Origin of the sequence: Corynebacterium sp. zg-331, from assembly GCF_014267345.1 — a bacterium.
Taxonomy (GTDB): domain Bacteria; phylum Actinomycetota; class Actinomycetes; order Mycobacteriales; family Mycobacteriaceae; genus Corynebacterium.
This window is the reverse complement of sequence record NZ_JACMYD010000003.1, coordinates 113,307-170,015: the sequence shown is the minus strand read 5'-3', so window position 1 is coordinate 170,015 and position 56,709 is coordinate 113,307. Positions and strand designations below refer to the sequence as shown.

The 56,709-nt window shown below is 64.9% G+C and carries 55 protein-coding genes and 1 pseudogene (2 of these 56 running past the window's edge); 37 read left to right on the top strand and 19 right to left on the bottom strand.

Going from position 1 to position 56,709, the window contains the following annotated elements:
- A protein-coding gene (gene eccB, locus H7347_RS05375) for a type VII secretion protein EccB (protein WP_152822005.1) crosses the window boundary here: on the top strand, positions 1-593 show its 3' end. It extends 703 nt beyond the left edge of the window; only the last 593 of its 1,296 coding nucleotides appear in the window; its start codon lies off the left edge, out of view; it ends in the stop codon at positions 591-593.
- 7 nt (positions 594-600) lie between these two features.
- Here the strand turns inward: eccB and H7347_RS05370 are convergent, their stop codons facing one another.
- A complete protein-coding gene (locus H7347_RS05370) occupies positions 601-1,773 on the bottom strand; it encodes a S8 family serine peptidase (RefSeq protein ID WP_152822003.1) in 1,173 nt (390 codons plus the stop codon).
- Between the two features lie 4 nt (positions 1,774-1,777).
- Positions 1,778-3,067 carry a type VII secretion integral membrane protein EccD gene (eccD, locus tag H7347_RS05365; protein WP_186337285.1) on the bottom strand — a complete coding sequence of 430 codons (1,290 nt, stop codon included), beginning with the start codon at positions 3,065-3,067 and terminating at the stop codon, positions 1,778-1,780.
- A gap of 175 nt (positions 3,068-3,242) precedes the next feature.
- Here eccD and eccCa point away from each other — a divergent pair, with 175 nt between their 5' ends.
- The 9 genes from eccCa to H7347_RS05320 all read left to right on the top strand — a co-directional run bounded on the left by eccCa (position 3,243) and on the right by H7347_RS05320 (position 13,837).
- Positions 3,243-6,932, top strand: coding sequence for a type VII secretion protein EccCa (gene eccCa, locus H7347_RS05360; protein ID WP_227659019.1), 3,690 nt, complete (start codon positions 3,243-3,245; stop codon positions 6,930-6,932).
- Entirely contained in the window at positions 6,923-7,984 is a 1,062-nt protein-coding gene (locus H7347_RS05355; RefSeq protein WP_152822000.1) for a type VII secretion-associated protein, read from the top strand. Before eccCa ends, H7347_RS05355 begins: the two co-directional genes overlap by 10 nt.
- A 138-nt stretch (positions 7,985-8,122) precedes the next feature.
- Positions 8,123-8,437, top strand: coding sequence for a WXG100 family type VII secretion target (locus H7347_RS05350; protein WP_152821998.1), 315 nt, complete (start codon positions 8,123-8,125; stop codon positions 8,435-8,437).
- 50 nt (positions 8,438-8,487) lie between these two features.
- Positions 8,488-8,775: a WXG100 family type VII secretion target gene (locus H7347_RS05345; protein WP_152822187.1), complete on the top strand. Its 288-nt coding sequence runs from the start codon at positions 8,488-8,490 to the stop codon at positions 8,773-8,775.
- Positions 8,776-9,044: 269 nt separating this feature from the next.
- The gene (rplM, locus tag H7347_RS05340) at positions 9,045-9,488 is read left to right on the top strand and encodes a 50S ribosomal protein L13 (protein ID WP_186337284.1); all 444 of its coding nucleotides are present in this window, start codon (positions 9,045-9,047) and stop codon (positions 9,486-9,488) included.
- The gene (gene rpsI, locus H7347_RS05335) at positions 9,485-10,021 is read left to right on the top strand and encodes a 30S ribosomal protein S9 (RefSeq protein ID WP_186337283.1); all 537 of its coding nucleotides are present in this window, start codon (positions 9,485-9,487) and stop codon (positions 10,019-10,021) included. Before rplM ends, rpsI begins: the two co-directional genes overlap by 4 nt.
- A 100-nt stretch (positions 10,022-10,121) precedes the next feature.
- Positions 10,122-11,465: a phosphoglucosamine mutase gene (glmM, locus tag H7347_RS05330; protein WP_152821996.1), complete on the top strand. Its 1,344-nt coding sequence runs from the start codon at positions 10,122-10,124 to the stop codon at positions 11,463-11,465.
- Between the two features lie 413 nt (positions 11,466-11,878).
- The gene (locus H7347_RS05325) at positions 11,879-13,579 is read left to right on the top strand and encodes a hypothetical protein (RefSeq protein WP_152821994.1); all 1,701 of its coding nucleotides are present in this window, start codon (positions 11,879-11,881) and stop codon (positions 13,577-13,579) included.
- Positions 13,580-13,837: a hypothetical protein gene (locus H7347_RS05320; protein ID WP_152821992.1), complete on the top strand. Its 258-nt coding sequence runs from the start codon at positions 13,580-13,582 to the stop codon at positions 13,835-13,837.
- Positions 13,838-13,866: 29 nt separating this feature from the next.
- Here H7347_RS05320 and H7347_RS05315 read toward each other — a convergent pair whose 3' ends face one another.
- Complete coding sequence (locus tag H7347_RS05315) at positions 13,867-14,712, bottom strand: dienelactone hydrolase family protein (protein WP_186337282.1); 846 nt, start codon at positions 14,710-14,712, stop codon at positions 13,867-13,869.
- Between the two features lie 183 nt (positions 14,713-14,895).
- Between H7347_RS05315 and glmS the strand changes: the two genes are divergently transcribed.
- From glmS to tsaD, 10 genes are all read left to right on the top strand, one after another.
- Positions 14,896-16,758 (top strand): glutamine--fructose-6-phosphate transaminase (isomerizing), encoded by a 1,863-nt coding sequence (glmS, locus tag H7347_RS05310; RefSeq protein ID WP_152821990.1) that lies wholly within the window; start codon positions 14,896-14,898, stop codon positions 16,756-16,758.
- A 32-nt stretch (positions 16,759-16,790) separates the two neighbouring features.
- The gene (gene alr, locus H7347_RS05305; RefSeq protein ID WP_152821988.1) at positions 16,791-17,912 is read left to right on the top strand and encodes an alanine racemase; all 1,122 of its coding nucleotides are present in this window, start codon (positions 16,791-16,793) and stop codon (positions 17,910-17,912) included.
- On the top strand, positions 17,909-18,406 hold the full coding sequence (gene tsaE / locus H7347_RS05300) for a tRNA (adenosine(37)-N6)-threonylcarbamoyltransferase complex ATPase subunit type 1 TsaE (protein WP_152821986.1): 498 nt from the start codon (positions 17,909-17,911) through the stop codon (positions 18,404-18,406). Before alr ends, tsaE begins: the two co-directional genes overlap by 4 nt.
- A 61-nt stretch (positions 18,407-18,467) precedes the next feature.
- Positions 18,468-19,109 (top strand): vitamin K epoxide reductase family protein, encoded by a 642-nt coding sequence (locus H7347_RS05295; protein WP_227659018.1) that lies wholly within the window; start codon positions 18,468-18,470, stop codon positions 19,107-19,109.
- Positions 19,110-19,282: 173 nt separating this feature from the next.
- A complete protein-coding gene (efeU, locus tag H7347_RS05290) occupies positions 19,283-20,149 on the top strand; it encodes an iron uptake transporter permease EfeU (RefSeq protein ID WP_186337281.1) in 867 nt (288 codons plus the stop codon).
- Between the two features lie 5 nt (positions 20,150-20,154).
- On the top strand, positions 20,155-21,333 hold the full coding sequence (gene efeO / locus H7347_RS05285; protein ID WP_152821984.1) for an iron uptake system protein EfeO: 1,179 nt from the start codon (positions 20,155-20,157) through the stop codon (positions 21,331-21,333).
- The gene (efeB, locus tag H7347_RS05280) at positions 21,333-22,550 is read left to right on the top strand and encodes an iron uptake transporter deferrochelatase/peroxidase subunit (protein WP_152821982.1); all 1,218 of its coding nucleotides are present in this window, start codon (positions 21,333-21,335) and stop codon (positions 22,548-22,550) included. The genes efeO and efeB overlap by 1 nt, the downstream gene beginning before the upstream one ends.
- Positions 22,551-22,587: 37 nt before the next feature.
- Complete coding sequence (gene tsaB, locus H7347_RS05275; protein WP_186337280.1) at positions 22,588-23,274, top strand: tRNA (adenosine(37)-N6)-threonylcarbamoyltransferase complex dimerization subunit type 1 TsaB; 687 nt, start codon at positions 22,588-22,590, stop codon at positions 23,272-23,274.
- A complete protein-coding gene (rimI, locus tag H7347_RS05270) occupies positions 23,253-23,720 on the top strand; it encodes a ribosomal protein S18-alanine N-acetyltransferase (RefSeq protein ID WP_152821978.1) in 468 nt (155 codons plus the stop codon). The genes tsaB and rimI overlap by 22 nt, the downstream gene beginning before the upstream one ends.
- A complete protein-coding gene (tsaD, locus tag H7347_RS05265) occupies positions 23,717-24,769 on the top strand; it encodes a tRNA (adenosine(37)-N6)-threonylcarbamoyltransferase complex transferase subunit TsaD (RefSeq protein ID WP_152821976.1) in 1,053 nt (350 codons plus the stop codon). Before rimI ends, tsaD begins: the two co-directional genes overlap by 4 nt.
- Positions 24,770-24,773: 4 nt before the next feature.
- On the opposite strand, the gene H7347_RS05260 is transcribed toward tsaD, so the two are convergent.
- Positions 24,774-26,150: an amino acid permease gene (locus H7347_RS05260; protein WP_152821975.1), complete on the bottom strand. Its 1,377-nt coding sequence runs from the start codon at positions 26,148-26,150 to the stop codon at positions 24,774-24,776.
- A 221-nt stretch (positions 26,151-26,371) separates the two neighbouring features.
- Here H7347_RS05260 and groES point away from each other — a divergent pair, with 221 nt between their 5' ends.
- The 3 genes from groES (at position 26,372) to H7347_RS05245 (ending at position 29,511) form a co-directional block, all read left to right on the top strand.
- Positions 26,372-26,671 (top strand): co-chaperone GroES, encoded by a 300-nt coding sequence (gene groES / locus H7347_RS05255; protein ID WP_055122206.1) that lies wholly within the window; start codon positions 26,372-26,374, stop codon positions 26,669-26,671.
- Between the two features lie 11 nt (positions 26,672-26,682).
- Positions 26,683-28,299: a chaperonin GroEL gene (groL, locus tag H7347_RS05250; RefSeq protein WP_152821973.1), complete on the top strand. Its 1,617-nt coding sequence runs from the start codon at positions 26,683-26,685 to the stop codon at positions 28,297-28,299.
- A gap of 948 nt (positions 28,300-29,247) precedes the next feature.
- A complete protein-coding gene (locus H7347_RS05245; RefSeq protein WP_152821971.1) occupies positions 29,248-29,511 on the top strand; it encodes a pentapeptide repeat-containing protein in 264 nt (87 codons plus the stop codon).
- A gap of 109 nt (positions 29,512-29,620) precedes the next feature.
- Here H7347_RS05245 and H7347_RS10940 read toward each other — a convergent pair whose 3' ends face one another.
- On the bottom strand, positions 29,621-30,874 hold the full coding sequence (locus H7347_RS10940) for a glucose PTS transporter subunit EIIB (RefSeq protein WP_370513926.1): 1,254 nt from the start codon (positions 30,872-30,874) through the stop codon (positions 29,621-29,623).
- A gap of 177 nt (positions 30,875-31,051) precedes the next feature.
- Positions 31,052-31,992: pseudogene (locus H7347_RS05235) on the bottom strand (PTS transporter subunit EIIC); the annotation flags it as partial.
- A 354-nt stretch (positions 31,993-32,346) separates the two neighbouring features.
- On the opposite strand from H7347_RS05235, the gene H7347_RS05230 reads away from it, so the two are divergent.
- Positions 32,347-33,192, top strand: a complete 846-nt coding sequence (locus H7347_RS05230; RefSeq protein ID WP_186337277.1) for an endonuclease/exonuclease/phosphatase family protein — start codon at positions 32,347-32,349, stop codon at positions 33,190-33,192.
- Positions 33,193-33,207: 15 nt separating this feature from the next.
- The gene (locus H7347_RS05225) at positions 33,208-34,956 is read left to right on the top strand and encodes an alpha-glucosidase (RefSeq protein WP_152821965.1); all 1,749 of its coding nucleotides are present in this window, start codon (positions 33,208-33,210) and stop codon (positions 34,954-34,956) included.
- Here H7347_RS05225 and H7347_RS05220 read toward each other — a convergent pair.
- Complete coding sequence (locus H7347_RS05220; protein ID WP_152821964.1) at positions 34,887-35,228, bottom strand: WhiB family transcriptional regulator; 342 nt, start codon at positions 35,226-35,228, stop codon at positions 34,887-34,889. The two genes, H7347_RS05225 and H7347_RS05220, sit on opposite strands and share 70 nt — an antisense overlap.
- A gap of 198 nt (positions 35,229-35,426) precedes the next feature.
- On the opposite strand from H7347_RS05220, the gene H7347_RS05215 reads away from it, so the two are divergent.
- Complete coding sequence (locus H7347_RS05215; RefSeq protein WP_186337276.1) at positions 35,427-35,990, top strand: sigma-70 family RNA polymerase sigma factor; 564 nt, start codon at positions 35,427-35,429, stop codon at positions 35,988-35,990.
- A complete protein-coding gene (locus H7347_RS05210) occupies positions 35,987-36,862 on the top strand; it encodes a hypothetical protein (RefSeq protein WP_152821962.1) in 876 nt (291 codons plus the stop codon). Before H7347_RS05215 ends, H7347_RS05210 begins: the two co-directional genes overlap by 4 nt.
- Before the next feature lie 6 nt (positions 36,863-36,868).
- On the opposite strand, the gene H7347_RS05205 is transcribed toward H7347_RS05210, so the two are convergent.
- Positions 36,869-37,240: a DUF5319 domain-containing protein gene (locus H7347_RS05205; protein ID WP_186337275.1), complete on the bottom strand. Its 372-nt coding sequence runs from the start codon at positions 37,238-37,240 to the stop codon at positions 36,869-36,871.
- A gap of 148 nt (positions 37,241-37,388) precedes the next feature.
- Between H7347_RS05205 and guaB the strand changes: the two genes are divergently transcribed.
- The 7 genes from guaB to H7347_RS05170 all read left to right on the top strand — a co-directional run bounded on the left by guaB (position 37,389) and on the right by H7347_RS05170 (position 43,929).
- A complete protein-coding gene (gene guaB, locus H7347_RS05200) occupies positions 37,389-38,906 on the top strand; it encodes an IMP dehydrogenase (protein ID WP_152821960.1) in 1,518 nt (505 codons plus the stop codon).
- Positions 38,907-38,924: 18 nt separating this feature from the next.
- Positions 38,925-40,067, top strand: a complete 1,143-nt coding sequence (locus H7347_RS05195) for a GuaB3 family IMP dehydrogenase-related protein (protein ID WP_152821958.1) — start codon at positions 38,925-38,927, stop codon at positions 40,065-40,067.
- A 147-nt stretch (positions 40,068-40,214) separates the two neighbouring features.
- On the top strand, positions 40,215-40,625 hold the full coding sequence (locus H7347_RS05190; protein ID WP_152821956.1) for a hypothetical protein: 411 nt from the start codon (positions 40,215-40,217) through the stop codon (positions 40,623-40,625).
- A gap of 392 nt (positions 40,626-41,017) precedes the next feature.
- The gene (gene guaA / locus H7347_RS05185; RefSeq protein WP_186337274.1) at positions 41,018-42,586 is read left to right on the top strand and encodes a glutamine-hydrolyzing GMP synthase; all 1,569 of its coding nucleotides are present in this window, start codon (positions 41,018-41,020) and stop codon (positions 42,584-42,586) included.
- 3 nt (positions 42,587-42,589) lie between these two features.
- The gene (locus H7347_RS05180) at positions 42,590-43,051 is read left to right on the top strand and encodes a DIP1984 family protein (protein ID WP_152821952.1); all 462 of its coding nucleotides are present in this window, start codon (positions 42,590-42,592) and stop codon (positions 43,049-43,051) included.
- Between the two features lie 260 nt (positions 43,052-43,311).
- Positions 43,312-43,728 (top strand): imm68 putative immunity domain-containing protein, encoded by a 417-nt coding sequence (locus tag H7347_RS05175; protein WP_186337273.1) that lies wholly within the window; start codon positions 43,312-43,314, stop codon positions 43,726-43,728.
- Positions 43,729-43,731: 3 nt separating this feature from the next.
- The gene (locus H7347_RS05170; RefSeq protein WP_152821948.1) at positions 43,732-43,929 is read left to right on the top strand and encodes a hypothetical protein; all 198 of its coding nucleotides are present in this window, start codon (positions 43,732-43,734) and stop codon (positions 43,927-43,929) included.
- 192 nt (positions 43,930-44,121) lie between these two features.
- Here H7347_RS05170 and H7347_RS05165 read toward each other — a convergent pair whose 3' ends face one another.
- Positions 44,122-44,550: a hypothetical protein gene (locus H7347_RS05165; protein ID WP_152821946.1), complete on the bottom strand. Its 429-nt coding sequence runs from the start codon at positions 44,548-44,550 to the stop codon at positions 44,122-44,124.
- A gap of 9 nt (positions 44,551-44,559) precedes the next feature.
- Positions 44,560-45,204 (bottom strand): hypothetical protein, encoded by a 645-nt coding sequence (locus H7347_RS05160; protein WP_152821944.1) that lies wholly within the window; start codon positions 45,202-45,204, stop codon positions 44,560-44,562.
- 105 nt (positions 45,205-45,309) lie between these two features.
- Between H7347_RS05160 and H7347_RS05155 the strand changes: the two genes are divergently transcribed.
- Positions 45,310-46,185 (top strand): sucrase ferredoxin, encoded by an 876-nt coding sequence (locus H7347_RS05155; protein WP_152821942.1) that lies wholly within the window; start codon positions 45,310-45,312, stop codon positions 46,183-46,185.
- On the opposite strand, the gene H7347_RS10730 is transcribed toward H7347_RS05155, so the two are convergent.
- The 6 genes from H7347_RS10730 to H7347_RS05125 all read right to left on the bottom strand — a co-directional run bounded on the left by H7347_RS10730 (position 46,182) and on the right by H7347_RS05125 (position 52,606).
- The gene (locus H7347_RS10730) at positions 46,182-48,824 is read right to left on the bottom strand and encodes an ATP-binding cassette domain-containing protein (RefSeq protein WP_227659017.1); all 2,643 of its coding nucleotides are present in this window, start codon (positions 48,822-48,824) and stop codon (positions 46,182-46,184) included. The genes H7347_RS05155 and H7347_RS10730 overlap by 4 nt on opposite strands.
- A gap of 69 nt (positions 48,825-48,893) precedes the next feature.
- Positions 48,894-49,196: a lactococcin 972 family bacteriocin gene (locus H7347_RS05145; RefSeq protein WP_152821941.1), complete on the bottom strand. Its 303-nt coding sequence runs from the start codon at positions 49,194-49,196 to the stop codon at positions 48,894-48,896.
- A gap of 184 nt (positions 49,197-49,380) precedes the next feature.
- Positions 49,381-50,058: a methionine ABC transporter permease gene (locus H7347_RS05140; protein WP_152821939.1), complete on the bottom strand. Its 678-nt coding sequence runs from the start codon at positions 50,056-50,058 to the stop codon at positions 49,381-49,383.
- On the bottom strand, positions 50,055-51,113 hold the full coding sequence (locus H7347_RS05135) for a methionine ABC transporter ATP-binding protein (RefSeq protein ID WP_152821937.1): 1,059 nt from the start codon (positions 51,111-51,113) through the stop codon (positions 50,055-50,057). Before H7347_RS05135 ends, H7347_RS05140 begins: the two co-directional genes overlap by 4 nt.
- A gap of 46 nt (positions 51,114-51,159) precedes the next feature.
- Positions 51,160-52,020 (bottom strand): MetQ/NlpA family ABC transporter substrate-binding protein, encoded by an 861-nt coding sequence (locus tag H7347_RS05130; protein ID WP_152821935.1) that lies wholly within the window; start codon positions 52,018-52,020, stop codon positions 51,160-51,162.
- A gap of 112 nt (positions 52,021-52,132) precedes the next feature.
- Positions 52,133-52,606 (bottom strand): tRNA (cytidine(34)-2'-O)-methyltransferase, encoded by a 474-nt coding sequence (locus H7347_RS05125; protein WP_186337272.1) that lies wholly within the window; start codon positions 52,604-52,606, stop codon positions 52,133-52,135.
- A gap of 34 nt (positions 52,607-52,640) precedes the next feature.
- Here H7347_RS05125 and H7347_RS05120 point away from each other — a divergent pair, with 34 nt between their 5' ends.
- Together H7347_RS05120 and H7347_RS05115 are read left to right on the top strand one after the other, a co-directional pair.
- Positions 52,641-53,498, top strand: a complete 858-nt coding sequence (locus H7347_RS05120) for a bifunctional methylenetetrahydrofolate dehydrogenase/methenyltetrahydrofolate cyclohydrolase (protein WP_186337271.1) — start codon at positions 52,641-52,643, stop codon at positions 53,496-53,498.
- Positions 53,488-53,814 (top strand): DUF3017 domain-containing protein, encoded by a 327-nt coding sequence (locus H7347_RS05115; RefSeq protein ID WP_152821930.1) that lies wholly within the window; start codon positions 53,488-53,490, stop codon positions 53,812-53,814. Before H7347_RS05120 ends, H7347_RS05115 begins: the two co-directional genes overlap by 11 nt.
- On the opposite strand, the gene H7347_RS05110 is transcribed toward H7347_RS05115, so the two are convergent.
- The 3 genes from H7347_RS05110 to H7347_RS05100 all read right to left on the bottom strand — a co-directional run.
- On the bottom strand, positions 53,811-54,899 hold the full coding sequence (locus H7347_RS05110) for a homoserine O-acetyltransferase (RefSeq protein WP_152821929.1): 1,089 nt from the start codon (positions 54,897-54,899) through the stop codon (positions 53,811-53,813). The two genes, H7347_RS05115 and H7347_RS05110, sit on opposite strands and share 4 nt — an antisense overlap.
- 69 nt (positions 54,900-54,968) lie before the next feature.
- Positions 54,969-55,418, bottom strand: coding sequence for a DUF4442 domain-containing protein (locus H7347_RS05105; RefSeq protein ID WP_152821927.1), 450 nt, complete (start codon positions 55,416-55,418; stop codon positions 54,969-54,971).
- A 113-nt stretch (positions 55,419-55,531) separates the two neighbouring features.
- A protein-coding gene (locus H7347_RS05100) for an O-acetylhomoserine/O-acetylserine sulfhydrylase (protein WP_152821925.1) crosses the window boundary here: on the bottom strand, positions 55,532-56,709 show its 3' portion. It continues 139 nt past the right edge of the window; 1,178 of the gene's 1,317 nt are visible here — the last part of the coding sequence; the start codon falls outside the window, past its right edge; its stop codon occupies positions 55,532-55,534.

Genomic DNA, 56,709 nt, shown 5'->3' with positions numbered 1-56,709 from the left:
CGGCGATTGAGGAGAGCAAGGCAATTTCCTTTCCCCACCCCCTGCCCGAGGTGTGGCGCGTGGGTGCGGAGGCGTGGGCTTCCTCCCCCGAGGGGATCCACGAGGTGACTGAGGAACAGGCGGCTATGCTCACGGACATGGGGGCGACTCAGCGCAATGTTTCCCGCGCGCAGGCGGCGGCTCGCCCCCAGGCACCCAACCTCTTGAACCTGCCGGATCACGCCGTACGTCTGATCGATCCCGCGAATACCGATCTCTGCGCGGTGGGCGCCGAGGGGAGCGTGGGTCGTGCCCTGCCGGACAGCCCGCGGGCGATCTTGCCCGAGCGGGGATGGGATAGCGGAGGAGACCGCGGGGAGGCGGAGAGTCGCCTGGCGGTGGCGGAGTTTTTCTCCGCCGACTTGCGTGGGGCCATCGCGGTGGATACCGGGGCGGGGTATCACGTGGTGACCGCGCACGGGGTGCGCCATCGCTTACCGGGGCGAGAGACTGTGGCGGTATTGGGGCTGCCCGAGCCGATTCCGGGATGGTGGCCCGCTCTTCGTTTGCTGCCCGAGGGTGCACCGCTGAGCGAGGAGGAGGCAATGCGATGAGCTGCGATCACCCCCAGGTGTGAGCGGAGGGGCGCTGGGACCGATAGCGTAAGAGGAACCCTCGGATCACCATCCCGCCGAGGACCGCGCAGCCCAGGGCTGACGCGAGGTGCAGGCTCTGCGATTGCGCGCGGGTGTCGGGGGGAACGGGGCGAGAGACCGCGGGAATCTCGCGCGGCGGCGCCGACCGGGGCAGGATCGTGGCGATAGCATCGTGCGTGGTGATGGCCCCGTGCGGCGGTTGAGCGGCAGCAAAGAGGTGCGCCCGTACCTGGGCCGGGGAATAATCGGGCTGCTGTTCCAGGAGCAGCGCGGCGATCCCCGAGACCACGGGTGCGGCAAAACTCGTACCGATCAGCTCCTGCGGGGCGGAAATGAAACCGGAGGAATCGGGGGAACCCACCGCCCCGATCCAACCGGGGCCTTGGGGATCGAGACCTGCCGCGAGCCGCCCCGGGGCGGCGAGGAGATGACGACCGCTGGATAAGGAGTAGTCCGCCAGGTCGTGGGGGTCATCGAGGGCGCCGACGGCGACGACGGTGGGCGCATGCGCCGGGTAGACCACGGAGGAATCCTGGCACTGCGTGGAGCGATTTCCCGCCGCCGCCACGACCACGGAACCCTGCTGCTCGGCGTGATCGAGGGCCTCGTCGAGAACGCGGGTATCGAGGCGTTGGGCACGCTCGGGCGGTACGCAAGCGACCACCGAGACATTGATGACGCGTGCGCCGCGATCCACCGCCTCGCGGATCGCTTGGGCGAGCGAGGAGAGGGTGCCCCTGGCCCGAGAGGTCTCATCGGGGTGCGATGTGGTGGAGCTGGTCTGGCGAATGCTGAGAATGCGCGCGCCGGGGGCAATCCCCCGATCCGCCGAAGCGATGATGCCGGCCACGATCGTTCCATGGGCGTCGCAGTCGTGAAAGGGGTCGGGGGATTCGGGCGAGACAAGATCGGAGCCTGCGTCAAGATTGCGCAGCTGCGGATGCGAGGCCACGCCGGTATCGATTACCGCCACGGTCACCCCGGCACCCGAGGCGTGTTCGGAACCGGGCATGGATGCTGGTGGCACCGGCCCGGTGAGGGCGATCCCCGCCGCGCAGCGCTCCTCGGCGTATCCTGGCGCGGCGAGGACCACCGGCCAGGTGCCGAGGCAGAGGAGAAAAAGGATCAGGCGGATCACAGGCTCAACCCCCGGATGGCGGCAAAACCCCGGCGAGGTGCAGGCACAGCGGCACGATGGCGGCGATGGCCAGGGACTCGAGGCGTTCCCACCACAGCAGCTGGGTGGGTTCCGGGGCGGGAAGACGGGGCAACCACCACGGCATGCTCATACCGGCGAGGCAGAGTATTCCCGCGATGGCCAGCACGGCGAGGCTGGAACCCGCCGCCACAGCCAGGGCCGCGATCGCCGCGAGCGAGACGGCGGCGTGCGAGCACAGCACGAGGGGGTGGGGATGGCGCAGGGCGTGCAGGGCGAAGATGAGGCCGATGCCGCATACCAGGGCGATACCAAAACCTAGTCCGGCTGGAGACCGGCTCGCCGTGAATCCTATGCCGAGCAACGCGGGGACGACGATGAGCGCGAGGCCAAGGTGAATCCCTTCGTAGAGGAGCCGCGCGCGCCGCGCCCGCCCCTCGATGTGGGGCAGGGGGGCGTCGGATAACCCGAGGTCTTGGCCTGCCGAGGGCAGCCGCGGCGGGGCGAGCCCGGCGCAAGCAGTGGCCAGCCTAGGGGAGAGCGCGACGAGGAAGAACCCCAGTAGCGTGGTCAGTGCGGCCGTGCCGGAAAGATCGCGAAGAACGAACCAGGCGGCCACGGCGGAGGAAACGAGGACGCAGACAGTGCTGGCGACCGCGATGAAACGTATGGGTAGGCCGTGGGCGGCGAGGCCGAAAAGGACCAGCGCGGCCGCGGTGGAAAGCAGTCCCGTGAGGAGGGCATAAGCTGGCCAATCCTGCGGCTGTCCCCGGTAGATCCAGAAAAATCCCGATGCTCCGGCGCACGCTGTGCCGGTGGCGATCACCCCGGGAAGCGGGTGAGTCCACAGGGTTAGGATGAGCGCGGCGATCGTGGTGGGAAGAAAGGCGACCCACAGCGGTAGCCAGTGAGAGAGCGCTACGACCAGGATAAAAAGCGCGGTGGTGGCGGTGACATGGGCGAGGAATGACGGTGGGACGGGACGCGCGCTGCGGGTGGTTTCCTCGGTGAGTGCCTCGGTGGCATCGAGAAGTACGGGGTGGACGCGTTCCCGTTGCGGGCCAAGCAAGAGCGTATCGCCGTCGCGTAGCCCCGTGTGCGCCAGCGCGGTCGTGGGCTCGATGACCTGCCCACCCGCAGTGAGGGCCTGCCACGGGCGGGTGAGCAGGGGTGCGCCGCACAGGGCTAGGAGTTCGTCGAGGACCTCCGAGAGCGAGGAGTGTGCGGGCACGGCGAGATCCGCCTCACGGCGGTAGGAACCTGCGTGCAGTCGCACGCGCAATCTGAGCATATGACTGGTGGATGCGGTCACCATGAACTCCCCCGAGTATGGATGCGCCTACCCCCGGGTGAGACGCATCGGTTATTTTTTATCCATCATGGTCTATTCTGTGCATGATGTCCACAGCAGGGGGTTGTGGCTAGAGGGGAAGACACACAAGGGGGAAGTTATGGCAACACCTGTCTCTCGCGTCGCGCGTACCGAGACCTCGCTGTGCGTGGAATATCGTTCGATGTCTCAGCGCGCACCGGCACCACCCCGGCCCGAGGGAGTACTCAAAGCCCTGCCCGTGCCGCCCGCACACAAGCCATCGACGACCCCGCTGGTGCGGCTACTCATGCCGGTAGTGATGGTCTCCGCAATGGCGGCGATGGTCATCGTGATGTTCCTTTCTGCGGGTGCGATCAACCCGATGATGCTGGTCATGCCGTTGATGGCGGCGATGGGCTTCCTCATGATGTTCTCCCCGCAGGCAGCCAACGACGTCGATGAGACGCGCCGCACGTATCTGCGCCACCTTGGTCAATTGCGTGCTACGGCCCTGAGCAATGCCCGAGCGCAACGGGATCACCAGGCGCATTGTTATCCCGATCCCGGCGATCTCTGGGCGTTGGTCGGCGGTGAGCGCATGTGGGAAAAGACGGCCCAGGACGAGGACTACTTGGAGGCGCGCGTGGGGGTGGGGTCATCGGCACTGTGTACCCCCATCGACGTTGGGGATCCGGGAGCGTCGGAAGATCTGGATCCGGTGTGTGCGATGGCGCTTCGGCATACCGTGCGGGCGGTGAGCACGGTTCCCGATAGCCCGGTGGTGGTGCAGCTTCGGGCTTTCCCCTACGTGTCCGTGGCGGGAGTTCGGGCGGCCGAGTGCGTCCGGGCCCTCCTGAGCGGACTCGCGTTTCACCATGGACCGGAGGCGTTGGGCATCATCGCGGATCCGCAGGGCCGGGAATGGGAATGGTTGAAGTGGCTGCCCCACACGCGCGCTCCGCAAAAGGCCGCGTATGTGATCGCCGTGGTGGATGGCGACGAGGAGGCTCCACAGGCTGATACCGTCGTGGAGATCGCCCGCGGCGGCCCGCCCAGCGTCCTCCGACACCGAGCGCAGGAGGAGGGATTGGCCCTCGACGTCGGTGAGGACGAAGGAATGTGGGTGCACACGGTCGGTGGCAAGGAACTCCTGGGTGCCCCGGATCTGATGACTGTGCCGCAGGCGGCGGCTTTTGCTCGGCGCATAGCCCCGTATTATCGGGCCGATGCGGCCTTGGCGGGGATGGATCCCGCCCGCAGCAACGATCTGCTTGATCTGTTGCGGATGCGTGGGCGCGAGGATCTTGCCATCGATCGATTATGGCCTGGTCGGCAAGCCGATCCCGGTTCTCGGCTGAAGGTTCCCATTGGGGTGAGCACGGAGACGGGAAGCCCCGTGTGGCTGGACTTGAAGGAATCCGCCCACGGCGGGATGGGACCGCATGGTTTGTGCATCGGTGCTACCGGGTCGGGCAAATCTGAATTATTGCGCACCTTGGTGGCGGCGCTTGCTGCCACGCACAGTCCGGAGGAACTCAGCCTGATCTTGGTGGATTTTAAGGGCGGGGCGACCTTTCTAGGCCTAGATCATCTCCCGCATACCTCGGCTGTGATTACCAACCTGGAGCAAGAAGCCATCCTAGTGGAGCGTATGCAGGATGCCATCGCGGGGGAAATGAACCGCAGACAGGAGGCGTTGCGCGAGGCCGGTAACTTCGCCAATGTACTCGATTACGAGGCCGCGCGCGCCGCGGGACGCACAGACCTCGAACCCATGCCTGCGCTTTTGATCGTGGTGGATGAGTTCTCCGAACTTTTAGGTCAACACCCGGACTTTGCCGATCTCTTTGTGGCCGTGGGTAGGTTGGGGCGATCGCTCCACGTGCATCTACTTTTGGCAAGTCAGCGCCTGGAGGAAGGGCGGTTGCGAGGGTTGGACTCCCACCTTTCGTACCGCATCGGGCTGCGCACCTTTTCCGCCGCAGAATCCCGCCAGGTCCTCGGGGTTCCCGACGCCCACGAGCTTCCCGCCGTCCCGGGGATGGGTTTCCTCAAGGCGGGGGCAGAGGATGTGCGAGGCTTTCGGGCAGCCTATGTTTCTGGTCCCCTGATCAGCAGACGGGATGCTGAGGCTTCCCGCGCCGGAGTACGCCGCTACCAAAGCTGGGATGACGTGGAAAAAGAGGTGGTGGAGGTGGTGGAAGAGGGCTCTGGTACGGTCTTGGAAGCCGTGGTGGATAGCGCTCGTGCCGCCGCACGGCAGCGCGGACACCAGGCCCGCACCGTGTGGTTGCCCCCGCTGCCGGACATGGTGGAGCTCGCGGGGGTGGTCGAACCGATGGGGAATCTCAAGGCGGCGGTGGGCATTATCGACCGCCCGTATCGGCAGCGGCAGGATCCCCTGGTTGTGGACTTTCGGGTGGGCGGCGGACATGTGGCCTTGTGCGGCGGCCCGCGTTCGGGCAAGTCCACGGCTTTGCAAAGCATCGTGGCTTCCCTGGCCGCCACGCATACCACCGATCAGGTCAGATTTTACGTGGTGGATATGGGCGGAGAGAACCACGAGGTCCTCTCGCGGCTGCCGCACGTAGCGGGGGTGGCGCACAAGAAAGATCTGGGGCGGGTTCACCGCGTGTTCGACGAGGTGACCGCCCTGGTGGAAGAGGCGATCCCCGAGGAGGGGCGCCATACCTTTGTGGTGATCGACGGCTGGCATGCCCTGGTGACAGACTGCGAGGACGAGGTGGAGCGGGTAGAGCGCATCGTGGCCGATGGGGCAGCGGCGGGCGTCCACGTGATGATTTCCACGCAGCGATGGACCGTGTTGCGCCCGGCCATTCGCGATCTTATCGATGTGCGCCTTGAGCTGCAGCTAGGTGAGGCCATGGACTCCCTGATCGATAGGAAGGCTCAACAAAAGATCCCGGCTCGTCCGGGCCGCGGCATCACCCAGGACGGGGAACAGATGCTGTGGTGCCGGTGCTCCACGCAGGATATTGCCCATATCGCCATGGTTTCCGCCGAACAGAACCCGGTGCCCAGGCTCAAGGTGTTTCCCACAGACCTTTCTCTTGCCGATCTCCCCCACGTGGAGGAGTCGGTGACGGTGGGAATCGGTGGGATTCACCTGGATCCGGTGTCGTGGCGCACCGATCATCTGCTCTGCGTTGGTGCCCGTGGATCGGGCAAGTCAACCCTGGTGCGTACGGTGCTCGCAGGGCTCGTTCGGCGCGATCCGCGCCAGGCCAGAATCGTCATGGTGGATCACCGCCGCGCCCATCTGGGAGCGGTGCCCGAGGAGATGCTGGCGGCCTATAGCGCTTCCTCCACTATCACCGAGGAGGCGTTGCGCAGCACGGCCGTGACGCTTCGAGAACGCATACCCGGCCCGGAGGTGAGCCCGGAGCAACTGCGAAGCCGCAGCTGGTGGGAGGGGCCGGAGATCTACGTGGTGATCGATGATGCGGATCTGGTGGAGGCCAGCGCCCTGTCTCATATCATCGCATTGCTGCCGCACGCCCGCGACGTGGGGTTACGCCTGGTGGTCGCGCATAAATCCGGAGGGATTAATCGGGCGATGTATCAGCCTTTTCTCGCGGCACTACGCGATCAGATTCCCGCAGTACTCCTTTTGGACGCGGATAGGGAAGAAGGTGCTGTTTGCGGCATGAAACCCGTGGCTCAGCCTCCCGGGCGGGGGCGATGGTTGGACCAGGGGGCGGACCCGATCACAATCCAGGTGGCCCGCACTGAATCCTCGGGTGCGCTGTCTTGCCATGCGGGCACCATGCGGGTAACCGGAGAGGGAGAGGAAAAACCATGGGGCTGATCGTCACCATCCTGGAGGAAGCCACCGTCTTTGAGGGAACGGATACCGTGTACCGTTACGATCTCGTCCCACCCGTGCTGGCGGAACCCTGGGCCGTCACGGCCGTGGTTGAGCAGGCTCAGGCCCTGCTGGAGGAAGATGATCAGCGGGTGGAAGTGCGGATGGAACCGCACAATGCCGAGGAGGATGCGGAATGCGCCGCAGCGGTTGCGGTCGTGGTTGAGGCGCTTCGTGCGGTGGGCCTGGGTGCACCCGAGTCTGGAGAAGCCGGTGAGGACACTCCCACGGAGGTCGTGGAGTCCACGCCACCTGTGGAAACCATCGAGCCGCCCCCGCAGGTTTTTCCGGCGGGAGTGGGGGCACGGGAGGATACCCGAGGGGTGTATCGGAGGCCTGTATCGCGGCATGGTGGCGGGGGATACCGGGCGTGGTGGGGGCGTGTGACCTGGATGCATGGGGCGATCGCGGGCATTATTATCGCCGTTTTGGGTCTTTCCTGGTGGGCGGTGGGTGAGACGGTTCCCGAGGGACTGGCGACGCAGGACGACCAGCCCGTCCACGCCGCTCCCCTCATCGGTGAGACGAGTACACCGGCGTCCATGCCTAGCGACGCCCTTCCCGCTCCACCTGCCGCTGCGGAGCCTCCCACCGTGGTACACGAAGTCGGCGGGGTGCGGGTGACCACTCCGCACGGTTTCCGCGCGGACCTGGAGGGCGGGGATGTGGTGTTTCGCGGGGAAGATACGGGATTGCGGATCAGGGTCGCCGCCGAACCTGTATCGGGAGTGCCGGTGGCGGCGGTGCTACGCGAGGTGATCGAGACCGCCGAGCGCGATCCCACGCTGGGGGAAGTGGAGCCGAAGACCGCGCCGCAAGCGGAAAAAGAAAAGGTGCGCTATCGGGAGGAACCCGGTGATGGATCGGTAGTGCAATGGAGTGCCTGGGTGGAAGCAGGCCGTCACGTGAGCGTGGGGTGTCATACTCGTGAGGCCTCCACCGTGGTGCAGCGCGCCGCTTGCCGCATGGTGGAAGAGTCTCTGGAGATCGTGTGAGGGGGTGGTGCGGGGAAATATCCCGTGGGCGGGAACCAGCGAGGGAGTGGGGAAGTCAAAGATAAGTGGGAGGTTCCACTGCGGTGGGGCTTCCCGACCATTCACCATCTGTTTTGTTTATGTAAAGGAGGGGTAGCGATGTCAGGGATGCTCAGGACAGAAGCCGACGTCATGATCGCCACCGCAGGTCGCGTGGATGACACGAACGGCCAGGTGCAGTCCGAACTGACTAGATTGCAGGGGGTGGTCGATGGGGTTCGCGGCTCCTGGGCGGGTAGCGCTCAGGTCAGCTTCGATAACCTCATGGAGCGATGGAACACCTCGGCTCGGGAACTACGAGAGGCCCTCGCCTCCATCAGTGAGAATATCCGCTCGAATGCGCATCACTTTGAGGATATGGAGGCCAACAATGCTCAGGCTCTGAGCTCCGTGGGTGGCGGTCTTGCCTTGTAGGCATTCCGCGAAGAAGCGATGCGAAAAAAGATTAAAGAAGGGGGTACATGATGGATCATATTAAGTATTCTTTTGGGGCTATTGAGGCTGCCGCTGGTGATATTCACGCCACCTCGGGCAGGATCAACGCCCTGCTGGGGGAACTGAAGGCGCTACTGCAACCGATGGTGGCCGCGTGGGAAGGCGAGTCGGCGGTGGCCTATCAGGCGGCCCAGGAAAAGTGGGATCGCTCGGCCGAGGATCTCAACCAGATACTCGGTACCATCGCGCGCACGGTCTCCCAAGGCAATGATCGCATGGCGGACGTGAATCGCGCGGCGGCGGCCTCCTGGGGCTAAATCCCGGGGGACGTAAGCAACGGTGCAACAGGGCGCCGTCAAGTATCACGATGATGGGAGTGCATGTCATCGCAGGACAGGCACGGGCGCGGTGGGGTAGCGCTCCTATCATCGTGGTTTTGCCGTTTGCTAGAGACAACATATAATCGCTTGATTGTGTGCCCTGCATTCTGTGCTTGATCTCGGGTCCCCACCGGCCGCCGTGATCGTGATGAGGCACACTCACTGGCCGGCAGTTCTTAAAGATAGACCGTCAAGGAGTCACCTAAGTGTCTACTTATCACCCGAAGAGCGGTGACATTACCCGCAAGTGGTATGTTATCGACGCCACTGATGTGGTTCTGGGTCGCCTTGCCACGCACGCCGCGAACTTGCTGCGTGGTAAGGGCAAGCCCCAGTTTGCCCCCAATGTTGATTGCGGCGATCACGTCATCATCATCAACGCGGACAAGGTTGCCGTGAGCTCCAACAAGTGTGAGCGTGAGATGCGTTACCGTCACTCGGGCTACCCGGGTGGTTTGAAGACCATGACCTTGGGTCGCGCCCTTGCCGATCACCCGGCGCGCACCGTGGAAGAGTCCATCCGGGGCATGATGCCGCACAACAAGCTGTCTCACGCTTCGATCAAGAAGCTGCACGTTTACGCCGGTGCTGAGCACCCGCACGCTGGCCAGAAGCCGGAGAACTACGAGATCAAGGTGGTGGCACAGTGACCGAGCTGAACAATAACATCGAGAATAACGTCGCAGACGCCGAGGATTTGGTTGCCGCGGCTGCCGCCGAAGAGTTCACCAACACCATCGGCGATCACGTGATCGCCGAGACCGAGGTGGAGGTCGAGACTGAGCAGGCCGGTGTCGAGGGCCCGATCCAAACCGTGGGCCGTCGTAAGCGCGCCATCGTGCGTGTGCGCCTGGTACCGGGGTCCGGCCAGTTTGTGTGCAATGGCCGCACCCTGGAGGATTACTTCCCGAACAAGATTCACCAGCAGACGGTCAAGTCCCCGTTGGTGCTGCTGGATCGTGAGGGGCAGTTCGACATTCAGGCGAATCTGAAGGGCGGCGGCCCCACGGGCCAGGCCGGTGCCTTCCGCCTGGCGATCGCCCGTGCTCTCAACGCCTATGCGCCGGCGGATCGTGCAGCCCTGAAGAAGGCTGGCTTCCTTACCCGTGACGCTCGTGCCGTTGAGCGCAAGAAGGCTGGTCTGCACAAGGCCCGCCGTGCTCCGCAGTACTCCAAGCGTTGATTTTCCGCGCTGGTGCGCCGCTCCCGTGCATGCGGGGGCGGCGTTTGCCGTTGTGGGGCAGTGAACGGTTGCGGGGGAACCGCCGGGCATAATGGAACGTATGACTCGACTTTTTGGTACTGATGGCGTGCGCGGATTAGCGAATAAGACCCTCACAGCCTCGCTGGCGTTACGGTTGGGAGCGGCGGCAGCTCAGGTGCTCACGGCCGAAAATCAGTCCTCCAAGCGTCGCCCTACCGCTATTGTCGGTCGCGATCCGCGGGTGTCCGGAGAGATGCTGGCGGCGGCCTTGGCGGCGGGTATGGCCTCGCGGGGGGTCGATGTGTTGCGGGTGGGGGTGCTGCCCACGCCCGCCGTAGCCTTTTTGACCGATGATTATGGCGCGGATATGGGCGTGATGATTTCCGCCTCGCACAACCCCATGCCGGATAATGGGATCAAGTTTTTCTCCGCCGGCGGCCGCAAGCTCCCCGACACGGTGGAGGATGAGATCGAGGCCGTGATGGCGCAATTGGAGGAGGAAGGCCCCACCGGACACGGGGTGGGCCGGGTCATCGAGGAGGCGACGGATGCCCACGAGCGCTACCTGGCGCACCTTAAGGAGGCAGTCAAGGCGGATCTGACGGGGCTGCGGGTGGTTGTCGATGCCGCCAATGGTGCGGCCTCGGAGATTGCCCTGGAGGCATATCGTCGCGCGGGGGCCGAGGTGATCGCCATCCATCACGAACCGAATGCTTACAACATCAATGATCAGTGCGGTTCCACCCACATTGAGCAGACGCAACGCGCGGTGCTCGAGCACGGTGCCGATCTGGGGCTGGCGCATGATGGTGACGCGGATCGATGCCTCGCGGTGGACGCGCAGGGGCGAGTGGTTGATGGCGATCAGATTATGGCGATCCTGGCGGTGGCCATGAAGGATAATAACGAGCTGAAGAAAAACACGCTCGTGGCTACCGTGATGAGCAACCTCGGATTGCGTCTCGCGATGGAGGAACAGGGGATTACTGTGGTACCCACGAAGGTGGGGGATCGCTACGTGCTGGAGGAGATCAATGCCTCGGGCTTGAGTCTGGGCGGGGAGCAGTCCGGTCACATCATCATCCCCGAGTACGGCACGACGGGTGATGGTGTCTTGACCGGTCTGAGCCTGATGGCGCGGATGGCGGAAACCAGTAAGACGCTGTCCGCACTTGCCGACGTCATGACGGTTCTACCTCAGGTTCTCATCAACGTTCCAGTGTCGGATAAAAATAGTATTGCCCATAGCTCCCAGGTGGCGAAGGCCATTGAGGAAGCAGAGGCGGAGTTGGGCGAGACCGGGCGGGTGCTGTTGCGCCCCTCGGGCACGGAGGAGCTCTTCCGCGTGATGGTGGAGGCCGCGGAGGAGGAACAAGCGCGCCGGGTGGCGGGCAAGCTCGCTGCGGTGGTGGCAGCAGTGTAGTTTCTCGGTATTTTCGCCTGCGGGGGAACCTCGGTGGCACCGGATGGAGTCAAAGAATAGGGAGAGGATTTATTTTGACTCGCATCGCAGAGGCGATGCCGGCACAAGGGGGTTGGCGTGGAGAACATCTCTATCGCCCCGGAAGTCATCCGCAGCATGGTGCGACGGGGCCTTGAGGAATTAGAGGAGCGCATGGGCGCACACGGGGCGTCTCCGCCCTCCTTGTCACCGTACGCTACGGGGCAGGGTTTTCCTGAGCATGGGAAGCGGCTTTCCACCCTGTATCTACGTATGCACGCGGCGGAGATGGAGAGAATGAGGCGTCTTTCTCAGGTGTTGCGGGGGATCCTGCGTGATATTGACCGCGTGGATGGCGCGGATCGTGATCATGCGCGCGACCTGGAGCGGCGCGGATGACTAGCGTTCAGAAGTACGGCGATGCCGTGGCCGAGCTTCGGGCCGCGGCGCGGGGCCGCTATGCGGGGCCTGCGATGGCGGTGGGGGAATTGCACCGCACCGTGGACGGTATCGCGGGGCTTAACCCGCAGGAGATTTCCCACCACATGACCCTGGCGGTGGGTGCCACTGATACGGCAGGCCTGAGTAAGGGGTGGCTTGGTGGGTTGTTGCAGTTGCTCAAGCACCTTGCCCTGGGGGTAATTGGCGACGTCGTGGCGGAGGGAATCCAGGGCTGGTGGAAAAACCGTGGCGAGGCGAAAGACCTTGATGAGTGTACGGTTCCGGCGGCAGATGCGCTCAACGATATCGCGCGTACTTCCGATACCGCCGTGACGGAGATCCTTGCCGCGCTCACCCAGTCCGTCTCGGTGCTCAGCGAGCATCTGCGCTGCGTGGATCCTCAGGCGAGCCCCGAGCATCACGAGTCTTTTCACTGCGCCCTTGGCGCGGCTGCCACGCTGGTGGATCAAGCGGCGCAGAATATTACGCAGGTGTGCCAGGAGCGAGATCAGGCCGTGCGCGGGTGTATGGAGGAACTGGAGCGACGGGCCGTGGTGGTGTGCGAGGGGGAGCAACCGAGACAGCCTTGGGAAGCAGTTGCGTCGTGTGGGTCTTCTGGTACCCAGGCCACCTCGCAGGGGCATGTGTGCGGTGGTCCGAAAGATCCTGTGCCGGAGGGAGCGACTTCCGCGGCGACCGCTCCTGCGGCGGCCGATACGCCCGATCCCGTGGTAGCCCAGTCTCCGGCGCCTGCCGTGGAGCGCACGGAGGTGGCGCCGATGCCTTCGCAGCCCGTCGAAGCAGTGGGCACTGAAGCAGCCTCGCTGGACCATAAGCCTGCTTCGGTGCCTCGGCAGGAATCTCCTGTTTCCGTAGATAAGGAGGCGCGGGCATGGGGTGGGGCGGTGGTATCGGCGGTGCAAACGCAGGTGATACAGCAGTGCCTAGGTCCGCAGGAAACACCGGTACAGCCGCCATCGGGATCGGGGATGTCTTCCGCCAGCGTTGGGACTCAGGGCGGGGAAGGTACTTGTACTGGTGCGCCCGAGGCCAGCGAGTCGATGAACTGTGCGGTGACCCAGGTTGCGGCTGTAGGAATAGAAGCCGGTATCGACGTGGTGAAGTATGGCCTAGAGGTGGCGCACCAGGTGTCCGAGGAGGTCAGTCAAGCGGCTCATGCCTTCCTTGATTCTATGGTGGAGGTGGATATTGCGGGCGCCGGGGATGCCTCCTCTTGCGAGCATGCCTGCGATCAGTCTCAGCTGCCAGCGGAGCCGTGTGCAGAAACCACACCGCCTATGACGGATGAGAGCACGGGCGAGGAAAAGGAATGCCCGTCGCCACCGGAAAAGATGGAAAATCCATCGGAGGAGTGCCCATCGGCCCCTCCGGAACCGACGGCGGTAACGATCGAGGATCTAGCTTCGGTGCCGGAGCCGGAACCACCGGCGGAGAAGTTAGCCCACATGGAGGGAGCCGAGTGGTCTCCTAGGGACGACGCAGTATCGGAGAATCAGGATAACGACAACGGATCAGAAGCACAGGAAGGGGAAACCGAATGCGAGGAGGATGGTGTCGCTGCACCGGGGGAAGAGCGCAGCGATCCTTCGGCCGAAAAATCCCCTGGGGGAGCACGGAAGGCAGGTGTGTGGTAAATGGATTTTGAGGAGTTTGCGCGGCGTTTCCGGGAACGAGCCGCCACAAGAATGCTGGAGTTTGAGGTAGCCCTGGAACAAAGCCGACGGGACATGGAACGCAGCCAAGGCAGCCAGGCGAAGGGACAGGCTGGGAGCGAGACGCAGCGCTGGGGTGAGCGAGTCCCGGTGACCGGTGAGCGACCCCGGGCCACGCTGGCCCCCGCAGGGCAGCGCACGTCACGCGGGCCGGTGCAGGGGGTGTTAAAGAGAAACTGATGGGTTCGAGGCGCGAAGGATTAAAATGCTTAGGAAGTAAGAGACACCTTGCGGTGCTTGAAGGCTTTTTCCTCAATATCCGCGGCGCCTAAGGATAAAACTCCCTTGGCGGTGGCCTCCGGGGCGGAGAAACCAGAATATTTCTTTTCCCCCGCGAGGCGATGCAAAAGGAAACCTGTGATGAGCCCGCGTGCGGTCTCTTTCGCGGAGGTCTGGGGGCCGCTAGCTCCCACCAGAACCTTGCGCACGGTATCCTCGCTAAAACCGTGCTGCGTACCCTTTTCTAGCTCACGATATGCCACCTCGCCCCGCCAATGATGCGCCAGGAGTGCCGGATTGCCAGCTTCCAGCAGGTTATCGCGGCCCGAGCCAAGGACCAGGCCGGGGGCGGTGACCGCCCGGGCAGCCTCGGTCGAAGACGGGGAGGTGGTAGCGGGATAGGCGCAGGCTACGGCCCGCACCTTCTCCTCGCCGGTGGATGCCAGGACGGCGGCACCGGCGCCCATGCCGTGGCCCACCAGGCCGATCTTGCCGGGGGAAACGGTGACGTTGCCGTGCCCGAGCTTGACCCCGGCCAGGATCTGCATGCAGGTGTTGAGATCGGCGGCGAAACTGCGATGATCGGGGCGAAAACCGGCCTGGGTATCCGGAGCGGCCACGGCGATCCCCCAGCTCGCCAGGTGACGCAGGGTAGCGCGATACGCCTTGATGCCGGTAAACCAGTCGTGGCCAAAGGCCACCGCCGGAATGCCATTACCCTCGGCGGGGGTGTACACCTTGCCGGGAAGCCCGGCGTACGCGAGGTCGCCCACGAGCACGCGGTATGGCCCGCGCTTGGAGAGCTTGGAGAGGTGTTTGTTCAGATTCTCAGACACGCCTACAGGATAGTAAATGGGGCTTTGCTTTGTGGGAGATCGCTCCCACGATAGAGACACATGCCGGGCTACTTCTGAGCCAAGAGGCCGTGGTGTGCGACACTTGGTGTTGATGGGCGGGCGCTGAACTGTGCAAACATCATGTGATGGTGCCTGGTTGATCCGTACACTATCCTGGCGGCTATGTGTGGAATCGTAGGATACGTCGGCAACCGCCAGGGCCTGGGCGTGGCCCTCGATGCGCTGCGGCGCATGGAATATCGTGGTTATGACTCGGCGGGGATCGCCGTGGCGGACTCCGGTGAGCTGCATTGCGCCAAGCGCGCCGGGAAGCTGGCCAACCTCGAAGATAAAATCGCGAAGATCGGTGCGTCCGGCATGGCGGGTACCACCGCCATCGGACACACGCGCTGGGCCACCCATGGGCGGCCCACGGATGAAAATGCGCATCCGCATCTCTCCTATGACGGGAAGGTGGCGATTGTTCACAACGGGATTATTGAGAACTTCGCCCCGCTGCGTCAGGAGATTGAGGGGCGGGGAATCGAGATGGCCTCGGAGACGGACTCGGAGACCGCCGCGCATCTCATCGCCCTGGCTTATAACGAGGGGGATACCGCTGGGGATATTCGGGCCAGCGCGTTAAAGGTGCTGCGCCGCCTGGAGGGTGCCTTTACCCTGTTGGTGCTGCACGCGGATCACCCGGATCAGATTATCGCGGCCCGCCGCTCCACCCCGCTCATCGTGGGCGTGGGTGAGGGGGAGATGTTCCTTGGCTCGGATGTCGCTGCTTTTATCGAATACACCAAAAACGCGGTGGAGCTCAATCAGGATAACGTGGTCATTATCGCCAAGGATGATTACGAGATTCTTAATTTTGACGGCTCGGCGGCTCAGGGGCGTTCCTTTACTATCGACTGGGATTTGGAGGCGGCGGAAAAGGGCGGATACAGCTCCTTTATGATGAAGGAGATCCACGAGCAGCCCGCCGCCGTGCGCGATACCCTGGCCGGTCACTTCCAGGACGGGCGCATCGTGCTCGACGAGCAGAATCTCTCCGATGAGGAGTTGCGCGCTGTGGATCAGATCTTCGTGGTGGCCTGCGGCTCGGCCTATCACTCCGGCCTATTGGCCAAGTATGCCATTGAGCACTGGGTTCGCATCCCGGTGCAGATCGAGGTGGCCAGCGAGTTCCGCTATCGCGACCCGGTCCTGGGCGCGCGCACCCTGGTGGTGGCGGTTTCCCAGTCCGGTGAGACCGCAGACACCCTAGAGGCGGTGCGCTACGCCAAGGCCCAGGGAGCGAAGGTACTGGCCGTGTGCAATACGAATGGTTCTCAGATCCCCCGCGAGTCCGATGCCGTCTTATACACCCACGCCGGTCCGGAGATCGGCGTGGCCTCCACGAAGGCATTTTTGGCCCAGGTGGCCGCCAATCACATCGTGGGCCTGGCCCTGGCGCAGGCCAAGGGCACCAAGTATCCGGACGAGATCAAGGAGATCTGGGAGGCGCTGGAGGCCATTCCCGCCAAGGTTGAGGCGCTGCTTCCCGCCTCGGAGCAGTGCCGCGGCATCGCTAGCACCCTGGGGGCGATACGCACCATGCTCTTCCTGGGGCGCGGCGTGGGGTACCCGGTGGCTCTGGAGGGGGCGCTCAAGCTCAAGGAGCTGGCCTACATTCACGCCGAGGGCTTTCCCGCCGGAGAGCTCAAGCACGGCCCCATCGCGCTCATCGAGGACGACTTGCCGGTGGTGGTCGTGGTGCCCAGCCCCCGGGGGGTGAAGCTGCTGCACTCCAAGGTGGTGTCCAATATTCAGGAGATCCGCGCTCGCGGGGCAAAGACCATCGTGATCGCGGAGGATGGGGACACCGCCGTGGAGCCCTTCGCCAACTGGCTTATTCGCCTGCCGGAGGCCTCCACTCTCATGCAGCCGCTGCTGGCCACGGTGCCCCTGCAATTCCTGGCGGCCTACATCGCCCAAGAATGCGGTAACGAGGACATCGACAAACCGCGCAATCTGGCTAAGTCCGTCACCGTGGAATAACCCGGGGCAGCGGGGTGGCACAATAGGGCCTCATGGATTTGCTTACCGCCCGCATCGATCTGGGGGCCATCGCGTATAACACCCGTCTCCTCGCGCAGCGGGTGGCCCCGGCGCGGCTGATGGCCGTGGTGAAGGCCGATGGGTATAACCACGGTGCCGAGGCGGTGGCGCGCACCACCCTGCGCCATGGGGCGCGAGAACTTGGGGTGGCCACGTGTCAGGAGGCTCTTGGGCTGCGGGATCGGGGTATCGAGGCGCCGATCACGGCGTGGCTGTGGTCTCCCGATCAGGACATAGCAGAGCCGGTGCGCCGGGGGATTCGCCTGGCGGTGACCTCGCCGGAGCACGCGCGGGCGCTGATCGACGCCGCGCGCGACGTCGAGAGGCACGCTGCGCCTTACGAGACCACCGTGAAGGTGGAAACCGGCATGCACCGCAGCGGCGTGGAGCCCAAGGACTGGCCTGAGGTCTTTGCGGCCCTGGCGGCCTGCCCCTCGCTGCGGGTCACGGGCTTGATGAGCCACCTTTCCTGCGCCGATGAGCCGAAGAACCCCGCCACCGATGCGCAGGCCGAGCAGTTCCGCCGTGCGCTCGCCTGCGCGCGGGCGCACGGTCTGCGGGTACCGGTCAATCACCTCTGTAATTCCCCAGGAACGCTGACTCGCCCGGATCTACACCACGAGATGGTGCGCGTGGGCCTAGCGCTCTACGGGCTCGAACCCGTGGTGGGGCGAGACCACGGGCTGATAGCGGCGATGACCTGGGCGGCGCGAGTGCTGCTGGTGAAACCCGTGCGGGCGGGGGAGGGCGCCTCCTACGGCCTGACGTGGCGGGCCCCGCGCGATGGCTTCCTGGCCCTGATTCCCGCCGGCTATGCCGATGGGCTCCCGCGCGCGGCGCAGGGGCACCTGGAGGTCACCGTGGGAGGCCACCGCTATCCCCAGGTGGGCAGGGTGTGCATGGATCAGTTCCTGGTGTGGCTGGGGGAGAACCCGCGGGGGGTGCGCCCCGGCGATGAGGCGATTATCTTTGGCCGCGACGCCATGAGCGCCACGGAATTGGCGCGGCGCAGCGGCACGATCAGCTACGAGGTGGTGTGCGCGCCCCGGCGTCGTACCCGCAGGGTGTATGTGGAGGAGGGAACACAAGAATGAAGGAGACCCTTCCGGCCGAGGGCATGCGCCGGTGCGAGGACGCGGAGGACACGCGCGCGCTCGGCGCGTACCTGGGCGCGGCGCTGGAGGCAGGGGACGTGGTTCTGCTCGATGGCCCCCTGGGGGCGGGCAAGACCACCCTGACCCAGGGGATTGCGACGGGCATGGGGGTGCGCGGCAGGGTCACCTCCCCGACGTTTATCATCGCCCGGGAGCACCGTCATCGCGCGGGCGGACCCACGCTGATTCACGTGGACGCCTACCGCCTGCTGGGGGAGGGCGAGGCCGCGGCCGACCCGACGGGTGCCTTGGATTCCCTCGACCTGGACTCGGAGCTGACGCAGGCGGTGGTGGTGGCGGAATGGGGCGGCGGCCTGGTGGAGCAGATCGCGGGGGAGTATCTGTTCGTGTGCCTGGATCGCATCACCGCCGTGGAGCACGATCCCTCCTCTGAGGCTAGGATCATATCGTGGCAGCGCCGCGGCGGGGCCTAAAATAGGAGGGGCATGATGGCGCGCCCGGCGCCCATGAACGAAAGCAAGAAAAAGGGGCACGATGATGGCGGACGCGGTGGCCGGAACCAAGCAGGGGGATGCGCAGGCGCGCGAGGGCGATAGTTCTCCCGTCCCGAGGGTCGCTCCCTCGGCGGCGTGGGGGTGGCTGTTCGTTGTGGGAGGCATCGTGGGCATCGTGCTCTCCGGGATCATCATGGTGGAAAAGATGAAGCTGGCGGAGGATCCCTCCTACATCACCACCTGCGATCTCAATGCCGTGGTGTCCTGCGGCAACGTCATGCGCTCCGTGCAAGCGGCGGCCTTTGGCATTCCGAATCCTTTCATCGGCCTGGTGGGCTTTGGCATGGTCGCCCTCATCGGCGCGGCGGTGGCGGCCGGGGGGCGGTTTGCCGGGTGGTTTTGGTTCGGGGCCCAGGCGGGCATGACGTTTGCGCTACTGTTCGTGCACTGGCTGTTTTTCCAGGCGGTGTACGTGATCGGGGCGCTGTGCCCCTATTGCATGGGGGTGTGGGCGGTCACCATCGTGCTCTTTGTGTACGTCACGGCCTTTAACCTGCGTGCCTACGGGGATTCGGGATCCGCGTTGATCCGGGGATGGGATCGCGGGAAGCTGCTCATCGCCGTGGTGTGGATCGCGGCGATCGGGGTGGCGATCGTGGCGCGGTTCTGGTCGTACTTCTAGGCATCGGAACCCGGGGATCGGTAATCGGGGGTATTTCGCTGTGAAAAAATGCTCATTCGGGGGTAAATAAGGGGGTCATCTTATTGACTGATGAGGCGAGCCGAGGCTAATTTTTCTCGTGGAGAAAGAATACTTTTCTCCTTATAACACGTGCCTGGAAGGCGGCTGGGTCAGTGTTTCTGGCTAATTTTCTGATTGCCTTGCGCGAAGGGGTCGAGGCATCCCTGATCGTGGGGATCCTGGTGGCGAGCCTGGTGAAGACGAATCGCCGGGACATGCTGCCCGCCCTGTGGTTGGGGGTGGGACTGGCGGCAATGGTGCCGTTGGCGGTGGGGGCGGTGATGACCTGGGGGCCGTACACGCTCACGTTCCAGGCCCAGGAGATCCTGGGAGGAATCCTCTCGCTGGTGGCCGCGGCCATGATCACCTGGATGATCCTGTGGATGTCGCAGCACGCGGGTCGGCTCAGCGCCGATCTACGCGCCCAGACCGCCACGGCCCTAGAGGGTTCCTCGGCGTGGGCGGTCGTGTGGCTCGCGGCCCTGAGCGTGGGCCGCGAGGGCCTGGAGACGGCGGTATTCGTGTGGGCCACGGTGCGGGCTACCGCCCGCGGTGGTCTGTGGCAGCCCACCGCGGGGGTGATCGCGGGGCTAGCCACGGCGATGGTGATCGGCTGGCTGGTCTATCGAGGCACCGCGCGGATCAACCTGGGCGCGTTTTTTACCTTCACCGGCTATCTGCTCATCGTGGTGGCGGCGGGCATCGTTTCCTATGGCCTGGGGGATCTCCAGGAGGCCGGGGTGCTGCCGGGGTGGGGCACGAGCGCCTACGATCTTTCCGGTTATTTCGACGGACACCTTCCTGGCGTGCACCCGGGCGCGTGGTGGTTTGTGCTGGCAGAGGCCATGTTTAACGTCAATCTCGCACCCACCGTGGTGCAGGTGGTGGGCTGGGCGTTGTATCTCGCGGTGGCGCTGCCGCTGGTGTGGCGGCAGCAGCGGCGCGCCCGGAGCGGTATCAAAAATAAAGAGAGGGCTTAAAGGCCATGAAGTGTGTTCGTATCATTCCCGTTCTGCTGTCGGCCGTGGCGCTGAGCGCCTGCGTGGCAAACAATCCGGAGAATACCGGGGACAACGGGGCCGCGGGCGGGCCCATCGAGGTGCGCATCGCCGACGATGCCTGCGAGGTCTCCGCCTCGGAGGTCCCGTCCGGTCGGGTGACCTTCCATGTGAAAAACGAGGGCACGGTGCGCAATGAGTTCGAGATCCTCGCCGAGGATCGCCTGCGCATCGTGGGCGAGCGCGAGAATATCGGGCCGGGCACCACCGTCGATTACACGGTGCTGCTCGAACCGGGCACCTACGTGACGGCCTGCAAGAAGAACATGGTGGGCGCCCTGGTGGGCGCGCGCGATTTCACCGTGACGCAGGGCGAGGAGGTGGAGGTCTCCGCCGACGAAAAGGAGCTCATTAACGCCGCGGTGGTGAACTACACCGCCTACGTCCGGGATCAAGTGGGCCAGCTGCTCGCCGCCACCGAGGACTTTGCCGACGCGTATCGACAGGGCAACGAGGCCGCGGCGAAGAAGGCCTATGCGCCCGCCCGCATGTTCTACGAGCGGATCGAACCGACCGCCGAGGCTTTTGGCGATCTTGACCCCGCCCTCGACGAGCGGGAGGCCGATTACCAGGCCTCCGAAGAGAACGATAGACGCCCGTGGACGGGTTGGCACCGCATCGAAAAGGACCTGTGGCGGCCCGAGGGCGCCCCGGCGGCCGCCCCGGAAGAGCGCGAGAACCTTTCCCGGAGTCTGATAGGCGATACCCAGAAGCTCTACGATCTGGTGTATTCTCCCGACTTCTCCGTGAGTATCGCGGATATCTCCAACGGGGCGATCGGGCTGCTAGAGGAGGTGGCCACCACCAAGATCACCGGCGAGGAGGAAGCCTTTAGCCACACCGATCTCTATGATTTCCAGGGCAACCTTGAGGGCGCCCGGGTAGCCTACGGCACGGTGGAGGCCCTAGCCAAACGCAACGATGAGGACCTGGCCGCGACCATCGCCTCGCGTTTTGAGGCCCTCCAGGCCGCCCTGGACAAGCACCGCACGGGAGAGGGATTTGCCTCCTACGACTCCCTGGACGATAAGGCCCGCCGCGAATTGTCCGATCGCGTAGACGCGCTGCGCGTGCCCCTGGCCACGCTGACCGAGGCGATCGTCTAATGCCTACTCGAATCAGCCGCCGGGCCATGCTCCTGGGCACCGGCGTGAGCGCGGGCACCGCCCTGGGCGGCTTCGCCCTGGGACGAGGCACGGCACCGGAGCAGGCCGCCGCGGACGAGGCCGTGGAGTTCCGCGGGGAACACCAGTCGGGGATCATCACCCCGGCCCAGCAGCAGATGCTGATGGTGGCCTTCGACGTGGTGGCCACCCGCCGGGAGGATCTGGTGGCCCTTTTGCGCACGTGGACGTTGGCGGCCGAGCGCATGCAGGCGGGCGAGCCGGTCAATCCGCCCAAGACGCGCGACGATGTACCCCCGGACGATACCGGCGAGGCGATGGGGCTACGCCCCTCTCGGTTGAGCATCACCTTTGGCTTTGGCGCCGGACTGTTCCGGGAGGAATTCGGCCTGGATCGGTACTGCCCGCAGGCCCTGCGCCAGGGGATTCCGCGCATGGCGGCGGAGAAAATCGACGAGGACCGCTCGCACGGTGATCTGGTGATACAGATCTGCGCGGAGGATCCGATGGTGGTGCTCCACGCCATGCACCAGTTCAAGCGCCTGGCCTTTGGCACGGCGTCGGTGCGCTGGATGCAACTGGGCTACGGTCGCACCGCCTCGACCTCCACGCAGCAGGAAACGCCGCGCAATCTCTTTGGCTTTAAGGACGGCACCGCCAACATCAAGGCAGAGGATTCCGCGAAGGAGCTCGATGCGCACCTGTGGATTCAACCGGACGACGACGTCGGCGCCTGGGCCGCGGGCGGCACGTACCTGTGCGTGCGCAAGATCCACATGATGATGGAGGTGTGGGACGAGCTGGTTCTGGCCGAGCAGCAGCGGATCATTGGCCGGGACAAGGTGCAGGGTGCGCCGATGTCCGGTGGTGAGGAGTTCAGCGCGCCGGACTTTCACGAGGGCAGCATCGATGCGCACTCGCACCTGGCCACCGTGCACCCCGTGCATAATGAGGGGGTGCGGATGCTGCGCCGGGGATATAACTACACCGAGGGCCTCACGGAGTTGGGCAGGTTGCAGGCGGGACTGTTCTTCATCGCCTACGTGCGCGACCCGCGCACCCACTTCATCCCGGTGCTCTCCCGCATGGCCGACGACCTGCTCACGGAATATCTGCAGCACATCGCCACGGGCCTGTACCTGATTCCTCCGGGTATTCGGGAGGGTGAGGAGTACGTGGGGCAGCGGCTGCTGGGCTAGGGGCGCGCCGGGGTGACGACGGGTTATTCTGGTGATCGTGTTAGCTCTCGCCATTGATACCGCCACGGCGGACCTTGTGACGGGTATCGTGGATACCGCCACGGGGGACGCGGTGGCGCAGCGCATCGTGCGCGGCACCCGCGCCCACAACGAGTTCTTAGTTCCCACCATCCAGGAGATGCTGCGTGAGCAGGCCCTTTCCCTGGTGGACATGGGGGCGATGGTGGTCGGCTGCGGCCCCGGCCCGTTTACCGGGTTGCGGGTGGGCATGGTCACCGCGGAGTCCCTGGGTCACTCCCTGGGCCTGCCGGTGCACGGGGTGTGCTCGCTGGACGCCATCGGGTATCAGCTCCGAGAGCACCCTGTGGCCCTGGTGGCCACCGACGCGCGGCGTCGGGAGGTGTACTGGGCCGCCTATCGCCACGGGGAGCGCGTCGAGGGCCCGGACGTCGTGGCCCCGGCCTCGCTGCGTTCCCGGGAGACCCCCGGGCACCTGAGCATCCCGGAACACCTGGTGGAAAAGCTGCCCGAGCACCTGGCGGATGTCCCGCGCAGCCACCTCGGGCCCACCCCCGCCGCGTTGGTGGCGGTGGCGGACATGAGCGCGACCCCGGCGCCGTTGCGGCCGCTGTATCTGCGCCGCCCCGATGCCGTCGAACCCAAGCCTGTGCCGCGTTCCCCGGCGATCCCGGAGGTGAATAAATGGTGGGGCTGCGGCGGCTAACGGCGGCGGACGCCGCCCGGTGCGCGGAATTAGAGCAGGTGTTGTTCACGGAAGATAGTCCCTGGCCGCGCCAGGCCTTCGAGAGGGAGATCGCGCACCCCTCCTCCTTCTACGTGGGGGCCTGTGACGGCGATCTCTTGGTGGGCTACGCGGGGATGGCGGTGCTGGGGCCCGAAGAGGCTCCCGAGTGCGAGGTGTACACCATCGCGGTGGATCCCGCCTACCAGGGGCGGGGCCTTGGCCGAGCCCTGCTAGATCAGCTCCTCCATACCGCGGACCTGCTGGCGGCCCCAGTTTTTTTGGAGGTGCGCACCGATAACGCCCCGGCCCGGGCCCTCTACGAAAGCTGTGGCTTTAGGATCACGGGCACGCGCCGCAACTACTATCAGCCCTCCGGGGCGGATGCGTACACCATGATGCGTGAGGCTACTGTGAAACCATCATGATTATCCTCGGTATTGAAAGCTCCTGCGACGAAACGGGCGTGGGCATCGTGCGCCTCCACGACGATGGTCGCGTGGAGGAACTGGCCAACGTGGTGGCCTCCTCGATGGAGCAGCACGCCCGCTTCGGCGGCGTCGTCCCCGAGATCGCCTCCCGCGCGCACCTGGAGGCGATGGTGCCGGTGGTGCGCGAGGCCCTGGCGCAGGCCGGTATCGAGCGCCCCGACGCCGTGGCGGCTACCGTGGGGCCGGGCCTGGCCGGGGCGCTGCTGGTGGGGGCCTCGGCCGCCAAGGGTTATGCCGCGGGCTGGGACGTCCCGTTCTACGGGGTCAATCACCTGGGCGGCCACGTGGCCGTGGCCAACCTGGAGGGAACCCTGCTGCCGCACTCGGTGGCGCTGCTGGTCTCCGGCGGGCACACCCAGCTGCTTGAGGTGGAGGCCGTGGGCAGGCCCATGCGTGAGCTGGGTTCCACGCTCGACGACGCCGCCGGCGAGGCCTACGACAAGGTCTCGCGCCTGCTGGGGCTGGGGTACCCGGGCGGCCCGGTCATCGACCGCCTGGCCGCCCGCGGGAACCCCGCGGCCATCGCCTTCCCGCGCGGCCTGACCAAAAAGGTGGACGAGGAGCGCGGGCACCGGCACGATTTCTCCTTCTCGGGCCTCAAGACCTCCGTGGCCCGCTACGTGGAGGCCGCCGAGCGCGAGGACAGGGTGATCAGCGTGGAGGACGTGTGTGCCTCGTTCCAGGAGGCGGTGTGCGATGTGCTCACCATGAAGGCGGTGCGCGCCTGCCGGGATACCGGGGCCGAGGTGTTGCTCCTGGGCGGCGGGGTGGCGGCCAACTCGCGGCTGCGGGAACTGGCCGCTCAGCGCTGCGTGGCGGAGGGCATCGAGCTGCGCGTGCCCAGCTTCCCGCTGTGCACGGATAACGGCCTGATGATCGCCGCGGTGGCCGCGCAGCTTATTGCCGAGGGGGCGCGGCCCTCCGGGCTGGGGGTGGGCACCGATCCCTCCCTGGACGTGGAGGTTCCGCTGGTGCACGAGGGATGACGCATTACGCGGTGCTCTTGTGCCGCCGCAGGCCCACCGCGCAGATGGCGACCACCCAGAGCAGTGCCGCGATCAGCCCGCCGCGGGTATCGGCGGCCAGGGAGAGCGCCACGCACATGAGCGCGAAGAAGGCGAGCAGGCCGATCGCCGCGGCGCGCCCACCGGGGGTGGGAAAGGCCGAGCGGTCCCGTGCGTCTGGCTCGCGGCGGCAGTAGACGAGGTAGGAGCAGGTGATGGCCGTCCACACGGCGAGGAAAAGCGTGGCGGACATGGAGGTAACCATCGTGAAGGCCTCCAGCACGCCGTCGCCGGTGGCCATGAGCACGAGCGCCGAGAGCAGGAAGACGCACGAGAGGGTCAGTGCGTTGCGGGGCACCTGGCGGGGGGAGAGCTTGGCGAAGACGCGGTGGGCGTCGCCGCTGTGGGCCAGGCCGTAGACCATGCGGGAGGTGGAGTAGATGCCGGAGTTGGCCGAGGAGGCGGCCGAGGTGATGACCACCAGGTTCACGATGGTGGCCGCGGCGGGCAGGCCGGTGAGGGCGAACATGGTGACAAAGGGGGAATTTTCCGGGACGATTTCGTTCCAGGGGGTGACCATCATGATGACGGCTAGGGAGCCGATGTAGAACAGGCCGATGCGCAGGGGGATGGAATTAACGGCCTTGGGCAGGGCGGTCTGTGGATCCTTGGTCTCGGCCACGGTGGCGCCCACGAGCTCCACTCCGACGAAGGCGAAGAGGGCGATCTGGAAACCGGTGACAAAGCCGCTGAAGCCGTGGGGGAAGAGGCCGCCGTGTTCCCAGAGGTTGCTCACGGCGGCGGTCGAGCCGGAGCTATTGGTGGCGCCCAGGCAGATCAGCACCGTTCCCACCACGATGAGCGCGACGATCGCCACGATCTTGATGAGGGCGAACCAGAACTCCGTCTCCCCGAAGGCCTTGACGGTCAGCGCGTTGAGGAGAAAAAGCAAAGCAATGGTGCCCAGGATGGGAATCCAGCTGGGCATCCCCGGCCACCAGAAGCGGAAGTAGCCGGTGATGGCGACGAGATCCGCCACGCCGGTGACGATCCAGCACAGCCAGTACGTCCAGCTCATGGCGAAGCGGGCCCAGTGCCCCAGGTACTTTTCCGCGATGTCGGAAAAGGAATGGACGTGCGGGTTGGCCAGGAGGAGCTCGCCCATGCAGCGCATGAAGAGGAAAAGCGCGGCGCCGATGATGGCGTACACCAGGAGGATCGAGGGGCCGGCCAGGGAGATGGTCTTCCCCGACCCCATGAACAGGCCGGTGCCGATGGCGCCGCCGATGGCGATGAGCTGGATGTGGCGGTTGGTGAGCTGCCGCTGCAGTTCCCGCGGCTGCTGAGGTGAGGAGGCGGTCATGGCGAAACCGTTTCTATCAGGCCAATGGTTTTTACAAACTCTAGCGCATGGGGGTGGCGCTCGCGCCACAAACCGGCGGGAATGGTTGAACGCTGGCACTCGCAGGGGTAGAGTGCCAGTCAGGTTGTGAGACACACAGTTGTTCACCCGCGACGACGGCTGTGCTGGATAGCAGCAACCGGCACAATCAAGTAAGCACGTACCCCCATGGAGGAATAACAGTGGCAAACGTCAATATCACCCCGCTTGAGGACCGCATCCTGGTGCAGATCGTCGAGGCGGAGACCACCACCGCTTCCGGCCTGGTGATCCCGGACTCCGCCAAGGAGAAGCCGCAGGAGGCCACCGTCATCGCCGTGGGTGCTGGCCGCTTCGACGAGAAGGGCGAGCGCATCCCGGTAGACGTCAAGGAGGGCGATACCGTGATCTTCTCCCGCTACGGCGGCACCGAGATCAAGTACGAGGGTCAGGAGTACCTGATCCTCTCCGCGCGCGACGTCCTCGCCGTCGTAGCCAAGTAGGGGATTAACACATGGCAAAGCTCATTGCATTCGACCAGGAGGCCCGCGAGGGCATCCTCCGCGGCGTTGATACGCTTGCTGACGCCGTGAAGGTCACCCTCGGCCCGCGCGGCCGCAACGTGGTACTGGACAAGGCCTTCGGCGGGCCCACCGTGACCAACGACGGCGTGACTATTGCCCGCGACATCGACGTCGAGGACCCCTTCGAGAACCTCGGCGCGCAACTGGTGAAGTCCGTGGCCATCAAGACCAACGACATCGCTGGCGACGGCACCACCACCGCCACCCTGTTGGCCCAGGCCCTCATCACCGAGGGGCTGCGCAACGTGGCCGCCGGCGCCAACCCCATCGAGCTCAATCGGGGCATCGCCGCCGGGGTGGAGAAGGTCGTCGAGGAGCTTAAGGCCCGCGCCACCGAGGTCTCCGCCACTCAGGACGTAGCCAACGTGGCCACCGTGTCCTCCCGCGACGAGGTCATCGGCGAGATGGTCTCCGGCGCGATGGAGAAGGTGGGCAAGGACGGCGTGGTCACCGTGGAGGAATCCACCTCCATCGAGTCCTCCCTGGACGTGACCGAGGGCGTGTCCTTCGATAAGGGCTTCCTCTCCCCCTACTTCATCACCGATACCGACGCTCAGCAGGCCATCCTCGAGGACGCCGTGGTGCTCCTGGTGCGCAACAAGATCTCCTCCCTGCCGGAATTCCTGCCGATCCTGGAAAAGATCGCGGAATCCGGCAAGCAGGCGCTCATCATCGCCGAGGACATCGAAGGCGAGCCGTTGCAGGCCCTCGTGGTGAACTCCATCCGCAAGACCCTCAAGGTTGCCGCCGTGAAGTCCCCGTACTTTGGGGAGCGCCGCAAGGCCTTCATGGACGACCTCGCCGTGGTCACCGGTGCCACCGTGGTGGACCCGGAAGTGGGGGTCAACCTCCCCGAGGTGGGCACCGAGGTCTTGGGTGGGGCGCGCCGCGTGACCATCACCAAGGATCAGACCGTCATCGTGGACGGTGCCGGTACCGCCGAGGCCCTGGACAACCGCCGCGCGCAGATCCGCCGGGAGATCGAGAACACCGACTCATCCTGGGACAAGGAGAAGGCCGAGGAGCGCCTGGCCAAGCTCTCCGGCGGCGTGGCCGTGATCAAGGTCGGCGCCGCCACCGAGACGGAGGTGGGCGAGCGCAAGCTGCGCGTGGAGGACGCCATCAACGCCGCCCGCGCCGCCGTGCAGGAGGGCATCATCGCCGGTGGTGGCTCCGTGCTGGTGCAGATCGCCCGCGAGCTGGAGACCTTTGCCTCCGAGTTCGAGGGCGAGGCCAAGACCGGTGTACTGGCCTTGGCCCGCGCTCTGGTCAAGCCCGCCTTCTGGATCGCGGAGAACGCCGGCCTGGACGGCGCCGTGGTGGTGGCCCACACCGCCGAGCGGCCCAATGGTGAGGGCTTCAACGCCGCCACTTTGGAGTACGGCAACCTCATCGAGCAGGGGATCATCGATCCCGTGAAGGTGACGCACTCCGCCGTGGTCAATGCCGCCTCCGTGGCGCGCATGGTCTTGACCACGGAGGCCTCCGTGGTGGAAAAGCCGAAGGAAGAGGACGAGTCCGCCGCTGGTGGGCATCATCACCACTAGGTGAGGGTCGCCTTCTAGGCGACTACGAGACAAGGCTCCCCCGCGCTGCTCGTGGCAGTGTGGGGGAGCCTTTGTGGCTCACGGTTAATGAGGGCCGAAGCCCTGGCTGAGCATAGGGTGGAGATATCCACCTATAGTCACTATATGTGATATATATCATATATTTTCCTTGCTTAAGCGAGATCCCTGTGGGTACGGTCATTTCATGCTGAAGAAAACGTTGGCTAGTTTGGTCTTTGCGGCGGGGATGGTTTTTCTGCGCCACAGATAGCCTCCGCCTCCGTCATTGATCGGATCGTCCCGGAGGCTTGGCAGCTGAGAGATTTTGGATTTTCTGGACACTTCACCCCTGCGTCCCTGCTGGGAATGCTGGATCGGGGTATCATCCCTTCCCTTAGGGAAGGGTCTTCGGGAGGCTTTGTTGGTAATGGTGAATACGATATTATGGCTTCCTGGACGAGCAAGGAGGGGAAGTATGTGGTGTTGCGGCGGGATATGAAAAATAAAATAGAAAATAAACACCGGTTGTCAGTAAAAGCGGTGAGGTATATAACGCAGGCCGCGCCCACGATCGATGTTGATGGAACGGCTCACGTTTACTATCTTCCCATTAATAGGGTGCAGTGCGGTAGGTTCATTACTAGCCGCAAAATTACTGAAAATAGGTTAATGAGGGCGGTTGTCAACTATCGAGACTTGGGAGAAGGGAGAGGAAGTCGAGGTGTGATTACCGCTTATTGCCCTTGGAGTAGGAGGGTTTACGGGACTGATGAATGTCCCGACTGGGTGAGGAACTCCCCGCAGTTCCAGTGAAAAGCCTCCTTTGTGATGGGTGGTGTGGAACTTGGATAAGTGGTAATGATGGAAGGTGGATTACGGTATGAATATACCTATCATTGAGAATGCTGAAATGCAAAATATTGATTTTCCAGGCAAAAGCTTGAGGGGATGAATGCGTACTGGTCAAATTTCTATAATGTGAGCTTTGCGGGTGCAAGGTTGGTCAAGGCGCATTTTATTGAAGCCGAATTTAAGAACGTTTCGTTTGCTCATGCGGATTTGCGTGGGGCAAGGTTCGATGCTTTGAATGCTTACGTTTGCGATTTTCGAGGGGCGGATGTTTGCGGCGCCGTGCTGCCCGGATCGTACGAGAAATTTTATTCCCATAACGAGGGGATGATTTTTGATGAAACCACCACCTTTGATGAATAGGGAATGATTGGGGCAATTTTTCCGTTGAGGCCGGTGTGGGATGCGCTGGCTAGAGTGGTTTTCCTATTTTGCGGTTTCTTCCTCTCGCAGCCGGTACTCCATGTATGCCCTAATCAGATAGTCCAGGGCCACGTTGAGACCGATGAAGGAGTAAAACTCTCCCACGTGCCACGGGGGCGTGAGCGCGCTGGCGCAGTAGTGCACGTTCCACCGGGAGGCTGCCGCCAGGGGATTGTTGCTTAGCCGGGTGACCGCGAGCGTGGGGACCCCGCGCAGGGCGGCGGCCCGGGGTATTGCCGCGAAGTCCGGGGTTGTTGCCGCCCAGGGAGACGAGCACAAGGGTGTCGTTGGCTTTCATCATGGGCAGGCTGACCTTCATCTCGGTGAGGTCGGTGATCACGGTGGCCTGTTTGCCGTTGGCCATGAGGGATTTGGCGAACTCCGAGGCCGTGAGGCGCTGGGAGGAGCCGGTGCCCAGGCAGTACACGGTGTTGGATTCGTAGAGTCGTTGCACGATGGGGTCGGTGGCGGTGGATTCCAGGTGAGTAAGGGTGCCGAGGAGATCCTGCTGCTGTAGGGCCACCGGGTCGGGGGCATCGCGTTCTGCGGCTTCCCACAGGGAGGTGCGGATAAAATATTTCATCTCCGCGAAGCCGGAGAATCCCAGGCGCTTGGCCAGCCGCATCACCGAGGAGGTGGAGATGTAGGTGCGCTGCGCGATCTGTTGCATGGAAGCGTTGGCGGCCTCGGCTTGGTGGGTCAGGAGGTAGGCGAGGATGTCGTGCTCGGTGTTGTTCCAGGTGCCCTGCGTGGCGGCCACGATGCTGTCGAGATTCATCGCTTCCTTCCACTCTCCGCGGCGTCGTTCTGCCTGCGTAGCATAGCAACGCCGCGCTCGATTGGGGAAGCGGCTAGGAGGCGCCATCCCCCATGAGCTTTTCGAACTTATCGCGCACCTGCGGCACGTCCATGCCCACGATGACCTGGATTGCGGTGCCCTTATTGCCCCCCCGAGTGCCCCCGCCTCCTGGAAGTCGTTGGCCTCGGCCACCTTGTCCGGCTCCGCCACGGAGATGCGCAGGCGGGTGGCACAGTTGTTCACCGACGTGATGTTACCCGGCCCGCCGAGGAGCCGCAGGAAGTCTGCGGCGCGCTGGGAGTAGGGGTCGGAGGCTGCCTCGGTGTGATCGGTCGGGGTCTCGGTGGAGTTTTTCCTTTGTGCCTCTCGGTATTCCTGCTTTGAGTAGAGTTTGACATCCTTATCGTCCTCGTGACCGGGAGTTTTCAGGTTGAGTTTGAGGATGAGGAAGCGAAAAAGCACGAAATAGACTGCGGTGAAGCACAGGCCTACGCAGATCTGCATGAGGTAGGTGGCGTGGTGCTGCGCCCACAGCGGCACCCAGTTTTGGGCGATGACGTCGATGAGTCCCGCGCCCATGTTTCCGGCCAGGCCCAGCTGGTACATCAGGGCTGTCATGAGGCCGGAGAGCACGGCGTGGACGGTAAACAACAGTGGGGCGACGAACAGGAAGGTAAACTCCAGCGGCTCAGTAATACCGGTGAGTACGGCGGTGAGCACCACGGGAACCAGCAGGGCCAGGGCGGCCTTGCGCTTTTCTGGCTTGGTGGTGCTGTAAAAGGCCGCTGCGATGCCCAGGGGAGCAAAGACCTTGGGATTGCCATGGAGGGCGAAGCCGCCGCCGGGGAACTGCTCGTTTAAGGGAGCGCTGGACTGCGCATACTCGCTGAGGTTATTGACCCAGTGGGCCTGGATTCCCTCGGGCACCACGGCGGGGGCAAACACAAAGGGGAAGTAGACGAAGTGGTGCAGGCCCGTGGGAGGATGCGCTCTAGGAACGTGTATAGCCCCACGCCCAGGGAACCGGAGGCCATGAGGAAGCCCTGGAGGGAGGCAATACCCAGTTGCACCTGGGGCCAGACAAAGCAGACGATGAGGGCGAGAGGCAGCATGACGACGATGCCCACGATGTACACGAACTGGCTGCTCCGGAAGATGCCGAGGAACTCCGGGAGCTTCTTTTCAAACAAGCGGTTGTGCAACCACACGGCCACCGCGGAGAGGAAGATCGCGCCCAGAATGCCGGTGTCCAGGGTCTTAATGCCCGCGATCATCTTCAGGCCGGATTCCCCGCCCGGTTCGGCGGCGTAGTCGATACCGAAAGCGGGGCCAAAGACCTCGAGGAAGCCCGCCACGAAGTAATTGAAGGTGAGGTAGAGCAGCGCGGCCTCTAGCACCGCGCGGGCGTTGGCCATCTTGGCCAGGGCGATGGGCAGCCCCAGGACAAAGAGCAGCTCCATCTGGTTAAACACGGTCCAGGCGCCGGATTCCCACACCCGCCAGAAGTTGCTCCACCAGGTTCCGGGAGCCGCCAGGTCGCCCACGATCTGCTCGTTTTGGGCGATGATGGCGAGGGCCACGGCCAGCCCGGCTACGGCAAAGAGCAACACCGGCGCCAGCATGGCGCTGCCGAACCTCTGTACTTTTTCCATCATGGTCAAGCACCTTATTCTTTCCTACACGTTTCTTCGCGTCCCCGTAGCGCCGGGTGGGAGGCTCATTGCAGGGGGAACATGCGGATCACTCTACGGTCTTGACCAGTGCCGATTGCCATGATTGCGTGATTGCGGCATAGGTTCCGCGCTTTTGGCACCGATGCCGTGCCCCGGCAGCCAATGATCGGGGGCATAAGGCGGCGGGCGACCTAGGCTTGGGTGCACCCGATCTCTCGCCACCCTGTGCCACCCCGCCCCGTTGGGGTGGCGTGTGGCCCTGGCCGGGGCGCACCGATGAATCCCCGAGGAGGAGACCCCGCCGTGAAAGTTCTCAGCCTAAATGCGCACAGCTGGTGCGAGGAGGATCAGTCGGCCAAGATCATGGTCACTGCCCGCCTCATCGTGACCGAGGGGGTGGACGTGGTGGCGGTGCAGGAGGCCAACCAACTCCAAGACGGGGTTGCCTGGCGTTCCGCGCGCTTTCAGGGGCCAAGCGCCCTGCCGGTGGGTGCCGATAATTACGTCCAGGTACTCGCGGAGGCCTGCGCTCACCTGGGCGGGGAGTACCGCTGCTACTGGGCTGAGGCCCACCAGGGCTTTGGCAAATACGACGAGGGCGTGGGCCTGCTGGTGCGGACGAAGCCTACCGCCGGGGAGTCTGCGGCCCCGGCGGTGACTGAGGTGCGCCGCCTGGTGCTGGCGGACTACCCCTACGTGGACGTGCGACGCAGGGTGGCGCTGGCGGTGCGGATACTCGGCTGGGGCTGGGTGCTTTCCGGACACTTTTCCTGGTGGACAGCGGCGGGTGAGGACCTTTTTAGGCGGGAATGGCAGGTGATCGAGGATTTCGCCCGGAGCTACCCTGACGAGCTCGTGTGCGTGGCGGGCGATCTGAATAACCCGGCCACGGTGCGCGGCGAGGGCTACAGCATGATCCGCGACCTGGGGTGGCTCGATACCCGCGATCTTGCGCCGCGATCGCAGGGGCACGACACCATCGCGGGTTCGATCGTGGGATGGGAGGAAGCCCGCGTCGGGGCGCGGATCGATTACGTGCTGGTGAATCGGCCGGTGGCGGTGCGCGCGCACCGGGTGGTGTTCACCGGGCGGGAGGAGCCGGTGGTCTCCGATCACTACGGCGTGTTGGTGCAGATGGAAGCGCGATGAGGAAAGGCAAGAACAATGGGTAAAAACGAGCAGCTGCAGTGGTGGCACGATGCGGTGGTCTACCAAATTTATCCGCGTAGTTTCCGGGATTCCAATGGCGACGGTATCGGCGATATTCCCGGCATTATTCAGCAGCTGCCGTATCTGAAGGAACTGGGGGTGGATATTCTGTGGCTGTGCCCGGTGTATTGCTCCCCGAACGATGATAACGGCTACGACATCTCCGATTACCGGGACATCATGCCGGAGTATGGCACCCTCGGGGACTTCGACGAGCTGCTCGCCCGCGCGCACGAGATGGGTCTGAAGATCATGATGGACCTGGTGGTCAACCATACCTCGGACGAACACGAGTGGTTCCTGCGTTCCCGCGAGAGCAAGGATAATCCCCATCGTGATTACTACATATGGCGCGATCCCGCCGGTTACGCGGAGGACGGGACACCGCTTCCGCCAAATAATTGGGGCTCCGAGTTTGGTGGTTCCGCCTGGGAATGGGACGAGCGCACCGGGCAGTTTTACCTGCACATGTTCTCGCGTAAGCAGCCGGATCTCAACTGGGAGAACCCGGCCGTGCGAGAGGAGATCGTCAAGATGATCCGTTGGTGGCAGGAGCGCGGCGTGGATGGGTGGCGCGTGGACGCCATCGGCACCGCCGATAAGCCGGAGGGCTTTCCCGACGATCCCCACCAGGAGTCGGGGCGGGTGACCTCCTCGATGCGCTTTGTGAACAACCGATCCAAGGTACACACCTGGCTGCACCTGATGAATCGCGAGGCGTGGTCGCTCGGCGGGGAACCAGGAAGCGGCGGCGTGGTAACCGTGGGGGAACTCGACGGCCCCACCCCGCGCGAGGGGGTGCTCTATACCGCCCCGGAGCGCGAGGAGCTCAACCAGATTATCCACTTCCAGCACGTGAGCCTGGGGAATGACCCGCGCTTTGGCAAGTGGAGCCTCAAGCGCCCCGCCTTGGCGGAACTTAAGGAGGTGCTGGATTCCTGGCAGCTTGGCCTGCACGGCGCGGGATGGAACGCCCTGTACTGGGAGAACCACGATCAACCCCGCGCGGTTTCCCGCTTTGGCGACGATCGCCCTGAGTTCCGGGCGGCCTGCGCCAAGGCCCTGGCCACGGTGCTCTACCTCCAGCAGGGCACCCCGTACATCTATCAGGGGCAGGAACTGGGCATGGTCAATGCCGCCTTTGAGAGCATCGAGGACTACCGCGACTTCGATAGTCTGAACTGGTACCGTACCACGGTGGGGGAGCGCGGGGAACTCGACGCCGATGAGGCCCTGGCCCGCGTGCACGCCCGGGGCCGCGATAACGCGCGCACCCCCATGCAGTGGAGCGCCCTGCCGCAGGCCGGGTTTAGCGGGGATACGCCGCAGGCCCGGCCGTGGATCGAGGTCAACCCCACCTACGCCGAGATCAACGCGGCTGCTCAGCAGCGCGATCATGCCTCGGTGCTCAATTACTATCGACGCCTCCTGCGGCTGCGCAAGACGACGCTGCGCGAGGTGGTGCGCGAGGGCACGTACGAGCCGATTGCCGGGGCTGATCCCTGCGTCTATTCCTACCAGTGCGCCTGGGGCACCACCCGGCTGGTGGTGGCGGTGAATTTCACGTCCCGGCAGGTGGCATGCCCCGGGGAGGTGTGCGCCGCGTTGGGTGAGGCCGAGGCGCTGCTGAGCAATTACGAAGAGGAGGCGGCAGAAGAGATCCTGCGGCCCTGGGAGGCGCGGGTGGTGCTGCGCGAGGAGTAGCCGGAGCGGTTTCGCCGCAGGAGCGCCGTGCGCTCGGATTCGCTCATGCCGCCCCAGATCCCGTAGGGCTCCGCCGTGCGCAGCGCGTGCTCGCGGCAGCTCTCTAGGACGGGGCACGACCGGCAGATGGCTTTGGCCTTGCGTTCGCGCAGCGCGTGGGCGCGCCCGCGCTCGCCGTCGGGGTGGTAGAACACCTCGGCGCTTGTTCCGCGGCAGGCACCGTGGCGCTGCCATTCCCAGGGGTTGAGTGTGGTCGGGGGCGGTGGGGCCATGACGTAAAAACCTCCGGTGGTGAATGTTCGATGCTTACTGGCGAGTCTGACAGTCCAACGTGAACGGGACGTGGCCGAGCGGTGTCCGCATCGAAAACAGATGTCACGCCCGCTATGTGTGGTGCCGAGACCATGGCGGTGCGCGTGCCTCAAGTATGCTGAATCAGTACCCCGGCGCCGCGAGGAAAAGAGTAGGACGTGAGCGAAGCTGAGCAGGAACTACAGGCTCTCGTGCCCGCCGCGGTGAAGGGGGATCGGGACGCCTTGCAGCGAATCCTGGAGATCATTCACCCGCTCGTGCTGCGCTACGTGCGCGCCCGGATTGGCCCGGGCCGAATCCCGGAACCGGAGGACATTGCCCAGGACGCCTGCCTGGCGGTGGTGCATTCCATCGAGCGATACCAGGACCAGGGGCGACCCTTCATGGCCTACGTTTACGGGGTGGTCAGCCACAAGGTGGCCGATGCCCGGCGCAGCTACGTGCGCGATCAGGCCCATCCCACCGACGAGGTGCCCGATTCCGCCTCGACGGATGCCGGTCCGGAGGAAGAAGCCCTGGTCGCGGACGGTAGTAACAGAGTGCGCCGACTCCTCGATTCACTTAGCGAGAGATCGCGCGACATCGTTATTTTGCGCGTGCTCGTGGGACTATCGGCGGAAGAAACCGCAGACATGGTGGGCAGCACCCCCGGTGCCGTTCGGGTGGCTCAGCACCGGGCGCTGGCCAGTCTGCGCAGGGAAATGGAAGAAGGAGAGCGATGACGAACGATCCTCGTGAACAACGCGAGCTAGAGTTCAGCGACGCTTTCCTCACCGAGCTGTCGCGGGGCGTGGATCGCAGCGAGGGCACCGACGAGCTCGCCGGGATGCTGCTGGAGCTGCGCGGCGAGGTCGATCGACCCCTGCCGTCCGCCCCGCGGTTGGAGGCCCAAGTGGTGGAGTTGTCTTCGCGCCGCCGCTCGCGCCCCTTCTTTGCTGGCCTGGTGGGTGCCGCCGCCGCGACGCTTGTCATCGCGGGCAGCGGTGCGATGCTGCTGAACGCCGGGCCGAACTCCCCGCTCTATGGGCTTTCTACCACCCTGTTTCCGCGGCAGGACCCCGTGCACGACGTGGTGGAGCTGGCCGGAACCCTTGAGGAGATGGATAGCCTGGCTGAGCGAGGGGACATGGACGGCGTGCGCCTGTTGATAGAGCAGGCCAGGCTCATGGCCAAGGACATGGAGGCGGCCGCTAAGGTGGCGCAGAATCGCGCCCCCGCCGAGGCCGCCACCCCCGTGGACGGGAATAGCGGCGGGGCGAAGAACGCCACCGTCACGGTGACCACGACGGTGCCGGGAGCCGCGGCCCAGCCCGCGCCGAGACCCGAGGGGCAGCAGCCCTCGCCCCCTAGCGATAAGCCGGCCGCCACGGAACCCCAGGCCACGGTCACGGAGACGAATACGGTGACGGTGACCACCACCGTGGTTGCCACGCCCGAGCCAATCCGGGGCGGAGCACCGGCCGGAGCTGCGGTGGGCGGGGAACAGTACGTCGAACCGACCGCGGCGATGCCTCCCGCGCAGGAAACGCCCCTGCTGGTGGGAGCCAGTCAGGATGAGGGGCACGGCCCGGCCGAGCCGAGTGCCACGGAATAAGTTTCCCTACCTATCGCGCGCCCCGTCAAGGTACCCCAGGGCGTAATCCCACGGCACGTAGGCCTGGACGTCGGGCTCGGCGCCGGGTTCGTGCACGGGACTGAGGGTGTGTTCGAGCGTGGCGCGCATGTTGGCCGCCAGGATGTCCCAATCGAAGTAGTGGTTCTCCGAGCAATCCTCGCAGAAGAAAAAAATCCCCCTGATTCCCCTGGGGCCCAGCACCACTTTGAACTCCTGCACGAGGGCGAGGTCTCGTTCGATGCCCTCGCGTTCTTCGTCGGTCAGCGGCAGCGCGGGTTCGTCTCCGTCGAGGAACGAGGCGGGGTCGTTCGGATCATCGGCAAACGGATCAAGCGGCATCTGAGCGTCGAAGTTCACATCGCCGATCCTATGGTCGGGCCCCGCATGCTGGCAATTCTACCGCGCTACCCCGGCATGGAAGAACAGATTAGAGTAAGCGGTTAAAGTAAAGAAGCAAGGCGAACACCCTCCGGGGCAGGCACATCAACAGTGAGGAGAGTTTTACATGGTGCAGCAGGTATCTACCGGCGGAGACGATCCCAACAAGGTACTGCTGCGAGGCTTGACCTTCGACGACGTGCTGTTGCTGCCCGCCGAGTCAAACGTGGTGCCCAGCGACGTGGACACCTCCTCGCAGTTCACCCGCAATATCCGTCTGGGGCTGCCGATCGCCTCGGCCGCGATGGATACCGTGACTGAGGCGCGCATGGCGATTGCGATGGCCCGTCAGGGCGGCATCGGCGTGTTGCACCGTAACCTTTCCGCCACGGAGCAGTCCGAACAGGTGGAGATCGTCAAACGCTCCGAGTCCGGCATGGTCACCGACCCGGTGACCTGCACCCCGGAGATGACTATCGCGGAGGTGGACGCCCTGTGCGCGCGGTTCCGGATCTCCGGCCTGCCCGTGGTGGACGAGAAGGGCGTGTTGGTGGGCATCTGCACCAACCGTGACATGCGCTTCGAGGCGGACACCCACCGTCGCGTGAGCGAGGTCATGACGCCCATGCCCCTGGTGGTCGCCCAGGAAGGCGTGACCAAGGAAGAGGCCCTGGAGCTGCTGAGCGCCAACAAGGTGGAGAAGCTGCCCATCGTGGACAAGCAGGGCCGGCTGGTGGGACTGATCACCGTCAAGGACTTCGTGAAGTCCGAGCAGTACCCCCACGCCTCCAAGGACGCCGCGGGCCGCCTGCTGGTGGCCGCCGGCATCGGCACCGGCCAGGACTCCTACGAGCGCGCCGGACTGCTGGTGGAGGCGGGCGTGGACGTGTTGATCGTGGACTCCGCCCACGCCCATAACAACCGCGTGCTGGAGATGGTTTCCCGGGTGCAGCAAGACTTTGGCGATCGCGTGGACGTGGTGGGCGGCAACCTGGCCACCCGCGAGGCCGCGCAGGCGATGGTGGACGCGGGCGCGGACGGCATCAAGGTGGGCATCGGCCCCGGCTCGATCTGCACTACCCGCGTGGTGGCGGGCGTGGGTGCCCCCCAGATCACGGCGATCCTGGAGGCCAGCGCGGCGGCCACCCCCGCCGGCGTGCCGATCATCGCCGACGGCGGCATGCAGTTCTCCGGCGACGTGGCCAAGGCCCTGGCCGCCGGTGCCAGCACCGTCATGCTCGGCTCCATGCTGGCCGGCACCACGGAGGCCCCCGGTGACATCGTCGTGGTGGGTGGCAAGCAGTACAAGCGCTACCGAGGCATGGGCTCCATGGGTGCCATGCAGGGACGCGGCCTGACCGGGGAGAAGCGTTCCTACTCCAAGGACCGTTATTTCCAGGCGGACGTCAAGAGCGAGGACAAGCTCGTACCGGAGGGCATCGAAGGGCGCGTGCCCTTCCGCGGCTCCATCGACACCATCACCCACCAGATCGTGGGCGGCCTGCGCGCCGCGATGGGGTACACCGGCTCCGCCACGATCCCGGATTTGCAGCGGGCCCGCTTCGTGCAGATCACCACGGCGGGACTCAGAGAGAGCCACCCGCACGACATCACCCAGACCGTCGAGGCCCCCAACTACCACTAGGAGATAGACGAGTACCCCATGCGCGATTACATTGAGATTGGCATCGGGCGCGAGGCCCGCCGCACGTACCGTCTCGAGGACGTCTCCCTCGTCCCCTCGCGGCGCACCCGTTCCTCCAAGGACGTGGACACCACCTGGAACATCGACGCCTACGCCTTCGACATCCCGGTCATGTCCCACCCCACCGACGCCCTGGCTACCCCCGAGTTCGTGGCGGAGATGAGCCGCCAGGGCGGCATGGGCGTCATCAACGCCGAGGGCCTCTGGGGCCGCCACGCCGACCTGGAGGCCGCCATCCAGCGCGTGATCGACGCCGCCGATAACGACGCCGGGCTGGTTTCCACCGAGGCCACCCGAGTCCTCCAGGAACTCCACGCCGCCCCGGTGGACGATGACCTGCTGGCCGAGCGCATCCGCGCCGTGCGCGCCGAGGGGGCCACGGTGGCGGTGCGGGTCTCGCCCCAAAACGCCCGCGAGTTTGCCCCCAAGGTCATCGCCGCCGGGGCCGAACTGCTCGTCATCCAGGGCACCATGATCTCCGCCGAGCACGTGACCGAGGGCGGCGAGCCGCTCAACCTCAAGGACTTCATTGGCTCCCTCGACGTCCCCGTCATCGCTGGGGGCGTGACGGATTACACCACCGCCATGCACCTCATGCGCACCGGGGCGGCCGGGGTCATCGTGGGCGGCGGGGTGAACACCAACGGCCTGGCGCTGGGTATCGAATCCGCCATGGCCACCGCGATCGCCGACGTGGCCGCGGCGCGCCGGGACTACCTGGACGAGACCGGTGGGCGCTACGTGCACATCCTGGCCGATGGCGAGCTGGAGACCTCCGGCGACGTGGTCAAGGCCATTGCCTGTGGCGCGGACGCGGTGGTGTTGGGCACGCCGCTCGCCCCGGCCGTCGAGGCTGGGGGCAAGGGGTATTACTGGCCGCCCACCGCCGCGCACCCGAGGTTCCCCCGAGGCTTCGTGGCCGAGGCCTACGAATTCGCTTCCGACGAGGAGTGGCCGAGCCTGGAGGAGATCCTGCACGGGCCCTCCCGGGAGGCAATGGGCCTGCACAACATCGTCGGCGGGCTGCGCCGGGCGATGGCCAAGTGCGGGTACACCGATCTGAAGTCCTTCCAGAAGGTGGGGCTTTCCGTCGCGGGGTAGAGGGGGGTTGTGGCGAAAGACGCTTACCTAGAGGATATTCGTCCTCCGGGGGTGGATTGGCTGACGAGGATCGTGCGCGTCAGCCCCATCTATTCGGAGGCGTGCGGGGGCTGTTCTTCTTGCGCTCGCGCCCTGGAAGGGAGGGGCGTGGGGGATAGCGGCATTCATCTCGGTGTCGGTGCTCTCTTCGCCGGTATCTTGTTTCGGGCGTGGCAGAACAAGTACAAGCAGGAAAGTTACCGGCATGCTACTCAATCTGAATCGCTGAAGGTTCGGGAATACCTGGCGAGCCTGAACATGATGAATATGCTTCCCAGGAGCGCGATAGTCATGGAGGGTAAGCGTGAGCGGGAGAAGCATCTGCATGCCGCCCGTCAGGCTATGCTTGAGTTTGCTCGTCATGCACTTCCTTCCAGCGACAATGTCCGTGTCAACCTGTTTACCGTCAGTGATTCGGAGAGATTCTGTCTTGAGGCTCCGAGGTGGGGTGTGGCGGGAAGCTCCTCTAAGGTCTCTGATCGGATTTTTTCGATGAAGGATGAGAGCTTGAAAAGGTAGTGGCGGGTGAAGGGAAGCTAGAGGAGGACGTAAAGCAGGCTCCCCGGGAAATACTCCTATGGATCGTTCGCCACCGTCCCGGTGTTTGCGGGGGAGAGGCTGTACGGCTTGTGGACCGCTGATTCTAGAGATGGTTACGGCCTCGCAGAGGTGGATCTTCAGATCCTGATAAGCATAGTGTCTGGTATGGCCACCGCCTTTGCGGTGGAGGCGGAAACGAAGTTTATCGACATGAATTCGAGGCCAGCCCTGAGCTGTACTTCCGCCAGTACCCCAAGCCGCGCTTCGGTTTCCAGCCCTCGTCTAAACGCTCGGCTAAGTATCGCAAGAATCCTTAGGGCTCCTTCCCCGCGCTGGGATAACCCCTCCTGCCTCGGGTAGGCTGGTGGGCTGTGACTGAAGCGCAGCAGAACCATCTTCCCCGCCCCGTCCTCGTCGTCGATTTTGGTGCTCAGTACGCCCAGCTCATCGCTCGGCGTGTGCGTGAGGCCCGCATGTACTCCGAGGTGGTGCCGCATACGATCACGGCCCGGGAGGTGCGCGCGAAGAATCCCGCCGCCCTGGTGCTCTCCGGGGGCCCCTCCTCGGTCTACGCGGAGGGCGCGCCCTCCCTGGATCCGAAGATCTTTGAGCTAGGCCTGCCGGTGTTTGGCATCTGCTACGGCTTCCAGTTGATGACCAACGCCCTGGGCGGCGAGGTGGCCGCCACCGGGCAGCGGGAGTACGGCCGCACGGACATGGAGGTATCCGGCGGCCGCCTGCACCGCGATTTCGAGACCACGCACACGGTGTGGATGAGCCACGGCGATTCGGTCTCCCGCGCGCCGGAGGGCTTCGAGGTCACCGCCACCACGGCAGGTGCCCCGGTGGCGGCCTTCGAGTGTCCGGATAAGCGCATGGCCGGCGTGCAGTATCACCCGGAGGTGCTGCATTCCCCGCACGGCCAGGAGGTGCTTACTCGCTTTCTCACCGAGATCGCGGGCCTGCCGCAGAATTGGACCCCGGAGAACATCGCGGAACAGCTGATCGAGGCCGTGCGCGAGCAGGTGGGGCCGGAGGGGCGCGCGATCTGTGGCCTGTCCGGCGGTGTGGATTCCGCGGTGGCTGCGGCCCTGGTGCAGCGCGCCATTGGGGATCGCCTCACCTGCATCTTTGTCGATCACGGCCTGCTGCGCCAGGGCGAGCGGGAGCAGGTGGAGCAGGACTTCGTGGCCTCTACTGGCGCGCGCCTGGTCACCATGGACGAACGCGCGGCCTTCCTGGACAAACTGGCGGGGGTGAGCGAGCCGGAGGCCAAGCGTAAGGCCATCGGCGCGGAGTTTATCCGCTCCTTCGAGCGCGCCGTGGCTGGGGTGTTGGAGGGCCAGGAGGTGGACTTTCTCGTGCAGGGCACCCTGTACCCGGACGTGGTGGAGTCCGGGGGCGGTGCGGGTACCGCCAACATCAAGAGCCACCACAACGTCGGCGGGTTGCCCGATGACGTGGAGTTCACCCTGGTGGAGCCGCTGCGGTTGCTCTTTAAAGACGAGGTGCGCGCGGTGGGCCGGGAGTTGGGCCTGCCGGAGGAGATCGTCAGCCGGCAGCCCTTCCCCGGCCCGGGACTGGGTATTCGCATCATCGGCGAGGTCACCCAGGAGCGCCTGGACATCCTGCGCGCCGCGGACGCGATCGTGCGCGAGGAGTTGACCCGGGCGGGCTTGGACGGGCAGATCTGGCAGTGCCCGGTGGTGCTGCTTGCGGATGTCCGCTCGGTGGGCGTGCAGGGCGACGGCCGCACCTACGGGCACCCCATCGTCTTGCGCCCGGTGTCCTCCGAGGACGCCATGACTGCCGATTGGGTGCGCATCCCCTACGAGGTGCTGGAGACGATCTCTACCAGGATCACCAACGAGGTGGCGGAGGTCAATCGCGTGGTGCTCGATGTAACCTCCAAGCCCCCGGCGACGATCGAGTGGGAGTAAGGCATGAAACTGGCGGAGGCTCTCGCGGAGCGCGCGGAGGCGCAGCGCCGCTTCTTCCAGCTCAAGGAGCGCCTGAGCCTCGTGGCGCGGGTGCAGGAGGGCGAGGAGCCGGACGAGGATCCGACGGAGCTGCTGGCGGAGGCCGAACAGCTCCTGGCGCGTCTCACCTGGCTCATTCGCAGAATTAATGCCACCAATACGGTCACGGCCTTCGACGAGGAGCATACGCTGACCGACGCCATCGCCAGACGCGATGCCGCCCGGGTGCGCCGCGAGCTGTACGCGGATTTGGCCCAGGCCGCCAGCGCCCGGCAGGATCGCTACTCGCGCAGCGAGATCCGCTACGTGGCCAGTATGAACGTGGCGCAGCTGCGGGTGAAGATGGACGAGGCCGCCAAGGAGTACCGGCAATGGGACACCGCGATTCAGCAGCTGAACTGGAGCACTGATTTAAGAGAGCGCTAAGACCAGAAGCAGGTAGCTCATTTCCGGGACGTCAGCGAGTACGAGGCTGATGACCGCGCAGCCGATCATCGCGGTGTCTCTCTTAAGACAAACCCTGGGGCACACGGGAGGCCGGCCCACGCCGGATGCATGGATCAGGCCCACCACGGTGCACACGGGTATGGCGCATGGAGAATCGAGTATCACCGGGTACTGGGGCGTTTCCAGTGGGAATGAGCGAGGGCGGGTTCAGGGGATCTTCTGGCGGTAGTGTGGGGTGCATGTGCGTATCGTTGCAGGAAACCGAGGAAATGGCGGCCGTGGTGGCGTGGCTGGAGAGCCAGGAGGCGGCCCCGGTGGAGCTCTCGCTCGCCTTTGCGGAGCTGGGTCTTGAGGATCTGCACGGAAATTATACCGACGCCGCCCTGCCCCACGGGGACGCCTTTTTGTTGGCGGCCGGGCTGGCCGCCGTGGTAGCCCGGGCCAAGAAGAACGCCGGTGCGGTGGAGCTACAGCAATGGGGAGGACGCGGGACGAGAGAGCTGCGCAGCGACGTGCCCCGGATCGTCCAGCTCGCCACGGCCATGAAGTATTTTGCCCTCGATCCCGAGGAGCATCGGGTGGCCCGGCGCTTTGACGAGGACGCCCTGGCCGGGCTAGCCGATCAGGCCGAGACCCTGCGCGGGCAGCTGGATTAGCGGATGCGTGCCTTCTCGGTCGAGCCGTGGCGGGCGGTGGCATTCTCCCTCGTGTTTAGCGTCATCGTGGTGGTGCAGGGCTCGATGTCGTGGGGGTGGTGGCTGCCCGTGGCGGCGGGCAACGCGGCGCTTTTTTATGTAGGACATGCGCTTTATGTGTGGGCGAATAACAAAATCCGCGGGATCGTCGAGGAGTCATAGCCGGGTGGTGCGCAGAAGCGAGGTTTTCCCCACCCCACGAGGACCCATAAAACGCGGGTGCGACCTTCTCAGCGAGGGCAGGCCGCCGTCATGGTGAGGAGTCGCCGGATGGCGGTGACGTGCTTGTCCCTTCCGAATACCTCGTGAGCCACCGTACCGGGCGTGTATGGGCTGGGCTGCATACATCGCCCACTAACGAGGGCTGACGTGGACGTAGGCGAGGGCCCGGGAGCCGTCTACGTGTGGAAACGTCAGATGAAGCCAGCCGGTTGTTGCGAGGAAGACAAGTGCGCTGACCCAGGGCGGAGCCGGGGCCAGCAGGGGAGCAAGCATGATCGCCAACCAGAGCGCAAACAGTGGTAGGAACTGCCAGACCTGGGGCCGCCACGGTGCGCGGTGTTCGCGGCGGTATTCTCGCATGCGGCGGCGGTAGGGGTGGATCAGCGGCAGGCTGAGGCTGATAAGCAGGAACAGGAGCACCAGCGGCACCTGGATCGCCCGGGGAAGGTCGGTGCTGAGTACCGCCACGGCGGCCCCGCCGAGGACGGAGCTGCTCAGCCGCACCACCGGGGGAGTGGGAATGGGCGTCACGTGCGCGCGCATGGTGGCGTAGGTATTCATGGGCATCGTCTAGGGAACGAGGTCGATGACCAGGCGGGTGGGTTCGTCGAGCACCTGCACGGAATAGGGCACCTTCTTGTTCAGTCCGATGATGAATTGGGAGCGCCCCTCGAAGGTTCCCGCGCTGATGACGTCGGTGATGTTCCCGCTATCGGATGGGGTGATCCGGTTGAGATGGGGGTCCTCGATGCCGAGGTCGAAAGGGTAGACGGTGCCGTCGATGTTTACGGTCAGGGCGGTGGCCCCGTGATATTCGATGGGGCTACCGGAGGCCTGCTGAGAGGGGTGATCGGTGTAATCTGCGTACCAGCCGGGGTGCCCCTGGCCCTTCATCTCAAAGACCACCCGGTCGAAGCCCTCGTGCGCGCCGATGCGCATCTCCGTGACCACCAGCTCGGAGGGTTCCCCGGGGCGCATAGTCTTCATGGCGATGTCGGCGTTGCCCAGCGGGGTCAGGCCGGCGCCGTTTTTATCGGAGGTCGTGGCGCCGTCGGCCTGCGTGCTCCGCGAGGCCGGGGTGGCGCTGCCGGGTGGCTCCGGCGACGCGGCCTCGTTGTCCGTGCCGCAGGACGCGAGCAGTAGGGCGCTCGCGACGAGCGCCGCGGCCATGGCGTGGCGGCCTGGGGAGCGGGGGGCGTCGATAAGCACTGACATACCGCTACCGTATATCGTGGGGGCAACCTTGTGAAATGTATATGGCACGGTGAGGCGTACAGATATCTCGATGCATTACCGGAAAAGCCGCTAGGATAGCGGCCTATGGTTACCACGCCTGCGCAGGACACCCCGCTGTGCTCCGACGCGCTCCGGGGTCCGTTGGCGGGTTCGGCCAAGAAGGGCGAGGTCTACGTGCTCTTTGAATGGCCCGGTGGGTGGTCGCGCGACGTGCTCGACGGCGGAACCTTTGGCCCCGATCTCAGCGCCCGATTGAAAAAGATGCTCAAAGGCACTGCCAGCCTTCAGCTCATCCGCAGGCCCGGTCGCGCCGGCCGCGAGGTGGGCAGCAAGCACCGCTGCTACCTGGTGTGGGTGCGCGAGGCACGGATGGAGCTGCTGCTTATCGACGCCCCCGAGGATCTTCTGGGCCTCGATCTCACCGGGCCGGGCCGCAACGGCGGCCGCCTCGTGGATACGCCCCTGGTGTTGGTGTGTACGCACGGCCGTCGCGATCGGTGCTGCGCGATCAAAGGCCGCCCCCTGGCCGCCCAATTGCAGGAGCACTGCCCGAACTCCGTGGTCTGGGAGACCTCGCATACCAAGGGGCACCGCTTTGCCCCCGCGATGCTGCTCATGCCCTGGGCCTATTCCTTCGGGCATCTCAACCCCGAGGCCGCTGGCGAGATGGTTGAGCGAGCTCTGACCGGACGGTATTTTTACCCCGGTAATCGTGGCACCGGCCTCTATGGGCCGCGCGGCCAGGTGGCGGAGCTGCACGTGGCGCGTGGCCTGCTCGCCGTCGGGGAGGATCTGCGTTACGGCGATCTGACTGCGGATGACGCCCCGGAGGGTGCCGTGGTTGTGCGACACCGCGACGGGCGCTCCTGGCGGGTGGCGCTGCACCGCCGCGAGGTGGAGGGCGTGGTGGCTTCCTGCGGCGGTGCGCCCAAGACGACCAGCGTGTGGGTGGCGGATTAGTCCTCGTCGAGGAATCGGCTCAGGTCGATGTGCTGGTCTGCGGCGTCGCGCACCTCGGGGGCGTGGGTGGCAATCACCACCGTGGCTCCTTGGTTGGCGAGGTCGCGTAATTGTTCCACCACGTTGTGTCCGTTGTGGGGATCGAGCGCGCCCGTGGGCTCGTCGGCCAGGATGATCTCCGGTTGGCGGGCTAGGATGCGTGCCAGGGCCACGCGCTGTTGTTCGCCGCCGGAGAGTTCGTGCACCACGCGCTTGTGGTATCCGCTTAATCCCACGGTTTCTAGCGCGGAATCTATGCGTTCTTTTTGCTGCTTATTTGTTGTGGCAAGGCGGATATTGTATTCCGCTGATTTGTCTGGGATGAGGGCGTAGTCCTGGAATAAAAACCCCAGGTTGTTCTTGCGGAACGCGCGTCGCTTGCCGCTGGATAATTTCTGGATGTTCTTGCCTGCTGCCATAATCGTGCCGGAATCGGCGGTATCGAGGGTGCCGATGCAATTGAGCAGGGTGGATTTACCGCTGCCGGATGGTCCGGTGAGTGCGGTGATGCTGCCTTGGGGGCAGGTAAACTCCACCCCGCGCCACAGGGTGCGTGGGCCGAAGGTTTTGGTCAGGCCGGAGACGGTGATGGTGTGATTCATGATGGTTCTCCTTAGCGCGCGGGGGTGTGGGAGTACATGCGGCCGAAGCGGGCGGACATGAAAAGGCAGGTGGCGGCCCACAGCAGGGAGATGCTGAGGGTGGTGGCCACGAGTTCTGGGGTGATGGCCATGGTGCGCAGTATTTCTCTGGGTATGGCGGTGAGCGCGGCTTCTTTGTAGGCGTGGTGGCGGTGCAGTAACCATGCCACGGGAATGAGTAGGAATACCGCCTCGATGAGTAGCAGGCCTGCGCGTGCCCGCCAGGGGGAGCGTCCCATGAGGTCGGTGACGATGAGGCGCTGTCGGTGCCGGGTCTGATACACGGCGGCGGAACCGATCACGTAGGCGGTGACCACGAGGATGAGGATTGCCAGGTTGATGGGATTGGAAGCGGAATTGGTTCTGTGCTTTGGTATGTGCTTCCTCCCAATGCGATAGCGCGGTGAAATGTCCGCCGATGTAGGGGCCGGCCGAGGGATCGGCAATGAGTTTCTGCATGGCCTCACTGTTGGCGGCGAATAGTCGTAACTGCGTGGCGGGGGCAACGAGGTTGAGATCTGCCAGTGTTTCTAAGCTGCGGGGGAGTACTATGATGGGAATTTTGCTCACTGTGGCCTCGGGGGTGGTGAAGCCAAAGGAGGTGGCGTAGGTGAATATTTTGGTATCGCCGGGAATGGGTTTTTCTATGATGTTTGGCGCCGGAATTCCTGCATAATCGGCTTCGAAAAGTATCTTTTGGTGGGCGCGGTCGATGTGCTCGGGTGGGGTGCCTTCTGGGATCAGGATGAGCGCCTCGCCGGGTTGGGCTCTCTCGCTGGCGGGGAGGGAGAGTTCTTGCTCGGCAAAGAGGGTATTGGTGAGAAATAATTCCGGGTTGGCGGTGTTATCTAATTGAACATCGGCGAGCAGGATTTCGTTTCTTTCGTCGGCGGCGCGCAGGGCGGGTGCGATGTCTCCATGCATGTCCCCCGTGCGCGTGGAAATATAGAATGCCTCCGCCTCGCCATGCGCACGCCAGACCTCGCGCTGCGTTTTCTGATGATCCATTTCTAGGGCTGCGGCTACCACCTGACTCACCGTGCTGATGGTCACGAGGAGGGCGCACAAGCGCAGAGCATAGGTGCCGATGGTCACGGGTGCACCGGGAATCTTGCCGCCTAGTGCGGGAATGAGGGAAACCAGATGGAGGATGCCCACCGCAACGAGGAGGCTAAGGAAGAACACGATGCCGCCGAGTAAGCCGAGTGCCGCGAAGCATTGCAGGTATAGTCCCACCGCGCGGAGCCCGTTATAAAAGTAGAGGGCCAGGGCGCTGAGCGCCGCGCTAGCGAACAGGGAGACGAGGGCCGTGGGCAGGAGGTCGCGCAGGTCACGGCCGATGATGTTCCAGAATCCTTGGCCGTGGATGCGTCGAATGGCGTAATCGCGTGCCCGTAGGAGAACCCCGCTCAGGGTCAGGGTGGCGACGAGGAACAACATGGCCGTGACGGTGACGATGACGGGATCGGTAAGAAAGTAGTACCACTCGAGCTTGAGGGAGCTTGCTGTAAAACCCAGGCTTTCCACGTGCTGTTGGAGATCGCGCACCTCTGCTTTATCGCCAGAGACGTGGTACAGGCCACCTGCGTCTGTCAGCGGTGCCTCGGATAGGGGGCTTACGGAGACGGTTACCGAGGGGTCAAATCCCGAGTATCCGGTGCGTAACCACGTGCTCATGGTGGAGGAATCCTCCCCGGCTGCCACGTAGAGATGATGGGTGGTGCCTGCGGCGGTGGTCTCGAAGTGCTCCAGGCCCACGGTGATGCGGCGATCTTCGGCATAGTGCACCAGTTCGTCGCGGAGCTCGGTGGGGGAGGTCTCTCCGGAGGACTCCATGATCAGGAATCCTTGCCTACCGGTGGAACCGAGATCGCTGTCGAGCAGATGGGCGAGGGGAAAGGCGACAAGAAAGCTTAAAAGAATAAGAACGGCGGCGGACACGTGCAATAAGCGCTGCATGGGCGGGTCTCCTAGGGAGGCGCCCCGCCCGAAGCATAAGAGGCGGCGGGTGGGGCGTGGGGGCGGGGATTAGCAGAAGCGGTAGTAGGATTTATCCACTGCATAACTTCTCTTGGGTGCGGAGGCCTTTGCCCACAGGTTGGGGTCCTGGCACCCACTATCGGCGGTGAAGGTTCCCACGGCGGTAGAACCGTGCTTGGTTGTGGGGTGATAATAGTTGGAATAGACGTGGGTGCTGTTGATGCCATAGCTCCAGGTGCCACCATCGACGTTGACCTGGATTGCCAGCGCGGCGGCCGCGCCGCCTGCGACCAGCGCGCCGGACAGTGCGGTGGCGGCCAGGCTGCGGGAGAGTTTCTTACTGAATGACATGGAGTACCTCCTTGTTTCAATATGAGGGAAGGAACATTTTGTTCCTGTCCTGGACCGTAGTCTTGCCTAACTCTTCTATCTAGAGGTATCTCCAACTTTTTATGGAGCAAGGGTAAAAAATACCCCTACCGCGGGGAATCTCTCCCAAGCTGCGGTGGGGGTGGTGTCGAGTAGCCGGAGGGGGTTAGCGCCTCATGATCTTCTTTGATAGCCAGTTGCCGAGGAACTGCGCGAGCTGCACCAGGATGACGATGACGATCACGGCCACGTACATCGTTTCCTTATCGAAGGCCCGGTAGCCGTAGACGATGGCGAAGTCCGCGAGGCCGCCGCCGCCGATGTAGCCCACCATCGCGGACATGTCCACGATGGCGATGAAGATGAAGGTGTAGCCCAGCACCAGCGGCCCCAGGGCCTCCGGGATGATCACCGAGGTGATGATCTTCCAGGGGCTGGCGCCCATCGCCCGGGCGGCCTCGATCACGCCGGGGTCGATGGCCACGAGGTTTTGCTCCACGATGCGCGCCACGGTGAAGGTGGCGGCGATGACCATGACGAAGATGCCGGCGTCGCGCCCCACGGAGGTGCCCATCGCGGCCACGGTGAGGGGCTGGAGGGCGGCGATGAGGATGATGAAGGGGATGGGGCGGATGAAGTTCACCAACACGTTGAGCACGGTGTACACCACGGGGTTTTTCAGGATGCCGCCGGAACGGGTGGTGTAGAGCAGCACACCCACGGCCAGGCCGAGGAGCCCGGAGAGCAGCATGGTCACCGAGACCATGATGAGGGTATCGGCGATGGCGTCGCGGAAGGTATCGCCCAGGCGATCCCAGTCTGCGGCGAGAACGGTGGTGGTCATCGGGTGATCTCCTGGATGGTGGTGGTCTGCGCCAAGGTCTCGCGGAAGGCCTCTACCGCGTCCTGCGGCCCGTCGAGCCGAACGGTCATCTTGCCGAAGCTGTGTTGCTGGAGGGTAGTGACGCCGCCGTGGACGATGGCGATGTGCACCCCGGCGCTGCGAGCGGCGGCCGCCGCGGCGAAGAAGCCGGATTCCTCGGTGAGCTCGATGGTAAACAGGCGGCCCTCGTGGGCCAGCAGATCCTCGGTCTCCACGTTGTCCGGGGTGTTGCGCAGCGACGTCGCCACGAAGCGCCCGGCCACCGCCGTGCGGGGGTGGGAAAAGACCTCGTAGACGCTGCCGTACTCCACTACGCGGCCGCGTTCCATCACGGCCACCTTGTCCGCGATGGCGCGCACCACCTCCATCTCGTGCGTGATGACCACGATGGTGATGCCCAGCTCCTTGTTCACCCGGCGCAGCAGGTCGAGGACGTCGTGGGTGGTCTCCGGGTCCAGGGCGGAGGTGGCCTCGTCGGCCAGCAGCAGGGAGGGGTTGGTGGCCAGGGCACGGGCGATGCCCACGCGCTGCTTCTGGCCGCCGGAGAGCTGCTCGGGGTAGTTCTGGCCCTTATCGTCCAGGCCAACGAAGCTCAGTAGCTCCGCCACGCGGCGCTGGCGCTCGTCCTTGGGTACCCCGGCCAGCTTGAGTGGGTATTCGATGTTGCCCGCCGCGGTGCGCGAGGTAAACAGGTTGAACTGCTGGAAGATCATGCCGATCTTGCTGCGCACGCCGCGCAGCTCGCGCTCGGACATGCCCACCACGTCGGTGCCATCGAGCAACAGTTGCCCGGAGGTGGCCTGATCCAGGCCGTTGATCAGGCGTACCAGGGTGGACTTGCCTGCCCCGGAGTAACCGATCACGCCGAGGATCTCCCCCGGCTCCACGGTGAGGGTGACGTTATCCACGGCTGTGGTCTCAGAGGCCTGGTGGCGGGCCTTGGCGGGGAATACCTTGGTGGTATTGCGGAACTCGATCCGGGTTCCGGTGCCGGTAGCGGCGGAACTAGCAGCCATAAGGAGTGATACCTTTATTTCTTCCTCGATCTCGGGCCGGGGTCGCCTACTTGGCGGCGCGCAGGTCCTTTTCCAGGTTGTCCAGGATGCCCTGAAGCTCCTCGGCGGGGCGCTCCACGGACACGGAGGTGCCCTTGGAGTCCTCGGCCACGGCGGCCTGCACTTCCGGATCGTGCCAGATCTCCACCAGCTTAGCGATGTCCTCGTTGTCCTTGTCCTCCGCCTTGGTGACAAAGACGTTGATGTAGGGCTCGGCCAGCTTGTTGGTGGGATCATCCTGGTAGACGGAGCTATTGGGGTCGATGCCCGCGCGATCCAGGAAGTTATTGTTGATGATAGAGGGGCGGCCCTCGCCGTAGGTCACGGCGGTCTGGGCGGCGTCCACGGTGGTGACGCTGACCTTGGAGGCGGCCTCGTTGATGTCCGCCGGGGTGGGATCGAGCAGATCCTTGGACTTCAGGGTGAGCAGCCCGGCCTGCACCAGAACGTTGATGGCGCGGCCCTGGTTCACGGTGTCATTGGGGATGACGATGGTCTGCCCCTCGATCCCCTCCAGGGAGGAGTGGTCCTTCCAGAAGAGCGCCAGCGGCACGATCTCGGTGGCACCGATGGGGGCGAGGTCCTGGTTGGCGCCCACGTTGTAGTTGGCCAGGAACTTCAGGTGCTGGAAGAGATTGACGTCCAGCTCGCCCTGGGCCAGGGCGTCGTTGGGGGTGTTGTAATCCCCAAACTCGGTGGTCTTGAGCTTGATGCCGGCGTCGGCGGCCTTGTTCTCAAAGACCTTCCACGCCCCGCGGGCGGAATCGGTGGTGCCGATGCGGATGGCATCGGAGCTTGAGCAGGCGGCCAGCCCGGTGGTGGCGAGCGTGGCGGCGACTCCGGCGGCGATCAGGCGGCGAAGCTTCATGGGGCGAGGTCCTTTCCTCGTATTCCTGAAATGTCTCATAGCACGATAGCAGTCGCCGTACCGCTTAGTCTATTAAGTCCAAGGCGTGCGGTCTGTCCGCCGCGCGGCAACGTTAGAGCGCATCCGGGAACCCCAGCTGCCGCCAGGCCTCAAAGACGGCGACGGCCGCCGAATTGGACAAATTCATCGAGCGCCGCGCCGGGAGCATGGGAATGCGCACCCGCCGGGTGACCCGGGGGTGGGCCATGTGCTCCTCGGGCAGGCCGGTGGGCTCGGTGCCGAAGAGGAGGGCGTCGCCCGGGCGATAGCGCACCGAGGAATGCCAGATGGACGACGCCGAGGTGAAGGCGAACACGCGCGAGTCCGGCAGCGCCGCGAGGCAGGACCCCAGATCGGGGTGGATGCGTACCTCCGCGAGGTCGTGATAATCCAGGCCCGCGCGTTTGAGGTGCTTATCGTCGAAGTTGAAGCCCAGCGGCTCCACCAGGTGCAGGTGGGCGCCGGTGTTGGCGCACAGGCGAATGGCGTTGCCGGTATTGCCGGGGATGACCGGGTTATCAAAGATGACGTGAAAGGGCGCGGGCATGGCCTTTATTCTAGGGGCAGGCATAATGGGTGCCGTGACTGCGATCAAATTGGATGGACAACTCTACCGCGCCGAGCTGCTGGCGGATCTGCGCCGCCGCGTGGCCGCCCTGCGAGAGAAGGGAATCGCCCCCGGCCTGGCCACCGTGCTGGTGGGCGAGGACCCCGGCAGCCAAAACTACGTGCGGATGAAGCACCGAGATTGCGAGGAGGTGGGCATCGCCTCCCTGCGCCGCGACCTGCCCGCCGAGACCACGCAGGAAGAGCTAGAGGCCGTGATCGACGAACTCAACGGCGATCCCGCCTGCACCGGCTACATTGTGCAGCTGCCCCTGCCTGGGCACCTCGACGAAAACGCGATCCTGGAGCGCATCGACCCCGCCAAGGATGCCGACGGCCTGCACCCGGTGAACCTGGGCAAGCTCGTCCTTGGGGAACCCGCCCCGCTGCCGTGCACCCCCCACGGCGCGATCGCGTTGCTGCGCCGCTTTGGCGTGGAACTCGATGGGGCCAAGGTGGTGGTCATCGGCCGCGGCGTGACGGTGGGCCGTCCCATCGGCCTCATGCTCACTCGCCGCTCGGAGAATGCCACCGTGACCCTGTGCCACACCGGCACCAAGGATCTGGCCGCCGAAACCCGCGCCGCGGACGTGATCATCGCCGCCGCCGGGCAGCCCCACATGCTCACCGCGGACATGATTAAACCGGGCGCGGCGCTGCTCGACGTTGGCGTCTCCCGGGTAGACGGCAAGACCACCGGCGACGTTCACCCGGACTGCTGGGAGGTGGCCGGGGCCATCTCCCCCAATCCCGGCGGGGTGGGTCCCATGACGCGCACCTTCCTCATGGCTAACATCGTGGAGCGGGCGGAACGCCTCGCCGATGCCTCCTAGCCCTTACCTCGATAATCCCCACGACGCGACCCTTGCCCCCTCGCGTCTGCCGCGCGGGGTGCAGTGCGCCATGCTCGGGGCCTTCCTGCTGGGCCTGGCGCTCAGCGCGCTCTTTGCCTTTACCGAACACTGGCGACGCGCCACCGTGACGCTGGGGGCCGCACTGCTCTGGTTGGCCCTGGTGCGGCTGCTGTGCGACTCCCGTCTGGTGGGGATCTTCGCGGTGCGCTCCCGCCGCTTCGACGTCCTCTTTGACACCCTGCTGGGCGGGGGCATGGCCTTCTTCGCGCTCTCGGTGGATTCCCTGGGCAGCTAGGCGGGCGCCCGCCCCAGGAAGTCGCGGATGATCCGGTCCATCTGGCGGGTCTCCGCGAGGAAGGCGTCGTGCCCCACGGGGGAGACGATCTTGGCCATGCCCAGCAGGTTGCCGAGGTTGCGCGAGAGATGCTCCTGCTGGTGGTAGGGATACAGGATGTCCGTGTCCACCCCCGCCACGAACGTGGGGGTGACGATGGCCGCCAGGGCCTTGTTGAGGCCGCCGCGGCCCCGGCCGATGTCATGGCGATTGAGGGCGTCGGTCAGCGTCACGTAGGAACCGGCGTCGAAGCGCCGGGCCAGCTTGTCCGCCTGGTGATCCAGGTAACTCTCCACGGCAAAGCGCTGCTGGGGGCTGCGAAACGCCCCGCACGGGTTTTCGCCCTGCTGGGCGCGGGTGCCAAAGCGCTCGTCGAGCTCCAGTTCCCCTCGGTAGGTCAGGTGCGCGATGCGCCGCGCGGTGGCCAGGCCGCCCAGCGGGGCCTCGTCGGTGTCGTAGTAGTCCCCGCCGTGCCAGCGGGGATCGTTTTCCACCGCCGCGATCTGGGCCGATTGAATCCCGATCTGCCAGGCGCTCGCCCGCGCGGACACCGCGAAGACCCCCGCCGCGCCGAGCCGCTCGGGGTAGAGGGCCGCCCACTCCAGGGTGCGCGCCCCGCCCATCGAGCCGCCGAGGATCGCGTGAACCCGCTCGATGCCCAGCGCCCGGAGAAAGAGGCGCTCCGCGCGCACCTGATCCCTGATGGAAAGGGCGGGAAAGCGCGAACCCCATCGGCCCGGCGAATCCGGGTGCGGAGAGGAAGGGCCGGTGGAGCCCTGGCAGCCGCCCAGCACGTTGGTGCTGATCACGCAGTAACGGCGGGTGTTCAGCGCGCGCTCCGGCCCCAACAGTTCCCCCCACCACTGATCCACGCGGGAATCCCCGGTGAGGGCGTGCTCCACCAGTAGGACGTTGGAGTGATCCGGCAGTGGGGTACCCCAGCGCTGGTAGGCGATCTGCGCGCCGGGGATGGCGGCCCCGGCTTCCGTGGTGAAGGTGCCGATGGGCACGGTGGTAAGGGCGCCCTCGGCCGCGAGGTGATGCATGGCGAGCCTTCCGCTAGACAACTCTGTATAGACAGCTTGGTTCGTTATCGTAGCGGAAAGCGCGGTGGGCTAGTGGTTTTTCTTTCGGTAATACACCTGGCGCCGGATGCGGGCCACCACGTCGCCCTCCTCGTCGATGAGATCCACCTCGAACCAGTGCAGGTACTTGGAACCGTCGGCGGTCTTGCGCCGGATCAGATCCAGGGTGGCGTCGTCGATGGAGATGTCCGCGCTAATCCGGCTGCGCCCCGGCTTGAGGAACTGCGCCTCCGTGCCCACGTCCCAGATGTAATAATCCGACCCCAGCCCATACAGGGAGACCAGCATGAAGAAGGGGTCGATCATCGACAACATGGTGCCGCCGAAGGCCGTGCCCACCGCGTTGCGGGTGAACCTATTGGGCTTGTAGGTGATAAGAAAGCGCGAGCCGTCCGCCGCGGCCTCCTTGACCTTGACCCCGGCGCCCAGAAACGGCGGCCACAGGTGCATGAAACGGGCGAGGGTGCGGGGTGCGAACATGCGATACGGATGCCTTTGCTATCGGTGTAAATGTGACCTGGGTCAATATACTAGCAAGATCGTCGTCGCACCCGCGCGTGACGCATGAGTACCCCTGTGGCACCACGGGGGTGTCAGAGCGCCCGGAAGCCGAGGTCGAGGTCCGCCAGGATGTCCTCGATGTGCTCGATGCCCACCGAGAGGCGAATCGTGGCCGGAGAGATGCCGGCGCGGGCCAACCCGTGCTCGTCGGACTGCGAGTGCGTGGTGGTGGCCGGGTGGGCCACCAGGGAGCGCACGTCCCCGATGTTGGCGAGGTTGGAGTGTAGGCGCAGGGCGTCGATGAAGCGCCACGCCTCGTCTTGCCCGCCGGCAATGTCGAAGGAAAGCACCGAGCCGGTGTGGGCCAGGCCCAGCTTCTCCTTGACCTGGTACCAGGGGGAATCTGGCAGGCCGGCGTAGTTCACCCTGGTCACGGCCTCCTGCGTGGCGAGATACTCGGCCACCGCGCGGGCGTTGGTGTTGTGCCGCTCCACGCGCAGGCTCAGGGTGTCCAGGCCCTGCAGCGTTACCCAGGCGTTGAAGGGGGAAAGGGTGGCGCCGGTATCGCGCAGCAGGCCCGCCCGGGCCTTGAGTCCGTAGGCGACGTCGCCCAGGTCGGCGTAGCGCAGGCCGTGGTAGGCGGGATCGGGAATGACAAAGTGGGGGAATACCGGCTGGCCGTCGCGTTCGACCGTCCAGTCGAAGGAGCCGCCATCGATCAGGATGCCGCCGATGCCGGAGCCGTTGCCGGTGTAAAACTTGGTCAGCGAGGCCACCACCACGTCCGCGCCGAGCTCCAGGGGGCGCACCACGGCGGCCGTGGCGATGGTGTTATCCACGATCAGCGGCACCCGGTGGGCGTGCGCCACCTCCGCGACAGCGGGAATGTCCAGGATGTCCGCCTGGGGGTTGGCAAAGGTCTCCCCGTAGAAGGCCTTGGTGTTCGGGCGCGCGGCGGCTGCCCAGGAGGCGGGATCGTCCGGGTCGTCCACGAAGGTGACCTCGATGCCCAGGCGGGCCAGGGTGGATTGGAAGAGGGTCTCCGTGCCGCCGTAGAGGCGCGGGGAGGTGACGATGTGATCCCCGGCGGAGGCCAGGTTGAGGATCGCGGCGGTCTCCGCCGCCTGCCCGGAGGCGAAGGCCACGGCGTGGGTGCCGCCCTCCAGGGAGGCCAGGCGGTTTTCCAGGGCCTCCGTGGTGGGGTTGGTCAGGCGCGAGTAGATGGGGCCGGCGTCTTCCAGGGCAAAGCGCTGCTTGGCGTGCTCGGCGG

Bases quoted from the DNA above. Each gene is read 5' to 3' on its own strand.
- eccCa (WP_227659019.1), top strand. From the start codon at position 3,243: ATGGCAACACCTGTCTCTCGCGTCGCGCGTACCGAGACCTCGCTGTGC.
- H7347_RS05355 (WP_152822000.1), top strand. From the start codon at position 6,923: ATGGGGCTGATCGTCACCATCCTGGAGGAAGCCACCGTCTTTGAGGGA.
- H7347_RS05350 (WP_152821998.1), top strand. From the start codon at position 8,123: ATGTCAGGGATGCTCAGGACAGAAGCCGACGTCATGATCGCCACCGCA.
- H7347_RS05345 (WP_152822187.1), top strand. From the start codon at position 8,488: ATGGATCATATTAAGTATTCTTTTGGGGCTATTGAGGCTGCCGCTGGT.
- glmM (WP_152821996.1), top strand. From the start codon at position 10,122: ATGACTCGACTTTTTGGTACTGATGGCGTGCGCGGATTAGCGAATAAG.
- H7347_RS05325 (WP_152821994.1), top strand. From the start codon at position 11,879: ATGACTAGCGTTCAGAAGTACGGCGATGCCGTGGCCGAGCTTCGGGCC.
- H7347_RS05320 (WP_152821992.1), top strand. From the start codon at position 13,580: ATGGATTTTGAGGAGTTTGCGCGGCGTTTCCGGGAACGAGCCGCCACA.
- glmS (WP_152821990.1), top strand. From the start codon at position 14,896: ATGTGTGGAATCGTAGGATACGTCGGCAACCGCCAGGGCCTGGGCGTG.
- alr (WP_152821988.1), top strand. From the start codon at position 16,791: ATGGATTTGCTTACCGCCCGCATCGATCTGGGGGCCATCGCGTATAAC.
- tsaE (WP_152821986.1), top strand. From the start codon at position 17,909: ATGAAGGAGACCCTTCCGGCCGAGGGCATGCGCCGGTGCGAGGACGCG.
- H7347_RS05295 (WP_227659018.1), top strand. From the start codon at position 18,468: ATGATGGCGGACGCGGTGGCCGGAACCAAGCAGGGGGATGCGCAGGCG.
- efeO (WP_152821984.1), top strand. From the start codon at position 20,155: ATGAAGTGTGTTCGTATCATTCCCGTTCTGCTGTCGGCCGTGGCGCTG.
- efeB (WP_152821982.1), top strand. From the start codon at position 21,333: ATGCCTACTCGAATCAGCCGCCGGGCCATGCTCCTGGGCACCGGCGTG.
- rimI (WP_152821978.1), top strand. From the start codon at position 23,253: ATGGTGGGGCTGCGGCGGCTAACGGCGGCGGACGCCGCCCGGTGCGCG.
- tsaD (WP_152821976.1), top strand. From the start codon at position 23,717: ATGATTATCCTCGGTATTGAAAGCTCCTGCGACGAAACGGGCGTGGGC.
- H7347_RS05260 (WP_152821975.1), bottom strand. From the start codon at position 26,150: ATGACCGCCTCCTCACCTCAGCAGCCGCGGGAACTGCAGCGGCAGCTC.
- groL (WP_152821973.1), top strand. From the start codon at position 26,683: ATGGCAAAGCTCATTGCATTCGACCAGGAGGCCCGCGAGGGCATCCTC.
- H7347_RS05245 (WP_152821971.1), top strand. From the start codon at position 29,248: ATGAATGCGTACTGGTCAAATTTCTATAATGTGAGCTTTGCGGGTGCA.
- H7347_RS10940 (WP_370513926.1), bottom strand. From the start codon at position 30,874: ATGCAGATCTGCGTAGGCCTGTGCTTCACCGCAGTCTATTTCGTGCTT.
- H7347_RS05225 (WP_152821965.1), top strand. From the start codon at position 33,208: ATGGGTAAAAACGAGCAGCTGCAGTGGTGGCACGATGCGGTGGTCTAC.
- H7347_RS05220 (WP_152821964.1), bottom strand. From the start codon at position 35,228: ATGGCCCCACCGCCCCCGACCACACTCAACCCCTGGGAATGGCAGCGC.
- H7347_RS05210 (WP_152821962.1), top strand. From the start codon at position 35,987: ATGACGAACGATCCTCGTGAACAACGCGAGCTAGAGTTCAGCGACGCT.
- guaB (WP_152821960.1), top strand. From the start codon at position 37,389: ATGGTGCAGCAGGTATCTACCGGCGGAGACGATCCCAACAAGGTACTG.
- H7347_RS05195 (WP_152821958.1), top strand. From the start codon at position 38,925: ATGCGCGATTACATTGAGATTGGCATCGGGCGCGAGGCCCGCCGCACG.
- H7347_RS05180 (WP_152821952.1), top strand. From the start codon at position 42,590: ATGAAACTGGCGGAGGCTCTCGCGGAGCGCGCGGAGGCGCAGCGCCGC.
- H7347_RS05175 (WP_186337273.1), top strand. From the start codon at position 43,312: ATGTGCGTATCGTTGCAGGAAACCGAGGAAATGGCGGCCGTGGTGGCG.
- H7347_RS05170 (WP_152821948.1), top strand. From the start codon at position 43,732: ATGCGTGCCTTCTCGGTCGAGCCGTGGCGGGCGGTGGCATTCTCCCTC.
- H7347_RS05165 (WP_152821946.1), bottom strand. From the start codon at position 44,550: ATGAATACCTACGCCACCATGCGCGCGCACGTGACGCCCATTCCCACT.
- H7347_RS05160 (WP_152821944.1), bottom strand. From the start codon at position 45,204: ATGTCAGTGCTTATCGACGCCCCCCGCTCCCCAGGCCGCCACGCCATG.
- H7347_RS05155 (WP_152821942.1), top strand. From the start codon at position 45,310: ATGGTTACCACGCCTGCGCAGGACACCCCGCTGTGCTCCGACGCGCTC.
- H7347_RS10730 (WP_227659017.1), bottom strand. From the start codon at position 48,824: ATGCAGCGCTTATTGCACGTGTCCGCCGCCGTTCTTATTCTTTTAAGC.
- H7347_RS05145 (WP_152821941.1), bottom strand. From the start codon at position 49,196: ATGTCATTCAGTAAGAAACTCTCCCGCAGCCTGGCCGCCACCGCACTG.
- H7347_RS05140 (WP_152821939.1), bottom strand. From the start codon at position 50,058: ATGACCACCACCGTTCTCGCCGCAGACTGGGATCGCCTGGGCGATACC.
- H7347_RS05135 (WP_152821937.1), bottom strand. From the start codon at position 51,113: ATGGCTGCTAGTTCCGCCGCTACCGGCACCGGAACCCGGATCGAGTTC.
- H7347_RS05130 (WP_152821935.1), bottom strand. From the start codon at position 52,020: ATGAAGCTTCGCCGCCTGATCGCCGCCGGAGTCGCCGCCACGCTCGCC.
- H7347_RS05125 (WP_186337272.1), bottom strand. From the start codon at position 52,606: ATGCCCGCGCCCTTTCACGTCATCTTTGATAACCCGGTCATCCCCGGC.
- H7347_RS05115 (WP_152821930.1), top strand. From the start codon at position 53,488: ATGCCTCCTAGCCCTTACCTCGATAATCCCCACGACGCGACCCTTGCC.
- H7347_RS05110 (WP_152821929.1), bottom strand. From the start codon at position 54,899: ATGCATCACCTCGCGGCCGAGGGCGCCCTTACCACCGTGCCCATCGGC.
- H7347_RS05105 (WP_152821927.1), bottom strand. From the start codon at position 55,418: ATGTTCGCACCCCGCACCCTCGCCCGTTTCATGCACCTGTGGCCGCCG.